The organism is Rhizobium sp. CF122 (genome assembly GCF_000282035.1).
In the GTDB taxonomy this organism is placed as follows: domain Bacteria; phylum Pseudomonadota; class Alphaproteobacteria; order Rhizobiales; family Rhizobiaceae; genus Rhizobium.
Genome location: NZ_AKKA01000025.1, coordinates 1 through 54,893, shown reverse-complemented (window position 1 = coordinate 54,893; position 54,893 = coordinate 1). Strand labels below are relative to the sequence as shown.

56 protein-coding genes and 1 pseudogene are annotated in these 54,893 nt (G+C 59.0%); 16 read left to right on the top strand and 41 right to left on the bottom strand.

What is annotated here, in order from left to right; all coding sequences use genetic code 11:
• Positions 1–668: tRNA dihydrouridine synthase (locus tag PMI09_RS07355; RefSeq protein ID WP_244423730.1), on the bottom strand; the 668-nt coding region annotated here is incomplete at its 3' end.
• A 235-nt stretch (positions 669–903) separates the two neighbouring features.
• Here PMI09_RS07355 and PMI09_RS07350 point away from each other — a divergent pair.
• Positions 904–2,115, top strand: a complete 1,212-nt coding sequence (locus PMI09_RS07350; RefSeq protein ID WP_007790442.1) for a bifunctional 2-C-methyl-D-erythritol 4-phosphate cytidylyltransferase/2-C-methyl-D-erythritol 2,4-cyclodiphosphate synthase — start codon at positions 904–906, stop codon at positions 2,113–2,115.
• A 1-nt stretch (position 2,116) separates the two neighbouring features.
• Positions 2,117–2,617, top strand: coding sequence for a CinA family protein (locus PMI09_RS07345; RefSeq protein ID WP_007790439.1), 501 nt, complete (start codon positions 2,117–2,119; stop codon positions 2,615–2,617).
• On the opposite strand, the gene PMI09_RS07340 is transcribed toward PMI09_RS07345, so the two are convergent.
• The 13 genes from PMI09_RS07340 to eno all read right to left on the bottom strand — a co-directional run bounded on the left by PMI09_RS07340 (position 2,608) and on the right by eno (position 13,796).
• Positions 2,608–3,051: a type II toxin-antitoxin system RatA family toxin gene (locus tag PMI09_RS07340; RefSeq protein WP_007790436.1), complete on the bottom strand. Its 444-nt coding sequence runs from the start codon at positions 3,049–3,051 to the stop codon at positions 2,608–2,610. The two genes, PMI09_RS07345 and PMI09_RS07340, sit on opposite strands and share 10 nt — an antisense overlap.
• A gap of 9 nt (positions 3,052–3,060) precedes the next feature.
• Entirely contained in the window at positions 3,061–3,633 is a 573-nt protein-coding gene (locus PMI09_RS07335) for a hypothetical protein (RefSeq protein WP_007790434.1), read from the bottom strand.
• A gap of 79 nt (positions 3,634–3,712) precedes the next feature.
• Entirely contained in the window at positions 3,713–4,684 is a 972-nt protein-coding gene (lipA, locus tag PMI09_RS07330) for a lipoyl synthase (RefSeq protein WP_007790431.1), read from the bottom strand.
• 42 nt (positions 4,685–4,726) lie between these two features.
• Positions 4,727–4,975: a GlsB/YeaQ/YmgE family stress response membrane protein gene (locus tag PMI09_RS07325; protein WP_007790429.1), complete on the bottom strand. Its 249-nt coding sequence runs from the start codon at positions 4,973–4,975 to the stop codon at positions 4,727–4,729.
• A 74-nt stretch (positions 4,976–5,049) separates the two neighbouring features.
• Positions 5,050–5,304 carry a GlsB/YeaQ/YmgE family stress response membrane protein gene (locus PMI09_RS07320; protein ID WP_007790427.1) on the bottom strand — a complete coding sequence of 85 codons (255 nt, stop codon included), beginning with the start codon at positions 5,302–5,304 and terminating at the stop codon, positions 5,050–5,052.
• 75 nt (positions 5,305–5,379) lie between these two features.
• Entirely contained in the window at positions 5,380–6,843 is a 1,464-nt protein-coding gene (gene lpdA, locus PMI09_RS07315; protein ID WP_007790424.1) for a dihydrolipoyl dehydrogenase, read from the bottom strand.
• Positions 6,844–6,858: 15 nt separating this feature from the next.
• Positions 6,859–7,440: a GNAT family N-acetyltransferase gene (locus PMI09_RS07310; protein ID WP_007790420.1), complete on the bottom strand. Its 582-nt coding sequence runs from the start codon at positions 7,438–7,440 to the stop codon at positions 6,859–6,861.
• Positions 7,441–7,442: 2 nt separating this feature from the next.
• Positions 7,443–8,084, bottom strand: coding sequence for an SGNH/GDSL hydrolase family protein (locus tag PMI09_RS07305; RefSeq protein WP_007790418.1), 642 nt, complete (start codon positions 8,082–8,084; stop codon positions 7,443–7,445).
• Positions 8,085–8,103: 19 nt separating this feature from the next.
• Positions 8,104–9,453 (bottom strand): pyruvate dehydrogenase complex dihydrolipoamide acetyltransferase, encoded by a 1,350-nt coding sequence (locus PMI09_RS07300; RefSeq protein ID WP_007790416.1) that lies wholly within the window; start codon positions 9,451–9,453, stop codon positions 8,104–8,106.
• Positions 9,454–9,470: 17 nt separating this feature from the next.
• Complete coding sequence (locus tag PMI09_RS07295; protein ID WP_007790413.1) at positions 9,471–10,850, bottom strand: pyruvate dehydrogenase complex E1 component subunit beta; 1,380 nt, start codon at positions 10,848–10,850, stop codon at positions 9,471–9,473.
• A gap of 17 nt (positions 10,851–10,867) precedes the next feature.
• Complete coding sequence (gene pdhA, locus PMI09_RS07290) at positions 10,868–11,914, bottom strand: pyruvate dehydrogenase (acetyl-transferring) E1 component subunit alpha (protein ID WP_007790411.1); 1,047 nt, start codon at positions 11,912–11,914, stop codon at positions 10,868–10,870.
• 146 nt (positions 11,915–12,060) lie between these two features.
• Positions 12,061–12,381: an FtsB family cell division protein gene (locus PMI09_RS07285; protein ID WP_007532419.1), complete on the bottom strand. Its 321-nt coding sequence runs from the start codon at positions 12,379–12,381 to the stop codon at positions 12,061–12,063.
• A 140-nt stretch (positions 12,382–12,521) separates the two neighbouring features.
• A complete protein-coding gene (gene eno / locus PMI09_RS07280) occupies positions 12,522–13,796 on the bottom strand; it encodes a phosphopyruvate hydratase (protein WP_007790407.1) in 1,275 nt (424 codons plus the stop codon).
• A 423-nt stretch (positions 13,797–14,219) separates the two neighbouring features.
• On the opposite strand from eno, the gene PMI09_RS07275 reads away from it, so the two are divergent.
• The gene (locus PMI09_RS07275) at positions 14,220–16,064 is read left to right on the top strand and encodes a methyl-accepting chemotaxis protein (protein WP_007790405.1); all 1,845 of its coding nucleotides are present in this window, start codon (positions 14,220–14,222) and stop codon (positions 16,062–16,064) included.
• 23 nt (positions 16,065–16,087) lie between these two features.
• Here PMI09_RS07275 and kdsA read toward each other — a convergent pair whose 3' ends face one another.
• Together kdsA and PMI09_RS07265 are read right to left on the bottom strand one after the other, a co-directional pair.
• The gene (kdsA, locus tag PMI09_RS07270) at positions 16,088–16,933 is read right to left on the bottom strand and encodes a 3-deoxy-8-phosphooctulonate synthase (protein WP_007790402.1); all 846 of its coding nucleotides are present in this window, start codon (positions 16,931–16,933) and stop codon (positions 16,088–16,090) included.
• Positions 16,930–17,814 carry a VOC family protein gene (locus PMI09_RS07265; RefSeq protein ID WP_007790401.1) on the bottom strand — a complete coding sequence of 295 codons (885 nt, stop codon included), beginning with the start codon at positions 17,812–17,814 and terminating at the stop codon, positions 16,930–16,932. Before PMI09_RS07265 ends, kdsA begins: the two co-directional genes overlap by 4 nt.
• A 199-nt stretch (positions 17,815–18,013) precedes the next feature.
• On the opposite strand from PMI09_RS07265, the gene lexA reads away from it, so the two are divergent.
• The gene (gene lexA / locus PMI09_RS07260) at positions 18,014–18,730 is read left to right on the top strand and encodes a transcriptional repressor LexA (RefSeq protein ID WP_007790400.1); all 717 of its coding nucleotides are present in this window, start codon (positions 18,014–18,016) and stop codon (positions 18,728–18,730) included.
• Here lexA and PMI09_RS07255 read toward each other — a convergent pair.
• The gene (locus PMI09_RS07255; RefSeq protein WP_007790399.1) at positions 18,711–19,076 is read right to left on the bottom strand and encodes a hypothetical protein; all 366 of its coding nucleotides are present in this window, start codon (positions 19,074–19,076) and stop codon (positions 18,711–18,713) included. The two genes, lexA and PMI09_RS07255, sit on opposite strands and share 20 nt — an antisense overlap.
• A gap of 1,105 nt (positions 19,077–20,181) precedes the next feature.
• Here PMI09_RS07255 and gltA point away from each other — a divergent pair.
• Positions 20,182–21,471, top strand: a complete 1,290-nt coding sequence (gene gltA, locus PMI09_RS07250) for a citrate synthase (protein WP_007790396.1) — start codon at positions 20,182–20,184, stop codon at positions 21,469–21,471.
• A 29-nt stretch (positions 21,472–21,500) separates the two neighbouring features.
• Here gltA and lpxB read toward each other — a convergent pair whose 3' ends face one another.
• The 15 genes from lpxB to PMI09_RS07175 form a co-directional block, all read right to left on the bottom strand.
• Positions 21,501–22,682, bottom strand: a complete 1,182-nt coding sequence (gene lpxB / locus PMI09_RS07245) for a lipid-A-disaccharide synthase (RefSeq protein WP_007790394.1) — start codon at positions 22,680–22,682, stop codon at positions 21,501–21,503.
• Positions 22,679–23,560, bottom strand: coding sequence for an LpxI family protein (locus PMI09_RS07240; RefSeq protein ID WP_007790388.1), 882 nt, complete (start codon positions 23,558–23,560; stop codon positions 22,679–22,681). Before PMI09_RS07240 ends, lpxB begins: the two co-directional genes overlap by 4 nt.
• A gap of 3 nt (positions 23,561–23,563) precedes the next feature.
• The gene (gene lpxA / locus PMI09_RS07235) at positions 23,564–24,382 is read right to left on the bottom strand and encodes an acyl-ACP--UDP-N-acetylglucosamine O-acyltransferase (protein ID WP_007790386.1); all 819 of its coding nucleotides are present in this window, start codon (positions 24,380–24,382) and stop codon (positions 23,564–23,566) included.
• The gene (fabZ, locus tag PMI09_RS07230) at positions 24,379–24,846 is read right to left on the bottom strand and encodes a 3-hydroxyacyl-ACP dehydratase FabZ (RefSeq protein WP_007790385.1); all 468 of its coding nucleotides are present in this window, start codon (positions 24,844–24,846) and stop codon (positions 24,379–24,381) included. The genes lpxA and fabZ overlap by 4 nt, the downstream gene beginning before the upstream one ends.
• Positions 24,839–25,900, bottom strand: a complete 1,062-nt coding sequence (gene lpxD, locus PMI09_RS07225) for a UDP-3-O-(3-hydroxymyristoyl)glucosamine N-acyltransferase (protein WP_007790382.1) — start codon at positions 25,898–25,900, stop codon at positions 24,839–24,841. Before lpxD ends, fabZ begins: the two co-directional genes overlap by 8 nt.
• A gap of 50 nt (positions 25,901–25,950) precedes the next feature.
• A complete protein-coding gene (gene bamA / locus PMI09_RS07220; RefSeq protein WP_037082170.1) occupies positions 25,951–28,287 on the bottom strand; it encodes an outer membrane protein assembly factor BamA in 2,337 nt (778 codons plus the stop codon).
• A 195-nt stretch (positions 28,288–28,482) separates the two neighbouring features.
• Positions 28,483–29,616, bottom strand: coding sequence for an RIP metalloprotease RseP (gene rseP / locus PMI09_RS07215; RefSeq protein WP_007790378.1), 1,134 nt, complete (start codon positions 29,614–29,616; stop codon positions 28,483–28,485).
• A gap of 28 nt (positions 29,617–29,644) precedes the next feature.
• Positions 29,645–30,478: a phosphatidate cytidylyltransferase gene (locus PMI09_RS07210; protein WP_007790374.1), complete on the bottom strand. Its 834-nt coding sequence runs from the start codon at positions 30,476–30,478 to the stop codon at positions 29,645–29,647.
• Entirely contained in the window at positions 30,478–31,224 is a 747-nt protein-coding gene (locus tag PMI09_RS07205; protein ID WP_007790372.1) for an isoprenyl transferase, read from the bottom strand. Before PMI09_RS07205 ends, PMI09_RS07210 begins: the two co-directional genes overlap by 1 nt.
• A 43-nt stretch (positions 31,225–31,267) precedes the next feature.
• Positions 31,268–31,828, bottom strand: a complete 561-nt coding sequence (gene frr, locus PMI09_RS07200) for a ribosome recycling factor (RefSeq protein ID WP_007790369.1) — start codon at positions 31,826–31,828, stop codon at positions 31,268–31,270.
• Positions 31,829–31,879: 51 nt separating this feature from the next.
• Complete coding sequence (gene pyrH, locus PMI09_RS07195; RefSeq protein ID WP_007790366.1) at positions 31,880–32,602, bottom strand: UMP kinase; 723 nt, start codon at positions 32,600–32,602, stop codon at positions 31,880–31,882.
• A 93-nt stretch (positions 32,603–32,695) separates the two neighbouring features.
• Positions 32,696–33,622, bottom strand: a complete 927-nt coding sequence (tsf, locus tag PMI09_RS07190) for a translation elongation factor Ts (protein ID WP_007790364.1) — start codon at positions 33,620–33,622, stop codon at positions 32,696–32,698.
• Positions 33,623–33,867: 245 nt separating this feature from the next.
• Positions 33,868–34,635 carry a 30S ribosomal protein S2 gene (gene rpsB, locus PMI09_RS07185; RefSeq protein ID WP_007790363.1) on the bottom strand — a complete coding sequence of 256 codons (768 nt, stop codon included), beginning with the start codon at positions 34,633–34,635 and terminating at the stop codon, positions 33,868–33,870.
• Between the two features lie 227 nt (positions 34,636–34,862).
• Positions 34,863–35,579, bottom strand: coding sequence for a pentapeptide repeat-containing protein (locus PMI09_RS07180; protein WP_007790362.1), 717 nt, complete (start codon positions 35,577–35,579; stop codon positions 34,863–34,865).
• A 113-nt stretch (positions 35,580–35,692) separates the two neighbouring features.
• Complete coding sequence (locus tag PMI09_RS07175) at positions 35,693–36,529, bottom strand: cell envelope integrity EipB family protein (protein WP_007790360.1); 837 nt, start codon at positions 36,527–36,529, stop codon at positions 35,693–35,695.
• A gap of 137 nt (positions 36,530–36,666) precedes the next feature.
• On the opposite strand from PMI09_RS07175, the gene PMI09_RS07170 reads away from it, so the two are divergent.
• The 4 genes from PMI09_RS07170 (at position 36,667) to PMI09_RS07155 (ending at position 39,601) form a co-directional block, all read left to right on the top strand.
• The gene (locus PMI09_RS07170; protein WP_007790353.1) at positions 36,667–37,137 is read left to right on the top strand and encodes a RidA family protein; all 471 of its coding nucleotides are present in this window, start codon (positions 36,667–36,669) and stop codon (positions 37,135–37,137) included.
• Complete coding sequence (locus PMI09_RS07165; RefSeq protein WP_007790352.1) at positions 37,134–37,853, top strand: glycerophosphodiester phosphodiesterase; 720 nt, start codon at positions 37,134–37,136, stop codon at positions 37,851–37,853. Before PMI09_RS07170 ends, PMI09_RS07165 begins: the two co-directional genes overlap by 4 nt.
• 78 nt (positions 37,854–37,931) lie before the next feature.
• Positions 37,932–39,122, top strand: a complete 1,191-nt coding sequence (locus PMI09_RS07160; protein ID WP_007790350.1) for a GNAT family N-acetyltransferase — start codon at positions 37,932–37,934, stop codon at positions 39,120–39,122.
• Positions 39,123–39,175: 53 nt separating this feature from the next.
• Positions 39,176–39,601 (top strand): HIT family protein, encoded by a 426-nt coding sequence (locus PMI09_RS07155; RefSeq protein ID WP_007790348.1) that lies wholly within the window; start codon positions 39,176–39,178, stop codon positions 39,599–39,601.
• Positions 39,602–39,711: 110 nt separating this feature from the next.
• Here the strand turns inward: PMI09_RS07155 and clpA are convergent, their stop codons facing one another.
• The 7 genes from clpA to PMI09_RS07120 form a co-directional block, all read right to left on the bottom strand.
• Positions 39,712–42,207, bottom strand: a complete 2,496-nt coding sequence (gene clpA, locus PMI09_RS07150) for an ATP-dependent Clp protease ATP-binding subunit ClpA (protein ID WP_007790347.1) — start codon at positions 42,205–42,207, stop codon at positions 39,712–39,714.
• 10 nt (positions 42,208–42,217) lie between these two features.
• Complete coding sequence (gene clpS, locus PMI09_RS07145) at positions 42,218–42,571, bottom strand: ATP-dependent Clp protease adapter ClpS (RefSeq protein WP_007790346.1); 354 nt, start codon at positions 42,569–42,571, stop codon at positions 42,218–42,220.
• A 261-nt stretch (positions 42,572–42,832) separates the two neighbouring features.
• Entirely contained in the window at positions 42,833–43,204 is a 372-nt protein-coding gene (locus PMI09_RS07140) for a phasin family protein (protein ID WP_007790345.1), read from the bottom strand.
• Positions 43,205–43,434: 230 nt separating this feature from the next.
• Positions 43,435–43,854 carry a DUF3597 domain-containing protein gene (locus PMI09_RS07135; RefSeq protein ID WP_007790343.1) on the bottom strand — a complete coding sequence of 140 codons (420 nt, stop codon included), beginning with the start codon at positions 43,852–43,854 and terminating at the stop codon, positions 43,435–43,437.
• Positions 43,855–44,102: 248 nt separating this feature from the next.
• A complete protein-coding gene (locus PMI09_RS07130; protein WP_007532353.1) occupies positions 44,103–44,306 on the bottom strand; it encodes a DUF3126 family protein in 204 nt (67 codons plus the stop codon).
• Between the two features lie 128 nt (positions 44,307–44,434).
• The gene (cysE, locus tag PMI09_RS07125) at positions 44,435–45,268 is read right to left on the bottom strand and encodes a serine O-acetyltransferase (protein WP_007790342.1); all 834 of its coding nucleotides are present in this window, start codon (positions 45,266–45,268) and stop codon (positions 44,435–44,437) included.
• A gap of 116 nt (positions 45,269–45,384) precedes the next feature.
• Entirely contained in the window at positions 45,385–46,170 is a 786-nt protein-coding gene (locus PMI09_RS07120; RefSeq protein ID WP_007790339.1) for an alpha/beta fold hydrolase, read from the bottom strand.
• Between the two features lie 155 nt (positions 46,171–46,325).
• On the opposite strand from PMI09_RS07120, the gene PMI09_RS07115 reads away from it, so the two are divergent.
• Both PMI09_RS07115 and PMI09_RS07110 read left to right on the top strand, forming a co-directional pair.
• Entirely contained in the window at positions 46,326–46,571 is a 246-nt protein-coding gene (locus tag PMI09_RS07115; protein WP_007790335.1) for a zinc-finger domain-containing protein, read from the top strand.
• 27 nt (positions 46,572–46,598) lie between these two features.
• Positions 46,599–47,750, top strand: a complete 1,152-nt coding sequence (locus PMI09_RS07110) for an FAD-dependent monooxygenase (protein ID WP_007790332.1) — start codon at positions 46,599–46,601, stop codon at positions 47,748–47,750.
• On the opposite strand, the gene PMI09_RS07105 is transcribed toward PMI09_RS07110, so the two are convergent.
• Positions 47,751–48,941, bottom strand: a complete 1,191-nt coding sequence (locus tag PMI09_RS07105) for a cystathionine beta-lyase (RefSeq protein ID WP_007790331.1) — start codon at positions 48,939–48,941, stop codon at positions 47,751–47,753.
• Positions 48,942–49,310: 369 nt separating this feature from the next.
• On the opposite strand from PMI09_RS07105, the gene PMI09_RS07095 reads away from it, so the two are divergent.
• The 4 genes from PMI09_RS07095 (at position 49,311) to PMI09_RS07080 (ending at position 53,580) form a co-directional block, all read left to right on the top strand.
• A complete protein-coding gene (locus PMI09_RS07095; protein ID WP_007790328.1) occupies positions 49,311–50,336 on the top strand; it encodes an amino acid ABC transporter substrate-binding protein in 1,026 nt (341 codons plus the stop codon).
• A 91-nt stretch (positions 50,337–50,427) separates the two neighbouring features.
• Positions 50,428–51,630 carry an amino acid ABC transporter permease gene (locus PMI09_RS07090; RefSeq protein ID WP_007790327.1) on the top strand — a complete coding sequence of 401 codons (1,203 nt, stop codon included), beginning with the start codon at positions 50,428–50,430 and terminating at the stop codon, positions 51,628–51,630.
• Between the two features lies 1 nt (position 51,631).
• Complete coding sequence (locus PMI09_RS07085) at positions 51,632–52,786, top strand: amino acid ABC transporter permease (RefSeq protein ID WP_007790326.1); 1,155 nt, start codon at positions 51,632–51,634, stop codon at positions 52,784–52,786.
• Positions 52,787–52,806: 20 nt separating this feature from the next.
• Positions 52,807–53,580 carry an amino acid ABC transporter ATP-binding protein gene (locus tag PMI09_RS07080; RefSeq protein ID WP_007790325.1) on the top strand — a complete coding sequence of 258 codons (774 nt, stop codon included), beginning with the start codon at positions 52,807–52,809 and terminating at the stop codon, positions 53,578–53,580.
• Between the two features lie 157 nt (positions 53,581–53,737).
• Here the strand turns inward: PMI09_RS07080 and PMI09_RS07075 are convergent, their stop codons facing one another.
• Positions 53,738–54,172 (bottom strand): hypothetical protein, encoded by a 435-nt coding sequence (locus PMI09_RS07075; RefSeq protein WP_007790324.1) that lies wholly within the window; start codon positions 54,170–54,172, stop codon positions 53,738–53,740.
• Between the two features lie 191 nt (positions 54,173–54,363).
• On the opposite strand from PMI09_RS07075, the pseudogene PMI09_RS07070 reads away from it, so the two are divergent.
• Positions 54,364–54,668: pseudogene (locus PMI09_RS07070) on the top strand (SAM-dependent methyltransferase); the annotation flags it as partial.
• Positions 54,669–54,893: the final 225 nt, after the last annotated feature.

Genomic DNA, 54,893 nt, shown 5'->3' with positions numbered 1-54,893 from the left:
CGCCCAGCCAATACACCGGCTTGCCACGGCCTGCCCTGACAGCCCCTGCCGATCATGACGGCATCGGCTCCCGAGCGACGCAGAATCTCATAAGCGTCTTCGACGGTTTCGACGTCGCCGTTCGCAACCAGAGGAACGGTGATCGCATCGCGCACCGCGCGGATTGCATCCCAGTCGGCCCGGCCTTCGTAAAACTGCATGCGCGTGCGGCCGTGGATCGTAATCAGCTGGACGCCTGCGTCCTCCGCGCGACGCGCAATCTCCGGCGCGTTGATCGAGTTCTCATCCCAACCGAGCCGCATCTTCAGGGTCACGGGAATGGTCACCGCCTTGACTGTCGCCTCAATGAGGCCGAGGGCGTGATCGGGATCGCGCATCAAGGCGGAGCCGGAATAACCGCCGATCACCTTCTTGGCCGGACATCCCATGTTGATGTCGATAATATCAGCGCCATGGTCGGCCGCGATCTTCGCAGCCTCAGCCATCCAGTGCGCTTCGCGGCCAGCGAGTTGCACCATGTGCGGCTCAAAACCTGCACTCTCAAGGCGCGCCCATGATTCGGCGGTACTGTTGACGAGTTCACGGCTCGCAACCATTTCGGTCACCACAAGCCCGGCGCCATGGCGCCACGCCAGTTGACGGAACGGCATATCCGTCACGCCGGACATGGGCGCCAGGACGACACGGTTCCTGACTTCCACAGGTCCGATCCGCAAAGGTGATGCGAGGTCAAAGTCCAACAATTGATTATCTTTCAGGCACGCATAATGCGTGCCCTATTTTTAGACAGGTTTAAATGGCTTGCCAAGAGGGCAGTGCGCGAATTGACATTTTTCGGGCAAATGCTGGAATTCGATGCGCCAAGCCGCTAAGCACCGGTGCAATATCGCGTTTTGAGGATTTATGCCGCAGATGCATCAAAAGCAACCAGCAATAGGTATTGTCGTCGTGGCGGCCGGGCGTGGCGAACGCGCAGGCGCATCTGAGGAAGGTCCCAAGCAATATCGGGCGATTGGCGGCAAGCCGGTGATCACTCATACATTGCAGAAGTTCGCCAGTTGGGAGCTTGCTCGCCACATCGTCGTGGTCATTCACCCCGACGACGAGGCCCTGTTTGCCAATGCCAGCAGTCAGGTCCAGTCGGGCACGCCGATCGATGCGGTCCACGGCGGCTCGACGCGCCAGCAATCCGTTCTAGCGGGGCTGCGCCATTTGCGCGGCAAGAACCTCACGCATGTTCTGATCCACGACGCCGTACGCCCCTTCTTCGACCACACCCTTCTCGATCGTATCGCTGCCGTCCTCTCGGAAGGCGTGCCAGCAATTGTCCCGGCTATGCCTGTAGCCGATACGCTGAAGCGAGCCGACCTCGACGGAACGGTTCTCGATACAGTTTCCCGCGCACAGCTTTATGCAGCGCAAACGCCGCAATCGTTTGCCTTCGAACCGATCTTGACTGCCCACGAGAAAGCAGCCGCCGCAAACCTGACGGACTTTACCGATGACGCGGCCATTGCCGAATGGGCCGGTCTACGGGTACGGATCGTCGAGGGGCAGGCGGACAATGTGAAACTGACCGTCAAACAGGACATTGCAATGGCAAACAGCAGACTTTCAGGACAAACGCTCCCCGATGTGCGTACGGGCAACGGTTACGATGTTCACCAGCTCGAGCCCGGCGACGGCGTAACGCTCTGCGGCGTCTTTATTCCCCATGACCAGAAGCTCAAGGGCCACTCTGATGCAGACGTCGCGCTGCACGCCCTGACGGATGCACTGCTTGCGACCTGTGGTGCCGGCGACATCGGCGACCATTTTCCGCCATCGGATCCGCAATGGAAGGGTGCGCCTTCACGCATCTTCATCGAACATGCGGCAAAGATCGTGCGCGAGCGCGGCGGCACGATCATGAACGCCGACGTGTCGCTGATCGCCGAAGCGCCGAAAGTCGGGCCGCATCGCGAGGAGATGCGCGCCAAGCTGTCCGAATTTCTCGGCATCACAATTGACCGATGCTCGGTGAAGGCGACGACGAACGAAAAGATCGGCTTTGTTGGTCGTCGCGAGGGCATCGCCGCGATAGCTACAGCAACGGTCGTCTACAGGGAAAGATGAGATGAGCATCTTCCCGACTGACATCGTTGCGCAAGCCGAATCCATCATTCGAGACTTCACTGCCGCGGGGCTGATGGTCTCGACGGCAGAATCTTGCACCGGCGGGTTGATTGCCGGCGCACTGACGGAGATCTCAGGGTCGTCTTCAGTCGTGGACAGAGGCTTCGTCACCTATACAAATGCCGCCAAGATAGAGATGCTTGGCGTGCACGAGGAAACGCTGACCCGCTTCGGCGCAGTCTCGGAGGAGACCGCACGGCAGATGGTGCATGGCGCCCTCTTCCGCTCCCGCGCTGCTGTCGCTGTTGCCGTGACGGGCATCGCCGGCCCCGGCGGCGGGTCAGCGGAGAAACCGGTCGGCCTCGTCCACCTGGCCGCCAAATCACGCAAAGGCGGGCTTATTCATCGGAAGATGCTCTATGGCGATATCGGCCGCGACCAGGTGCGCATCGAGACGGTCAGGACCGCGCTCGGCATGATCCTGGAATTGGCTCAGCCGTAAATCTTTGTCGCCCGCGTTTCGAAGGCTTCCGAGAACATGCGGAAGGCGCGATCGAACATCGAACCCATGACTGCCCCCAGGATGCGGCTCTTGAACTCATAGTCGATGAAGAAGTGGATGTTGCTGCCCGTCGCCGTTTCTTCGAAACGCCAGCGATTGTCGAGATAGCGAAACGGCCCATCGATATACTTGACCTCGATGAGGCGTTCGGCCCGGTTCAATAGCACCTGTGTCGTGAAGGTTTCGCGGATCGCCTTGTAACCGACCGTCATATCAGCGATCAGCAAAACCTTGCCATCACGCTCCTTGCGGCTGCGAATGCTGAGGGCCTCGCAGAGCGGCAGGAATTGTGGGTAGTGCTCGACATCAGCGACGAGGTCGAACATCTGATCGGCGGAATGCGGGACGGAGTGGTGCGTTTCGAACTGAGGCATGATCGGCAGTTAAGAAGGAGCGCCAAGAAGATCAAGAAGGTGGTTCACCTCCCGCCGGCTTTTCAGCTGGAAAACCGGGACATTCGGGCCATGCTTGTCGAGTGCAGCAATCACCAGCGGCGTGAACCGCTTCTCGAACGTCCAGATGTAAGTCAGGAACTCCCGGTCCGGCACTCGCTCCAGGCATCCGGGTGCCATGTCGGGCCGTGTCCGGCCGAAATGAAAGAACGCGCGTTTGCAGATGCCCCACAGGCAAAGCCAGCACGGCATGCGTACCCAGATGACCAGTTGCGTGCGCGGGACGCGAATATCGAAGGTCGATGGGCCAGTTCCGTCCATGAGCCAACGTTCGCTGCCGACAACGTTGGTGATCAAACGGCGCTCTTCGTCCTTGGAGCGCTTGACCCAGCCCGGCAACCAGAAGAACTCTCTATCCATCGAGAAATAAGGAAGATCGAGCCTGCCGCTGAGTTTTCGCGACAAGGTGCTCTTGCCGCCGCCAGAGCAGCCGATGACCATAATGCGCTCGGACTGCCGAAGCAGTCCGAGCGCTTTGCGCATATCGTCGATATAAGCCGGCATTTTCATTGCCTCGCTTGACTGCAAACAGAAAGCCGCGGGAAGATCGCCGCGGCTTTAAAAAAATGCAAGCGCTCGTTGATTATTCCGCTGCGATCAGCAGCTTCTTCTCGCGTGCGGCCTTCAGGCGGGCAAAATCGTCGCCGGCATGGTGTGACGAGCGCGTCAGCGGGCTCGAAGCCACCATCAGGAAGCCCTTGGTGTAGGCGACCGTCTCATAGGACTTGAATTCGTCCGGGGTGACGAAGCTCATGACCGCATGGTGCTTGCGGGTTGGCTGCAGGTACTGGCCGATCGTCAGGAAGTCGACGTCTGCGGTCCGCAGGTCGTCCATCAGCTGCAGCACTTCGTTTCGTTCTTCGCCGAGGCCGACCATGATGCCCGATTTGGTGAACATGGTGGGGTCGAGTTCCTTCACGCGCTGCAGCAGACGGATGGAGTGGAAGTAGCGAGCACCAGGACGAACGGTCAGGTAATTGCCGGCGACCGTTTCCATGTTGTGGTTGAATACGTCGGGCTTGGCAGCGACGACGCGTTCTAGGGCGCCCGGCTTCTTCAGGAAGTCAGGCGTCAGGATCTCGATGGTCGTCGTCGGCGACGCCGCACGGATCGCCCAGATCACCTTCTCGAAGTGCTCAGCGCCACCATCCTCCAGATCATCGCGGTCGACGGAGGTGATGACGACGTGGGAAAGCCCCATCTCCTTCACCGCCTTGGCGACATTCTCCGGCTCAGCCATGTCGAGCGCATTCGGCTTGCCTGTCGCGACGTTGCAGAAGGCGCAGGCGCGGGTACAGATCTCGCCCATGATCATGAACGTCGCGTGCTTCTTGTCCCAGCACTCGCCGATGTTGGGGCAGCCGGCTTCTTCGCAGACAGTGACGAGCTTGTGCTCCTTCACGATCGAGCGTGTCTCCGCGTAGCCCTTCGAGGTCGGCGCCTTGACGCGGATCCAATCCGGCTTGCGCATGACTTCCTGATCGGGCCGATGCGCCTTTTCCGGATGCCGCACGCGCTTGGCGTCAGGATTGATCGTGTCGAGAATGGTTACCATGGCAGTTCAAATCTCCGCCGCTCTATGCGGCAAAAGCCCTATTTATCGGCGGACGAGCCGCGCGACGAATATCAGCAAGCAGGCACCAAGAAAACCCGTGATGAAATAGCCGAGCCTGCCGCCGGCCACCTCTATATGAAATTGCGCCAGAATCGCGGTAGTGACGACTGAGCCGACGATGCCGAGCACGATGTTGAGCAATATCCCGTAGCGCGCCTCCATCAGCTTGCCTGCGAGCCAACCCGCAAAACCGCCGATAATGATCGCCGCGATCCAGCCTACGCCTTCCATCCTGCCCTCGCCCGTTATAGTCCCATGTTCAACCGCATCTTATCCGAAAACCGCTTCGCGTTCTTCGGGACGCGCTATGCTATCGCCCTTGCAATCAGAACCACAATGATGGCTCCAACCGTTGCGTGAATGATCTGCACCACCAACGCATTGTCGATACCGAGCGATATTCCAAGCGCGTTGAAGAGAAAGCCTCCGACGAACGCACCGATGATGCCGCTCAGCAGGCACCGTATCAATCCGCCTCCACCGACGACTAGGCTTGCGAGGAACCCCGCCACTAGGCCGATCAAGAGAAAGATGAGTAGTGCCTGCGTACCCATAGACATGATGATTTCCTTTCGTTTCTTCCACCCTGGGATGGCTCTAACCCACGCGGGGATGGAGTGCAGCGAGGGAAATTATCAAGCGTTCAGCACCCGACCGTAGGCATCAAGAACCGCTTCCTTCATGGTTTCGGAAACAGTTGGATGCGGGAAGATCGTATGCATCAGTTCTTCCTCGGTTGTCTCGAGGTTCATCGCGACGACGAAGCCCTGGATTAGCTCGGTGACTTCAGCGCCAACCATGTGTGCGCCAAGCAGTTCGCCGGTCTTCTTGTCAAAAATCACCTTGCAGAGGCCTTGGTCTTCGCCAAGCGCGATCGCCTTGCCGTTCGCCGCAAAGGAGAAGCGGCCGACGCGGATGTCGCGGCCCAGCTCCTTGGCCTTCGCCTCGGTCAGGCCGACGGAGGCGACCTGCGGGTTGCAGTAGGTGCAGCCCGGGACCTTGCCCTTGTCCGTCGGATGCACGTTCGGAAGACCGGCAATCTTCTCGACGCAGACGACGCCTTCGTGCTCGGCCTTGTGAGCGAGCATCGGCGGGCCGGCGACGTCACCAATCGCGTAAATGCCTGATACGTTGGTCTTGCCATAGCCGTCGATGACGATGCAACCGCGGTCCGTCTTGACGCCGACAGCCTCCAGCCCAAGGTTTTCGATGTTGCCTTGCACGCCGACAGCCGAGATCATCCGATCAGCGGTGATCTGCTGGATCTTACCATCCGATGTCTCGACATGAGCCGTGATGCTGTTGGCGGACTTTTCGACCTTGGCGACCTTGGCGCTCGTGAAGATTTTCAGCCCGCGCTTTTCCAATTGCTTGCGAGCGATCGCAGTAACTTCCGCATCCTCGACCGGCATGATGGTCGGCATGACTTCGACAACAGTGACGTCGACGCCCATGGAGCGGTAGAAGCTTGCGAATTCGATGCCGATGGCGCCCGAGCCCATAACGATCAGCGATTTCGGCAGCACATCCGGCTTCAGCGCTTCGAAATAGGTCCAGATCAGCTTGCCATCAGGCTCGATACCCGGCAGAGCGCGCGGACGGGCGCCGGTCGCAACGATGATGTGCTTGGCGGTGTAGGTGCCCTCGCCCTTGACGCCCTTCGGCACCGGGTGCTGCGGCTCGACCACCGGCTTGGACGACTTGCCGACGACGACTTCGCCCGGCTGAGCTCCAGTCGAAGCCTTGGTAATCTTGGCTTCGCCCCAGATCACATCGACCTTGTTCTTCTTCATCAGGAAGCCGACACCGCCGTTCAGGCGCGCGGAGACGCCGCGCGAGCGGGCAACGACCGCCTTCACGTCGGCGCTGACCTTGCCTTCCAGCACGAGACCATAGTCCTTCAGGTGGTTGGAGTGGTCGAGAATTTCAGCCGAGCGAAGCAGAGCCTTGGTGGGGATGCAGCCCCAGTTCAGGCAGATGCCGCCCAGATGCTCGCGTTCCACGATCGCGGTCTTGAGGCCCAACTGGCTGGCCCGCACAGCGGCGACATAGCCCCCGGGTCCGGAGCCGATAATGATGACGTCGTAATTCTCAGCCATGTTTTCCTGCCTTTACTATCGGGCGTCGCGGGTGAGAAGCACCCACTCGTGTTTCCTGCCGTTTTCGAAGAAGGCCACGGCATCCGCGCGCGCCGCCTCCGAAAATCCATTCCTTTTGTAAAGCGACAGGGCCGCTTCGTTGTAACCTGCGGTAATCAGGCTGACAGGTGCGTTTTGCGCCCGCTCAATCTGATCCTTCAGAAGCCGTCGACCGATCCCGATGCCACGCAGATGGCTGTAGACACCGAGCGTTCCGATAAACCAGCTTCCCACCACCATTTTCTGCAGATCGATGACCGGCCTCAGCGCCGGGCGATCCGCCTGGATATTCCGTATGCCTTCACCGAGACCATAGCCGATCGCAGCTCCCGCGATCTCGCCGTAGGCTTCGGCAATAATTGCATCGCTCCAGTTGCCGTGCCCCTGGTCGCCGCGCAGCTTCTGCCGTCCACGCTCCATCGGCGTATCACCGCCGCCGTTTCCAAGCTCCGCCAGCCAGAGCCAGGAGGCGAAACCATGCGAGGCGATATCCGTGAGTAAAGCCAACTCCGTCGCATCCTCCCGCGTGGCGGAACGAAGCGAAACGAAGGATCCCATGCTCAAAGCCCCAGCATCATCCGCACAGTCGATTCCATGCCGCGCCCGAGAGCGCGGGTATTCTCCGCATCGAGGTGAATGCCATCGACCGGGGTCGTCTTCGCTACAGAATTGCCGTCGAAGAAGCCGCAGCCGAGCTCGTCCGCGAGATCGCGATAGAGGGTGGGAAGCTTCGCCGACTCCTCGATGCCGCCAACGAACGACGCCGCAAACGGCACGTTCGCTGTCTCACGGACCTTCGGCGGCGCGACGATCAGAATGTCAGGTCCATCGAATTCGAAGGGCCACGCATGATTGCGGATCAACCGCACCAGCCGGGCGATGCCCTGGCAGGCGGCAAAGGCCGACCCTGCCACGACAGGCTTCATGTCGTTGGTGCCGAGCAGCAAAATGACGAGATCAAGCGGCGCATGGCTCTGCAGGATCGTCGGCAGGATGCGTGCGCCATTCCGGTCGCAGTCAGCGAGATGATCGTCGAAGGCGGTGGTCCGCCCGTTCAATCCTTCAGCGATGACCCGGACCTCGTTGCCGAGTGCCGCCTGAAGCGTGCTTGGCCAACGATCCTTGTAGGCATGACGGCCGATGGTATCGGCGTCATAGCCCCAGGTCAGCGAGTCACCATAGCAAAGAACGGTCTTCGTCATTTCCGCCTCCGCTCCGGTCTCAAACGAGCATGCCCATCGGATTCTCGATGTAGCCCTTGAACGCCTGCAGCAGCTCCGCACCGAGCGCGCCGTCGACACAGCGATGGTCGGTCGAGAGCGTGACGCTCATCACGGTCGCTATGACCATTTCGCCCTTACGTACGATCACACGCTGCTCGCCTGCGCCGACCGCTAGGATCGTTGCATGCGGCGGGTTGATAACGGCCGCGAAATTCTTCACGCCCATCATGCCCATGTTCGAGACCGACGTCGTACCGCCCTGATATTCTTCAGGCTTCAGCTTGCGATCCTTGGCGCGCTTGCCGAGGTCACGCATCTCGTTGGAGATGACCGAAAGGGTCTTTTCCTCGGCCTTGCGGATGATCGGGGTGATCAGGCCGCCCGGGATCGAGACAGCAACGCCGACATCGGCGTGCTTGTGCTTGACCATGTTGGCTTCGGTCCAGGAGACGTTGGCATCCGGAACATCGCGCAGCGCCAGAGCCATGGCCTTGATGACCATGTCGTTGACGGAGAGCTTGTAGGCAGCGCCGCCATCCTTGCGGGGAGCCGCGTCGTTGAGCTGGGCGCGCAGCGCCAGCAGCGCATCGAGTTCGCAATCGACGGTGACGTAGAAATGCGGCACGGTCTGCTTGGATTCGACGAGGCGCTTGGCGATGACCTTGCGCATGCCGTCATGCGGCACGAGCTCGTAGGAGCCCGGCTCGAAGAGCTTGAGAACGGTTTCGTCGGACGCGCCCTTCGGTGCGGCGGCCGGCGCCGGTGCGGCAGCCTGCGGTGCGGCTGCGGCACCCGGAGCCGCCTTGGCGCCACCACCTGTGACAAAAGCTTCGACGTCGCTCTTGACGACACGACCGTGCGGGCCGGAGCCGGAAATGGCGGACAGATCGATACCGACTTCCTTCGCCAGACGACGCGCGAGCGGCGAGGAGAAGGTCCGGTTCCCGCTTGCCGGAGCGGCTGCGGGTGCAGAAGCGGGAGCAGCAGCCGGCGCTTGTGCGGCGGGAGCATTTGCGGCTTCAGCCTTCGGGGCTTCGGCAGCGGTTTCAGCCTTGGGAGCCGGAGCAGCAGAGCCTGCATCGCTGGCAGCAGCAGCAACGTCTTCGCCTTCGCCGGCAAGAACCGCGATCAACGCATTGACCTTGACGCCTTCGGTACCGGCCGGGACGACGATCTTGGCAACAGTGCCTTCGTCAACGGCTTCGACTTCCATTGTCGCCTTGTCGGTCTCGATCTCGGCAATGACATCGCCAGACTTGACGGTGTCACCTTCCTTGACGAGCCACTTGGCCAAATTGCCTTCTTCCATGGTTGGAGAGAGGGCGGGCATAGTGATGTTGATAGGCATCGAGTACCCTCCCCTGGTTATTTGTAGCAAACAGCCTTCACGGCATCGACGACTTCACCGACATTCGGAAGCGCAAGCTTCTCGAGGTTGGCAGCGTAAGGCATCGGGACGTCCTTACCGGCAATCGTCAGGATTGGCGCATCGAGGTAATCGAAGGCCTGCTGCATGACGCGGGTGGCGATTTCCGTGCCGACGCAGTTCTGCGGATAGCCTTCCTCAACGGTGACCAAGCGGCCTGTTTTCTTAACCGATTCGATGACCGTCGGAAGGTCCATCGGGCGCAGCGTGCGCAGATCGATCAGTTCGGCGTCGATGCCGATCTTTTCGAGTTCCGCGACAGCCTTGACCGCATAGGTCATGCCGATACCGAAGGAGACGATCGTCACGTCCTTGCCGGGACGATGGATGCGGGCCTTGCCGATCGGCAGAACGAAATTGTCCATCTTCGGCACATCGAAGTGCTGACCGTAGAGAATTTCGTTTTCGAGGAAGACGACCGGGTTCGGATCGCGGATCGCAGCCTTCAGCAGGCCCTTGGCGTCGGATGCCGTATAGGGCATGACGACCTTGAGGCCCGGGATCTGGCTGTACCAGGACGCGTAATCCTGACTGTGCTGGGCACCGACGCGGGCAGCTGCACCGTTCGGGCCGCGGAAGACGATCGGAGCGCCCATCTGGCCGCCCGACATATAGAGTGTCTTGGCAGCGGAGTTGATGATCTGGTCGATCGCCTGCATAGCGAAGTTGAAGGTCATGAACTCGACGATCGGCTTCAGGCCGGCCATCGCAGCACCAACGCCGACGCCGGCAAAGCCGTGCTCGGTGATCGGCGTATCGATGACGCGCCGCGCGCCGAATTCCTGCAGAAGACCCTGGGTGACCTTGTAGGCGCCCTGGTATTCGGCAACCTCTTCGCCCATAACGAAGACGCTGTCGTCAGCGCGCATTTCTTCGGCCATGGCATCGCGAAGCGCTTCGCGGACGGTCATGGAGACCATTTCGGTGCCTGCCGGAATTTCGGGATCATTCGGCACGGCAGCCTTCGGCTCTGCTGGAACCGGAGCAGCGGGCGCCGGCTTTTCTTCCGTCTGCAGGGCGGCGACCGCCGGAGCGGGCTGCGCGGCGGGTGCGGCGGAGATGTCGGAGGCCAATTCGCCGTCCTGCAGCAGGACCGCGATCTTGGCGTTAACCTTCACATTTTCGGTACCGGCCGGCACCAGCAGCTTACCTATGACGCCTTCATCAACGGCTTCGACTTCCATCGTCGCCTTGTCGGTTTCGATCTCGGCAATGACGTCACCTGATTTGACGGTGTCGCCTTCCTGCTTGAGCCACTTGGAAAGCGTGCCTTCTTCCATCGTCGGAGAGAGGGCGGGCATGAGAATATCGATTGGCATGGGTCGTCCCTCCCCGATTAGAGCAGAATGTCAGTGTAGAGCTCGGATGCATCCGGCTCCGGATCGGACTGGGCGAAGTCGGCGCTATCAGCAACGACATCGCGCACGTCCTTGTCGATCGCCTTCAGATCGTCTTCCGAGGCCCAGGCCTTTTCGAGCAGACGCGCACGCACCTGTTCGATCGGATCCTGCTCGGAGCGCATCTTCTGCACTTCTTCCTTGGTGCGGTACTTCGCCGGGTCCGACATCGAGTGGCCGCGATAGCGGTAGGTCAACATTTCGAGAATGATCGGGCCTTTGCCGGAGCGGCAATGCTCGAGGGCTTCGTCAGCTGCAGCCTTGACCGCGCGGACATCCATACCATCGACCTGGATGCCGGGAATGCCGAAACCGGAGCCACGGAGGGAGTAGTTCGACTGCGCGGTAGCACGCGCGGTCGAGGTTCCCATGGCATAGCGGTTGTTCTCGACGATGTAGATGATCGGCAGCTTCCAGAGAGCGGCCATATTGAAGCTCTCGTAGACCTGGCCCTGATTGGCGGCACCATCACCGAAGTAGGCGACGGAGACACTGTCATTGCCGCGATAGCGGTTGGCGAAGGCAAGGCCGGTTCCGAGCGAAACCTGGGCACCGACGATGCCGTGCCCCCCGTAGAAATGCTTCTCCTTGGAGAACATGTGCATCGAGCCGCCCTTGCCGCGCGAATAACCGCTACGGCGCCCGGTCAGCTCGGCCATGACGCCACGCGCGCTCATGCCGGTTGCCAGCATATGGCCGTGATCGCGATAGGCGGTGATAACCTGATCGCCTTCCTTCTGCGCCATCTGCATGCCGACGACCACAGCTTCCTGGCCAATGTAAAGGTGACAGAAACCACCAATGAAGCCCATGCCGTAAAGCTGTCCGGCCTTCTCCTCGAAGCGGCGGATCAACAGCATCTCGCGATAGGCCTTGAGCTCCTCATCGCGCGTAAAATCAGCAACAGGACCACCATTGGATGCCTTGTTTGCCGGCTTTGCGCTAGTTTTACGGCTGGAAACGGTCGCGGTTTTTCGCGGCGCCATTCACCCCTCCCTACGGGTTTGTCGGTTCTTTGGTGGCGCGTACCATAGGGAAGAAATTTCGCCGCAGCAATGCCATAAATGCATGGCTCGTATTCATCAGTAAACTACTGATAAACAAGACTTTATTTCAGTTAACTGAATTTCGGTTAATTGGAATAGTGATTGAATATGACGATCTCGTCGGCACGAGAAACATTCAGCTGAAGACGCGCTTTCTCGTCCAGCATATCCTTGTCCATCGAACCGTCGCTCAGCAGCGCGACCTGCTTTTCGAGATGCTCGCGCTTGCCCTTCAGAACCGCCAACTCCCTTTCGCGCGCTATCCGCTGGCGCTCGAACCCCTCGGTTGCCCGCAGACCGTAATCACCGTGGATGCAATGATAGCCGAAGTAGGAGAGAAACGCGACCGTCATCGCCGGAACGACGAAACGACCGATCTTTTTCTTTTTGTGATGCTTTGTCCACATAAACGCACGCTCGAACGCATTACCTCGATGCGTCCAAGACTACCGGGCAGAGATTAACTGTCCGTTGACTATGAAAAATCAAGCAAGAAAAAACCCGCGCCTTTGGGACGCGGGTTCGAAGTCGTTGAAATCAGATGCGATTAGCCGCGGATGATCGAACGGCCGGCATAGCGGGCCTGCGGGCCGAGGCCTTCTTCGATGCGGATCAGCTGGTTGTACTTGGCAAGACGATCCGAACGCGATAGCGAACCGGTCTTGATCTGACCGCAGTTGGTGGCAACGGCCAGATCGGCAATCGTCGAATCTTCGGTTTCGCCCGAGCGGTGCGACATGACCGCGGTGTAGGCAGCCTTGTGGGCAGTGTTGACGGCGTCGAGGGTTTCCGTCAGCGAGCCGATCTGGTTGACCTTGACGAGGATCGAGTTGGCAACTCCCATGCGGATACCGTCGCGAAGACGGGCCGAGTTGGTGACGAAGAGATCGTCGCCGACCAGCTGAACCTTCTTTCCGGCCAGATCCGTCAGAGCCTTCCAGCCGTCCCAATCATCTTCGGCCATGCCGTCTTCGATCGAGATGATAGGGTACTGGGCCGCGAGCTGTGCAAGATATTCGGCCATAGCACCCGATTCCAGCGTGCGACCTTCGCCTTCGAGGACGTACTTGCCGTCCTTGAAAAATTCCGTCGAGGCGCAGTCGAGGCCGAGGCTGATGTCGTCGCCCGGCTTGTAGCCGGCTTTCTCGATGGACTTCATGATGAAGTCGAGGGCTTCAGGCGCGCTCTTCAAGCCCGGCGCGAAGCCACCTTCGTCGCCGACGTTGGTGTTGTGACCCTGAGCCGACAATTCCTTCTTAAGGACGTGGAAGACTTCCGAGCCCATGCGGACGGCCTCGCGGATGGAATCGGCGCCGACCGGAAGGATCATGAATTCCTGGAAGTCGATCGGATTGTCCGCATGCGCACCACCGTTGATGATGTTCATCATCGGAACCGGCAGAAGATGGGCGCTCGCACCGCCGACATAGCGGTAAAGCGGCAGGCCGGAAGCCTGAGCAGCCGCCTTGGCAACGGCGAGCGACACGCCGAGGATGGCGTTGGCACCGAGACGCGACTTGTTCGGTGTGCCGTCCAGCTCGATCATGATGTTGTCAATCTGGATCTGGTTTTCGGCGTCGATGCCACCGATCGCGTCGAAGATTTCCGTGTTGGCGGCTTCGACGGCCTTTTCAACACCCTTGCCGAGATAGCGCTTGCCGCCATCACGCACTTCGACGGCTTCGTGAGCACCGGTCGAAGCGCCCGACGGCACCGCCGCGCGGCCCATGCTGCCATCTTCGAGATAGACATCGACTTCGACGGTCGGGTTGCCACGGCTGTCGAGAATCTCGCGGGCGATAATGTCGGTAATTGCGGTCATCGGCTCTTCCTGCTCGAGGGTGGATAAATCGTTCGAAGCCTGTTTAATCGAAGGCACGCAAATTACAATGCCACACCGACGACACACGGCACGTCACGGACCTATCGCGCGAATATGTCAGGCTTTTGAACAGGCGCGTCACGGCATCCTTCCGCTGCCCTGCTCCAGTGTTTCGAAACTTCAGGTTTTGAAAACAAGTCACCACATTCAATGTGGTTGCAAATTTATCGATCAGTAACCAATTAATATTACAATTAATCCTCGATGAGGAAATACTGGCTGTCCTCCGGCAAGTAGTATTGCATGATGCACTTCCTTATGCGGTTCAAGTCCGCCTGTTTATAGGGATTCTAAACTCCCTCCAAACTCCAAGCCATTTCAATAAACAACACCTGTTCACTGTTAGAATTTACGGGGCGCCGGATGAAACTCAATATTGCTCGCAGCCTTGCCATCTTCGCGGCCGTCGTCACCGCAGGATTGATCACTTCGATCGGCATTCAGAATTACGCCTTCAACAAGCTGCGGGTGAACGGCGAGATGTATAAGCAGATCGTCTACGGAAAGGATCTCGTTGCCGATATCCTGCCGCCACCTCTCTATATTGTTGAATCCTACATGCTTGCACTTGAGGCGGTGCAGCGTCCTGAAGTCGCGCGGAAGAATATCGAGCGCATCCAGACTGTCCTGAAGCCCGCCTATGAGGATCGCCGCAAATATTGGTCGGAAACAGCGCTCAGCGCCGACCTCAAGGAAAAACTCCTGAACGATGTCCTCGTCAAAGGCGACGTGTTCTGGAAGGTGATGGCAGAAGAACTCGCCCCAGCCATTCTCAAGAACGACGCCGCCGTCATCCCGGCGGCTTTCGAGAAGCTTTCAACGAATTTCCATATTCATGAAGAGGCCGTCAACAAGCTCGTGGATATGGCGAACGCCTTCCTGGCTGCTGCCGAAAAGGATGCCGCCGAACAGACCCGCATCCTCTCCACCATCACGCTCGCGGCAGCAGCTGTCTCGTTTTGCCTGTTGCTCGGCGGCCTTTACGTCTTCCGTCGACGCGCTATCGTGCCGCTCTCAGCAATGCGCGACTATATGGCGATCCTTGCCGCCGGCGATTATTCGAAGGAAGTGCCCTTCAGCCGCCGCGCCGACGAAATCGGCGAGATGGCGCGCGCCGTCACCGTGTTCCGCGAAGCCGCCGAGGAACGGAACAATATCCGTGAGCGCCAGGATGCCGAACGCCAGGTCCAGACACAGCGCGATGCGGCGCTCGCCGCCATCAAGGCAGACGAGGAAGCTGCCCGCGAGCGCGTCATCACCAGTCTGAGCCGCGGTCTGGAGCGCCTTTCGGGCGGCGACCTCTCTGTCCAACTCAGCGAGCCCTTCGAAGCGACCTATGAAAAGCTGCGCGCGGAGTTCAACTCCAGCATCCGTACGCTTTCCTGCGCAATGAAAGAAATCTCAGCCGTCACGAATACGGTAGGGACCGGCTCGAGCGAAATCGCGTCGAGCACGGATGATCTGGCCCGGCGAACGGAACATCAGGCCGCCTCACTGGAGCAAGCAGCCTCGGCGCTCGACCAGATCACGGTCACCGTCAAGAATTCATCGGAACGGGCCAACGAAGCGAACGCGATGATGACGGCGACCAAGGAAAGCGCAAGCTACTCGGCGACCGTCGTGCACGAGGCGGTGGCCGCGATGGAGAAGATCGAGACATCATCCGCACAGATCGGCCAGATCATCAACGTCATCGACGAAATCGCCTTCCAGACCAACCTCCTCGCACTGAATGCCGGAGTGGAGGCCGCCCGCGCAGGTGAGGCCGGAAAGGGCTTTGCCGTCGTTGCACAGGAAGTGCGCGACCTTGCCGGTCGCTCCGCCAATCTGGCGAAAGAAATCAAACAGTTGATCGAGACCTCTTCCAGCCAGGTTTCAGCAGGCGTCGGCCTTGTCAACCGCACAGGCGAAGCGCTCAGCAATATCGATCAGCAGATTCTCAAGGTCACGGCGCTGATCGAGGGGATCGTGCGTTCTTCCTCCGAACAAACCACCGCGCTCCTGGAAGTCAATGCCGCCATCAACACGATGGACAGCGTCACGCAGCAGAACGCGGCGATGGTCGAGCAAACCAGCGCCGCCTGCCGAGAGCTGGGCGACGAGGCGGTGCACCTCAATCACCTGCTGTCCCGTTTCTGTCTCGACGAAACGGGAAAGTCCGCGACCATGGGATATGCCTCCCACAAAAGGATGGCGCTCGCCGGTTGACGGCCGACACCCGTGTGCCGGTTTCAGGCGGCCTTTGCAATCACGTCGAAGGCCAGCAGCTTTTCGAGCAGCCGCGGCATATCCTTCAAATAGACCATGTTCGGCCCGTCGGATGGCGCATTGTCAGGATCTTCGTGCGTTTCTACGAAGACACCGGCGACGCCAACCGCAACGGCTGCCCGTGCCAGCGTCTCCACGAATTCGCGCTGGCCGCCGCTCGAACCGCCCTGCCCGCCCGGCTGCTGCACCGAATGCGTCGCATCGAAAACGACTGGAGCACCCATCGCCGCCATGATTGGCAGCGAACGCATGTCGGAAACGAGTGTGTTGTAGCCGAACGAGGCGCCGCGTTCGCAAAGCAGAATATTCGGGTTTCCGGTCGAGTTCAGCTTGTTGAGAACGTTCTTCATGTCCCAAGGCGCCAGGAACTGTCCCTTCTTGACGTTAACGGCTCGGCCGGTCTTCGCGGCTGCCACTAACAGATCGGTTTGACGGCTCAGGAAGGCCGGGATCTGCAGGACGTCGACGACCGTCGCCACCTCGGCGCACTGCTCCTCGGTATGGATGTCGGTCAGAACCGGAAAGCCGTATTCCTTCTTGAGGTCCGAAAAGACCTCCAGCGCCTGTTCAAGACCTATGCCGCGCTGCGCCGACAGCGAGGTGCGGTTCGCCTTGTCGAACGAGGACTTATAGACGAGGCCGAGACCAAGCTTGTCGCAGAGTTCCTTCAATACACCGGCGACCATGAAGGAATGGTCGCGGCTCTCCATCTGGCAAGGCCCGGCAATCAGGGACAGCTTGCCGGCATTCGAAAAGGTGACGCGGCCGGCGCCTTCGCCGATCACGACTTCGGAATTTGTCTGGCTCATCGTTTCTCCTCGAAGGCGAAGAGCGCGCCCTGTCCGGGCGCCGCCTTCACCAGAATTCGATTGTTCTTGCGCGTATAAGTCATCCCGTTAGCAGCCAAATGCGCTTCTGTCACGGCGAGATCACTGACCTTGAAGACAATGGCGACGCCACGCAGGCCGCGATCATTTGAAGGTGCCGGAATATCGAAGTAGGCATCCAATCCATCTGGGGAGAGAACGCTCACTCTGGCGTTCGGAGTTTTCACACTCGCGCCAAAGGCCTCGTTGGTCACCGGGAGGCCGTGCGCCGCAGCACGCACAAATGGCGCAAATGCTTTTGGGTCCGGCGCGCCAAGAACGATCTCTGCGATCCCACCCACGCCATTTGCGTGCTTTTGCAGCGCTCTACGGTCGGCCGGCAGCGGATTGACGCGTTGGCACGTGAAAAAGAAAAAATCCGGAGCCCGCAGATCGACCGCGAACGCGAGCTTGAACGCAGCGGTGGCCTGAGAGCCGTCAGGCATCTTCATCGGCCGCTCGAACTGCAGCATCTCGCCGCCATTGATCTTTTCGGCAAGGAACCGGGCATGGTCGCGATCAGCATCGGCGGTCGCAAAGACCACCGCGGAGAAACCATCATCCCCGCATCGAAATCGGAAAGCCCGGTCACGCGCAGTGAAGACATTGCCTTTCTTCGCCGACGCCTCGTGCAGCTCCGCGTTGGCGACGCCCAAGGGTTCCAGGTATGTTTCGTCGGCGAAGAATATGCAGGCGTTCTCGGTTCCAAAAGGATGCCGGGCATCGGGCGCGACGGTGAATCCCAGCTTTCCCAAGCGCTCGCGCGCAAGTCCGATATTGGAGACCGGCAGCACGATGTGGTCCAGCGGATGTGCTTCGCTCATGGCAAACTCTCCGGAATTTGCGAAGATGTGCGCCGGGCAAGGCAACAATGCAACCCCCTTCTACGCTTTCACTCAAATGCGACGCAAAAACTGAGCAAGTTGCAGGCAAGTTTTATGAAAATTTAGGTACTTGCGGAACACATATGGAACATATAGTGTCTGTTCTGGCTTTGTTTCACGACTCTGGGGTTCAACTTCGATGCTGACGCGCAAGCAACAGGAGCTTCTTCTCTTCATTCACGAGCGAATGAAGGAATCCGGTGTCCCTCCGTCTTTCGACGAAATGAAGGACGCCTTGGATCTCGCGTCCAAGTCGGGCATCCACCGGCTGATTACTGCGCTCGAAGAACGGGGCTTCATTCGCCGACTGCCTAATCGGGCCCGCGCATTGGAGGTCATCAAGCTGCCGGAGGCATATAATCCGAGCCTCCAGCCCCGCCGCGGCTTTTCGCCGAGCGTCATCGAAGGCAGCCTCGGCAAGCCGCAGCCGGTTGCGCCGCCGAAGCCGGCTGCACATGCCGACAACGACAGCTCGGCTTCCGTACCGGTTATGGGGCGGATTGCTGCCGGCGTGCCGATTTCAGCAATCCAGAACAATACCCACGACATTACAGTTCCGGCCGACATGCTTGGCCCGGGCGAGCACTATGCGCTTGAGGTGAAGGGCGACTCGATGATCGAAGCCGGCATCTTCGACGGCGACACAGTGATCATCCGCAACGCCAGCACGGCAAATGCCGGCGACATCGTTGTCGCACTCGTCGATGACGAGGAAGCGACCCTCAAGCGTTTCCGCCGCAAGGGCGCCTCCATTGCGCTTGAGGCCGCGAACCCGGCTTATGAAACGCGCATTTTCGGACCCGACCGCGTCAAGGTTCAGGGCAAGCTGGTCGGCCTCATTCGCCGTTATCACTAACGACAGGCAGCTCGTCGTCAAACGTACCGCTTCGACAGTTGTATGCCCGATGCCGCATCCAGGGGCGATCATGCGTGGTATACGAGGTCGTCACGATGGGTGTTCCCTGGTCGTCTATCCGTATCTCAGCGGGGCCCGAGCGGCGCGAGGTTTCGCCGGTGAATAGCAGTGCGCCCGACCGGCATTCCGTCACGCGCAGGCGAGCAGGCGTTACGACGATATCGGCGGTGTCGCACGCAGCGCCGAAGTACACAGGGTTTTCGACGATTGTCAGGACGTAGCCGCTATCATGCGTGGCGGTGCACCAGGCGCCTTTCAGGCATACGAAGCGATTCGCAGCGCCCATCGCAGCCTGACGCAACGCATTGCGAGCATTACGCAGTTCCGCTGCCGAGAGCCGTTGAGCTTCACCTTTATTATCCCGCTGCCGAACAGGGCCGACGCCGTCCAATGATCGCGGTGGCTGGTCTAGGTCCGCCGCGAGCGCCCTTCGCCATTGATCGAAGATGAAGTCAGTCGGATGGAGTCGATTAGTGCAAGGACTTGCCCTTTGACAATCTCGACAAGGCTGCCGTCCTCGGCAATGACAATGTCCCGGGCGACTGCGTCTGCGAGAGCGAGATGATGTAGCGCCAGCGGCCACGGCCATCGCCTTCCCGACGCTCGACGCGGCCCGTAATCGTCGTAGCTACAGATGAATCCAATATGACGGTCGCCTTGCTCCGCGTTTCGAACTGGGCGGAAAGCATTCCCAGAACACCCAATACGCCTGCCTGCGCAAGATTTCGGATGAGTGGGCGGCCTTGGCCTGCCGCCAGCGCAATCAGGGCCGACGCGACAATCTATGCTCCCAGGCGGATTGCTGGCGGATCACTTGCGAACTCAAACTAGAGGACGGCGCCAGTCCCGAGGAAGACCGGAGAAAACAGGACGAACCGCCCATGTTCCATCTCCGTTGCCACAGCGCGTCGAAACCACGATGAGCAGCCGAGAGTCGCGGTCGTACCCCGCGTTGGCCAGGAAACGAGTGATGGCGTGCGGAAGGCGCGGAGGCTTGGGAGTAGATTGAGGCCGGAGAAAATAAGGCTCTGCCGCACGAGCAGGCGCACCCGCGCCCGGGGCGGCCTTTCTTACCTCAAATGGCTTCAACCCCGGCATGCATCTGCGCCCAAAAACAGCCGCCCTTGCAACCACAATGCAAGCTCTCGAGGCTTGAAGCAACAGTAATTGATTGAAATCTGAAGGAAAATCGGAAATCAGAAAAGCCAAGGATTATCATTAGCTTCTGCTATGCGCAGGGTTCATCGCAGCAGTGCCCAAAAGTTGATACTGCGATGCACAAAATGGCACCACGGTAACTTGGCATTAGGCGCGCGATCATATAGCTATCGTCGACGACGCTTAACCCTATGGCGCTTTTATGGCGCCAACCGCCAGTTTGGAGGATCAGAATGACGGAACAAAGCGCAACACTGAAAATCGGTGATAAATCAGTCGATCTCGCCGTCAAGAGCGGCACGATTGGCCCTGATGTCATCGATATCGGCGCCCTGTACAAGAACACGGCTTCCTTCACGTACGATCCTGGTTTCACCTCGACCGCATCCTGTGAATCGAAAATCACGTATATCGATGGTGATGCCGGCGTATTGCTTCATCGCGGTTATCCGATCGAGCAACTTGCCGAGCACGGCGACTTCCTCGAGGTCTGCTACCTGCTTCTCTACGGAGAACTGCCGACCGCTGCCCAGAAGAAGGATTTCGACTATCGCGTCACGCATCACACGATGGTGCATGAGCAGATGAGCCGGTTCTTCACGGGCTTCCGCCGCGACGCGCATCCGATGGCCGTCATGTGCGGCTGCGTCGGCGCGTTGTCGGCCTTCTACCATGATTCCACCGACATCACCGATCCGCATCAGCGCATGGTCGCAAGCCTGCGGATGATCGCCAAGATGCCGACGCTCGCTGCCATGGCCTACAAGTATCACATCGGCCAGCCCTTCGTTTACCCGAAGAACGATCTCGACTACGCCTCGAACTTCCTGCGCATGTGCTTCGCAGTTCCCTGCGAGGAATATGTGGTCAATCCGGTTCTGGCCCGCGCCATGGACCGCATCTTCATCCTGCACGCCGATCATGAGCAGAACGCGTCGACCTCGACCGTGCGCCTCGCCGGCTCGTCGGGCGCAAACCCGTTTGCCTGCATCGCGGCCGGCATAGCATGCCTGTGGGGCCCGGCTCACGGCGGCGCCAATGAAGCGGCGCTGAACATGCTGACCGAGATCGGCACCGTTGACCGTATTCCGGAATACATTGCCCGTGCCAAGGACAAGAACGATCCGTTCCGTCTGATGGGCTTCGGTCACCGCGTCTACAAGAACTACGATCCGCGCGCCAAGATCATGCAGAAGACGACGCATGAGGTTCTCGGCGAACTCGGCGTCAAGGACGATCCGTTGCTCGAAGTCGCGATGGAACTCGAGCGCATTGCACTGACCGATGAATACTTCATCGAGAAGAAGCTCTATCCGAACATCGACTTCTACTCCGGCATCACGCTGAAGGCTCTGGGCTTCCCCACGACCATGTTCACCGTGCTGTTTGCTCTCGCTCGCACGGTCGGCTGGATTGCCCAGTGGAACGAGATGATCGAAGATCCGGAACAGCGTATCGGTCGCCCGCGCCAGCTCTACATCGGCGAGCCGCAGCGTGATTACCTGCCGGTCTCCAAGCGCTAAACCGCGATAGCAGTCTGCAAAAAGCCCGGTCAGAAATGGCCGGGCTTTTTCTTTTGAAGGACGTCGAGAACGATCTCTGCCGCGTGTTCTCCGGGCGGCTTTTCGGTCTGCATCCTCTGCCAGAGAACGTCAAACCCCTCCATCATCGCCCGTCGCGGCAAGGTGTCTGCCGCAAGCTTCTCCATCCAGCGTGCAAAGCTGCCGCCTCTGACCACGTCATTGATATATTCGGGTACAATAGCGTAGTCGGCGATCAGGTTCGGAAGAGCCGCGCTCCACGTTTTGATCTTGCTGGTCATGAGCTTGATGATCCAGTCCGTCTTGTAGGCCGAAATGCAGGGAACACCGGTCAGTGCCAGCTCGAGCACGACAGTCCCGGACGCGGCCATGGCCGCATCCGCTTCAGCGAATGCCTGCCACTTCGCCTCCGCGCCCGTCACGATCTCGGGCTTGGTCGTCCAATCCTTGACGAGATCACGGATCATGGATTCGCGTCGCGGCATGGTCGGCAAAACGAAGCGCACATCTCCGTTGCGGGCCACCAGCTCGCTCACGGCATCGCCAAAATGCGGCAGCAGCTTCATGATCTCGGACGAGCGCGAACCCGGCAGCAACATCACCGTCTTGCGGTCGGTTTCGTTTCGAGGTTTCGTCTGCTCGCGCTGGCGTCGCGCTCCCAGCAGGTTCGGATCGGCGGTCAAACGGTGACCGACGTAGGTCGTTGGCGGACCGCCCAACTTGCGCATCACTTCCGGCTCAAAGGGCAAGACCGCTAGCACCTGGTCGACATAGGCGAGCATGCGCTGCGCGCGGTATTCTTTCCACGCCCATACGCTGGGACAAACATAATTGACAACCGGCAGGTCGGGCAGCGCCGTTCGCACGCGCTTTGCGACCCTGTGAGTGAAGTCGGGACTATCGACTATAATAAGCACATCAGGCTTTGCGGCGATGATCGTCGTCGCAGTCTCACCAATACGCCGAACCAGCCGTGGCAGTTTCGATAGAACCTGCGTGATGCCCATGACCTGCAGTTCGGAGAAATCGAAAAGCGAGCGCAGGCCCTGCGCCTCCAGCCCTTCGCCACCGACGCCGATCAGTTCCACACTGCCAGGAAACTGTCGTTTCAAGGCGGCGATCAGGTCCGCGCCCAGGAGGTCGCCAGAAACCTCTCCAACAATAATGGCAACTTTCAGTGAAGCCTCGCTCACGCTAGCCCCCAGGATGGCAATCCCCTATCCAGTCCGCACACGAAGATACCGGCCTCATCCGCAGCCTTTATGACAGCGTCACGCTCCAGGATCAGCGAGCGACCCGCCTCAATCGCCACGCCGGCCAATCCCGCCTGGCGCAGGTTCTCGATCGTCGAAATACCGATCGACGGCAGGTCCGCGCGGATATCCTGCTGAGGCTTGCAGAGTTTCACGAGCACTCCGCGCCGGCGCGCGGAAATCCGTCCGGCCGACCGCAGGTTCGCGACACGCTCTAGCATGCTGTCTGTGCCTTCCACTCCCTCGAGCGCAACGATACGGCCACCGACTGAAACCGACCCCTGGCCAACGTCCAGCCTACCGAGAGCATCCGCCGCTTCTGCTGCTCGTACTATGTCCTTCGTGTCGTCGGCGCTTGGCTGCACTGCGCTCAATGGACCGACGCAGGCAAGCAGATCCGGTGCGATCTCGTGCGCGCCGACAACCCGGCGCCCATTCTCTTCGATCAGGGCGATGACCATGCGCAGCACCGTATCGTCGCCGCCAGCGAGCAGCGTGCGGATTGTCGACGGCAATTTCGCGAGGGTCTTCAGTGTCGGCCGAACTTCGCGCCACTCCGGGCGCCGGCGTACACCACCAGACATGACAACGCGATCTATGCGGTTGCTTTCAAAGATCCGGTTGAGAGCGGCGAAATCGCCGACGCCAATGACGGCGTGGTCAAAGCCTTCCCAAGAACGGTCGGCCTCGTCCTTCAGAGCGATGATGAAGGGGTTCTCGCCTGCTTGCCGCGCCGCAGTGGCGACATGAGACGGTAGAAGGCCGCTGCCTGCGATGATAGCCAAGCGGCCTTTTGCCATGTCACCAGCGAGAGCCAAGCATCACCCTTTCTGTCCCCTGGTCGGAGAGGAAAGAGCGCGATCGCTTTCCGCGGCGATAAAGTCGAGAATCTGAATGACCTGTTCGCAATCGGCGTACTCATCCCGGATCGCGGCGGCGTTGTCACGGATTGAACCGTCGCCTTCAAAGATCGCCTTGTAGGCGCGCCGCACGGCATGAATCGTCGCCCGGTCAACACCAGCGCGGGTCATGCCAACGACGTTCAGGCCGCTCAGAAGACCGGGATTGCCATTGAGCATGCCATAGGGAATGACATCATAACTGACAGCCGAGAGCCCACCGACAAAGGCCTGCCGGCCGACGCGCGTGAACTGATGCACGGCACAGCCGCCACCCAGAATGACACGATCCTCGATCGTGACGTGGCCCGCGAGCATCACATTGTTGGACATGATGACATTGTTTCCGACCCGGCAATCATGGGCGATATGGGAATTCGCCAGGAAGAGATTGTCATTGCCGACAATCGTCTGGCCACCGAAATCGGCAGTTCCCGTGTTTACCGTCACGCCTTCGCGGAACGTGCAGTTGTCGCCGATCGTCAAGGTCGTCTCTTCGCCGCCATGATGAACGCTCTGAGGATCTCCACCGATAACGGCCATCGGAAAAATGCGGCAGCCCTTACCGATCGTCGTCTTGCCGGCCACAACCGCATGCGCCAGCAGTTCCACATTATCGCCCAGCGCGACCTTCGGCCCGACGTGGCAAAAAGGGCCGATCTTGACGTTCTCGCCGACGACGGCGCCGTCTTCGACGACCGCCATGGCGTGAATGCTGGCGCTGGCTGCTATGGTGCTCATGCTTGATCCTTGCGAACGATCATCGCCCCGATGTCAGCTTCGGCGACGAGCGCTCCATCAACCTTAGCATCGCAATGGAACTTCCAGATATTACCGCGCTGCTTCTGTTTCTTCACGTGATATTCGACACGATCGCCGGGAATGACCGGCTTGCGGAAACGCGCATTGTCGATCGTCATGAAGTAGACCAGATTCCCGGTTTCGTCTTGCTTCTTGGCGCAGATCGCTCCGGCCGTCTGCGCCATGCCTTCGATGAGCAGTACACCCGGCATGATTGGCGATTCGGGAAAGTGACCGGTGAAATGCGGTTCGTTTGCGGTCACGTTCTTGATGCCTACCGCGGATTCGTCGCCGTCAATATTGATGATCCGGTCCACTAGCAGGAACGGATAACGATGTGGCAGCAGCTTCATGATCTCAATGATATCTGCCGAAGAGAGCGAAGTCTTGGCTTCCTCAGTCATTCTTTTCTCCCGTTTTCTTGCTGCCCGCTGATCGCGCCAAAATCGCTGCCGTCTCTCGCAGAAAATCGTGGATCGGACGCGCGGGCACACCACCGTAACGTTCGCCGGCAGGTATATCTCCGATCACGCCGCTTTTCGCGGCGATCTGCACTCCGTCACCGATTTTGATATGTCCGTTCAGTCCGGCCTGACCGCCGATCTGCACGCCATCGCCAAGCACCGTGCTGCCGGCAATACCGACCTGGGAAACGATGGCGCAATGGCGTCCAATGCGGACGTTGTGGCCGATCTGTACCTGATTGTCGATCTTCGTGCCTTCGCCGACGACCGTATCATCCATCGTCCCGCGATCGATCGACGTGTTGGCGCCGATCTCGACATGATCCTGAATGATGACCCGACCGATCTGCACGATCTTGATCATCCCGCGCGGACCTGGAGCATAACCGAAGCCATCCTGGCCAATCCGCGCACCGTTGTGAATGATAACGCCGTTACCGACGAGTGCGCACAGCACGCTTGCGCCAGCCGCGATCGTACAATTACGGCCGATCTTGACGTTCGGTCCGATGACGGCGCCCGCTCCGATGTGTGTGCCCTCGCCGATTTCGGCATGCGCGCCGATGACCGCGAATGGCTCGACCGAAACCCTGCCCTCGAGCCGGGCCGTCGGATCAACGATCGCACGATCGGAGATACCGGAAGCTTCCGACAACAGTGCTCCAGGCCGCAGCGCCTTCGGATAGAGATAGCCCCCCGCCATGGCAAAAGCAGCATGAGCATTCTTCGAAATCAGAACAGGCAGATGATCGGGCACCAGTGATCTCAGACCGGCGCTGCAAAGCACGGCAGACGCCGCACACGTCGCGAGCTCGTCCTTGCTCTTCTTCGACATGATGTAACAGAGATCCCCCGCCTTCGCCCGGCTAACAGGCGAAACGGAACGGATCAGCACATCTGCAGTTTTGAGATCAGCAAGCTCTGCCCCAAGATATTGCGCCAACTCCGAGAGTTTCACGCCATCATGGGGCAGAAAAAAATCATTTTGCTCCATCGGCAAATCTCCAGAACGGAATTCGGTTTTACGGTTCCGGACTGCCGATATCAGAATTGGTTGTTTATGCCAAACTTGAAGTGTTGAGTCTTGTCGAAGTCTTCCTTGAGAACCGGAATAGCGTAGTCGACGCGCAGTGTACCGAATGGCGACGCCCACATAAGACCGACACCGACAGAAGCCCGGAGCGATGCATCAACGCCGTTCACACTATCACCACGCGGATCGACATCATTGCCAAACAGCGTACCTGCATCGGCGAACACGGCGCCGCGCAAGCCGAAGTCACGCGGGAACGCAGGGAGTGGGAAGGTCGCTTCAGCCGACACCGTAAAATAGGTCGTCCCACCGAGCGGGTCGTCGTTTGCGCCGGCAATGCGTGGGCCGATGCCCTTGTTCTCGAAGCCGCGAATATCGCCGTTGGTCAGCGTGAACTGGTCAAAGACGTTCAAGTTGTCGCCAAAACCGACGACATAACCCGCCGAACCCGCAACCGAACCGATGATATCGGCATCATCCGCCAGCAGGTGGTAATACCGTGCCTTACCGTAGATCTTATAGAACTCCGAGTCACCGCCCAAGCCAGCAATTTCCTGCGTGGCGCTTGCATATATGCCTTCGCGAGGCAGCGTCATGTCGTCAAGTGTGTTGTAGGTCAGCGTCTGCGAAACGGACGACTTCACCCACGGACTGTCCTCGACGAGATGCTGGTATGGCGCCGACAGATTGCTCAGCGAGCCCGAAGGATCGTACTTCATCTGCTTGTAGTTATAGCGGAACGTTGTTGCCAGATCTTCCGTGATCGGCGCCGTCGCACGCAGTACACCGCTGTTTTCCTCGTAGTCGTAGTTGTCGTTGCTCGACGTCTCACTGTGGTTAAGATCGAAACCGACAGCCAAACGATAGCCCAGGAAGTAGGGCTCCGTGAAGTTCAAGCCATAGGTCTGGGAGCCTTCTTGACCGCCACCGGCGCTAACCTTGATGTACTGACCGCGACCCAGGAAGTTCTTTTCCTCGACAGATGCTTCGAGCAGCAGACCGTCGCCGCCGGCAGCATAGCCTGCGCCGATACCGAACGAGCCAGTCGCCTGATCCTGCACGTCAACGACAACAACAACGCGATCCGGCGAGCTGCCAGGCTGCGTGGAGATATTGACCGACGAGAAATAACCGAGAGCTTCGAGGCGGCGCTTGGCCCTCGTAATCATCTGCTGATTGAAGGCGTCGCCTTCGCTCATGTCAAACTCACGACGGATGACAAAGTCACGCGTACGGCTGTTACCACGGATTTCGATGCGCTCGACATAGGCGCGCTCACCCTGGTCAACCAGGTATTCGACGCCAATCGTGTTGTTACCCAGATCGCGGTTGCCGCGCGGCGTGACGCGCGCAAAAGGATAGCCGGCGGACGCGACCTGATCGGAGATCGCTTCCATGGACTTCTGAACTTCCTTGGCGCTGTAGACCTGCCCTTCGTGCGTGCGGACGAGCCCCTGAAGCTGCGTCGAATCAATACCGGGAACAGTCGACTGCACGGTCACGGCACCAAAATCATAGCGCGGGCCTTCTTCGATGTTGAAGGTCAGCGTGTACTTGTTCGTTGTCTCGTCGAACGCCGCATCCGAAGAGATGATGCGGAAGTCGGCATAGCCGCGATTGTAGTAGAACTGCCGCAGCGCCTCTTCGTCTGCACGGAGCTTGTCTTCGCTATAAACGTCCTTGCGGGTCAGGAACGACAGGAAGTTCGAGCGCTTCGTGTTGATGACCGAGGAGAGACGGCCGGAGCTGTAGGCATTGTTGCCAACGAAATTAATAGCGGCAATCTTGGTGCGATCACCTTCGTCGATGACGAAAGCCAGATTTACGCGTCCCTCACCGAGGGGCACGACTTGCGTGGTCACCTGAACCTCACTGCGCCCGGTTGCAGCGTACGCATCCTTGATCGCCTGAATGTCCGACTGGATCTGCGCGTCGTTAAAAGGTCCGGCCGCGTGCGTCTTCACGACAGCAGCAAGCTTGTCGTCCTTGATCTTGCGGTTGCCGTTGAAGACGACCTGGTTGACGAGCTGCGCCTCCTGGACGGCAACAACCAGCGTGCTGCCCGAGACGGAAATCTTGACGTCCGAGAAATAGCCGGTGTCGTAGAGTTGCTTCACCGAGTCATCGATATCGGTGTTGGAGAAGCTCTGGCCAGGCTGAATTGTCAGGTTGGAGCGCACTGCTTCGGCGCCGACACGGCTTGCGCCGCGCACATCAATGCGCTGAATGACTGCAGCTTCTGCCGTCGTTGCCGAGACGAAAAACGTTGCACCTGCCCCCGAAGCAACAATACCTGCAGACAGCGCAACCGCCGATACTGCGTTCAAAAATCTTGAACCAGCCTTCATTTCACCCATTACCTTTTTTCTCGTCCCCGGCTCCAGGCGTCCCCCGATTCCGGCCACGTGTGTCGTTTTACCCGCTTTTGACATACAAGCAAGGGAGCAAGTTAATTTCTGTTTACTTCATTTCTAAGCGTGACGCATTCGCCACTACAGCTTTGAAACATCGTAAATAAACGGTAATTTTCCCTCGTCCAGCAATCAGCCAATCAAAGCACTTATATCGTTCCAGGTGGCAAAAACCATCAAGCTCAAAACCATCGCCAAGCCAATGCGGAACGCAATGTCCTGAGCAGACGAACCCAACGGCTTTCCCCTCACCGCTTCAATCGCATAGAACATCAAATGGCCACCATCAAGTACCGGAACCGGCATCAGGTTCAGTAATCCGATGGAAACCGACAAGACAGCAGCGAGTTGCAGCAATGCTGCAACGCCCAACGTCGCCATCTGGCCGGAAGCCTGCGCGACGCGGATCGGTCCGCCGAGCTGATCTGGCTTCATATAACCGGAGACCAGATTACCGATATACTTGAAGGTGCCGGTTACGATGTGCCAGGTCTGGATCGTGCCTTCCTTGACCGCCTCCAGCGGCGAATAGGTCTGCACCCGGAAGTGACCGACGTCCTGGTTCGTAACGATGCCGATAAGGCCGATCTCGATCTTGTTGCCGAACTGATCGGTCATATCCGTCCGGGCCGGCACCATCGGCACATCCAGTTTCTCGCCGTTGCGCTCAATCGTCACGACGATCCGCTGCTCTGGTCGAATACTGACGTAGCGCCGGACGTCATCGAAAGTCTCGACCTTCGTGCCATCGATGGCGATCAGCAGATCGCCCGGGACCACGCCTGCTTCGGCTGCAACGCTGCCGGGCTTGAGTTCTGCAACAACAGGATCGGCGACCGATCGACCGTAGATCGAGAAAAGAACCGCAAAAATCGCAATCGCGAGGATGAAATTGGCGATCGGGCCGGCGGCAACGGTCGCGGCGCGCTTCCACAGCTTCGCGCCGGCGAATGAACGCGCACGATCTTCTTCCGACATCGCCGCGAGCTTGTCATCATCGGGCTTGCTCGATACATCCTCGTCGCCGAAAAAGCGGACATAGCCGCCAAGCGGTATCAGCGAAAGCTTCCAGCGTGTTCCATGCTTGTCGGTGAAGCCGAGCAATTCCGGACCGAAGCCGATCGAGAACGCCAATACGCGAATGCCACTCCAGCGCCCAACCAGATAGTGGCCCATCTCGTGCACGAAAACGAGCAACGACAAGACGAGGATGAAGGGCACCATATAGCCCGTCAGGAACGCCAATATACCGGTCAAGCCAAGCATCTGATCTTTCCGCCAGCCTTTGCAGACATTATACGCCGAACAGGGCTGCACCGAGCGACGTTATTTCGCCGCCCTTTATCAGCGAAAAAAGCCCAGCTAGCAAGAACGCCGCAAAGCAGGCAAAAATGAGCCCGTCGACACGGTCCATGACGCCGCCATGGCCGGGGATCAGATGGCTCGAGTCCTTGACGCCGAAGCGGCGCTTGATGAAGGATTCGAAGAGATCGCCGGCCTGGCTGCAGACCGACAGGATGAACGCGATCGGCGCCACCAGCACGACGCTTTGCGGAAATGCAAAATAGGCAACGAGGCTGCCGGCAATCACCGCGGAGACGGCGCCGCCAATGGCGCCGGACCATGTCTTTCCCGGAGAAATCTTCGGCGCCAGTTTCGGGCCGCCGATTGCGCGGCCGACAAAATAGGCAAGAATGTCGGTCGACCACACGACGGCAAATACGAAGAGCATCGCAACGAGCCCGACGCTGTCGGCACCGCGAATGCTCGAAAGCGCAATTCCGGTAAGACCGGCGTACACGATCCCCGTGGGAAACCAGCGCGACACGCCTGACGTAAACACGAAGCCGACAGCAATCAGGAAGAAAAGCACCAAGAGTAGCAGGGAATAGCCCAAGGTACCGACAACGACGGCCACCGCGATCGCCGCCTGGCCTACCCAACCGATTACATTGGCGACCGGCCGTTCCGTGGCAAGCTTCGTAATGGTCGACCATTCATAGTAGATCAACAGCCCGATCAATGCCGACAGCAGCCTGAAGGCCACTCCGCCGTACCATGTGGCGAGCAGAACAATGGCGGCGAGAATTACTCCGGAGACAATGCGTAGCTTCAGCTCCTGCTGCATCAGGTGCCCACTGCCGCAGCCGTCTTTGCCACCAATCCACCGAAGCGGCGGTCGCGCGACGCAAAAGTCCCCAACGCCGAGTAGAAAATCTCCCGGCTGAAATCCGGCCAATACTCAGGAACAAAAATGAACTCCGAGTAAGCGGCCTGCCAGAGTAGGAAGTTGGAGAGGCGCTCCTCTCCGCTAGTCCGGATGATCAGATCGGGATCTGGGATACCTGCAGTGTCAAGCCGCGCGTTGATAAGTGCGGGAGAAATGTCCTGCGCCCTGAGTCGTCCTGCCTCGACATCACGTGCCAGACTTGCCATTGCACGGGCGATCTCGTCACGCGAACCATAATTGAAGGCGATAACGAGGGTCAGCGCGGTGTTCGACTTCGTCGTCTCTTCCGCGTCCACAAGAAGATCGAGGATATCGCTCTTCAGGCTGTGTCGGTCGCCAATCACTTTCACGCGCACGTTCTGGCGATGGAGTTCCGCCAAGTCGCGTCGAATGAAAGCCTTCAACAATCCGAGGAGATCGGAGACCTCCGTTTCCGGGCGGCGCCAGTTTTCCGAAGAAAAGGCGAAGAGAGTGAGGTATTTGATCCCCACATCGCCCGCGGCGCGCACTGCCTCGCGCACGGCGTCAACGCCCTTTCGATGCCCCATCGTCCGCGGAAGTCCGCGCTGCTTTGCCCATCGGCCGTTGCCATCCATGATGATGGCAACGTGTTCTGGCACAGTCAAAAATGTTCGCTCCGACATTTCCCGTCCGGTTCTTGCAGCCAAGGCGTAGCCGCAGCACGCCTCAAACCTGCATGATTTCCTTTTCCTTGTCGCCAAGCAAGCGGTCGACCTCAGAAATCGTCTCGTCGGTCATCTTCTGCACACGATCTGATTGCGCCCGGCTTTCGTCCTGGCCAATCACACCATCCTTTTCGGCTTTCTTAAGGCCGTCCATGCCGTCGCGGCGCACATGGCGAATCGCAACCTTGCTCTTCTCGGCATAGTCGTGAGCGACCTTCACCAGCGATTTGCGACGTTCCTCATTGAGCTCCGGCAGTGGAATGCGCAAGTTCTGGCCGTCGATGATCGGATTGAGGCCGAGGTTAGATTCGCGGATGGCGCGGTCCGTCGCGTTGACCATCGATTTGTCCCAGACCGAAACCGACAGCATACGCGGCTCCGGCACGGTAATGTTGGCAACCTGGTTCAGCGGCACACGCGAACCATAGGCCTCGACCATGACCGGGTCGAGAATGTTGGCCGAGGCGCGGCCGGTCCGCAGCGATGCGATATCGTGCTTGAACGCGGAAATCGCGCCATCCATGCGGCGCTTGAGTTCCTTGATGTCGATGCCTTCACTCATTTCATTGCTCCCGTCTTGGTAGAAGCTGCGGCAAACCTGCCGCCCACTCAATCAGTTATCAGAGACGACGGTCTTGAGGCCACCGCCCTTGAGGATTTCAGCAAAACCACCCTTCTCGTGGATCGAGAAGACGATGATCGGAATGGAATTCTCCCGTGCGAGGGCCACTGCCGCGACGTCCATGACGGCCAGTCCCTTGTCGAGGACTTCCTTGTGCGTCAGATGGTCGAAGCGGATCGCTTCGGGATCCTTTTTCGGATCAGCCGAATAAATACCATCGACCTGCGTTCCCTTAAAGATCGCCTCCGCTCCCATTTCCGCGGCGCGCAGTGCGGCTGCCGAGTCCGTCGTGAAGAACGGGTTGCCTGTACCGCCCGCGAAGATCACGACACGGCCAAGCGACAGGTGGTAGAGCGTTGCGCGCTGCGAAAAGCTCTCGCAGATCTCCGGCATGGCGATGGCGGAGAGTACGACCGTATCGATGTTCAACTTGCGCAGCGACGTTGCCAGCGCCAGCGCGTTGATCACAGTCGCGAGCATGCCCATGTGGTCGCCAGTGACCCGATCGCCGCCCTTAGAGGCCACCGCAACACCGCGGAAGATGTTGCCGCCGCCGACGACGACGCCGACTTCCACACCCATCTGCCGCGCTTCGGCTATGTCAGCCGCAATGCGGTCTGCGACCGCTACATCAATTCCAAATCCCTGGCTGCCCATGAGGGCTTCGCCGGAAGCCTTGAGTAGAACGCGTTTGTAGACAGGCTCTGACGACATCGTGGCTCCTCGTATATTACCGCTGTGTGCCGGATACACGAAGGGCATCGCGTTGTCACGCGATGCCCTTCGGTTTTCACATGTATAGGTCGATCAGCCCTTGGCGACCGCAGCAACTTCAGCAGCGAAGTCACTTTCTTCCTTCTCGACGCCCTCGCCGAGGAGAAGACGTGCCATGCCAACGACTTCGATCTTAGCGCCGGCTTCCTTTTCAGCTTCCTTGACCGCAGCGCCAACCGTCAGGTCGGGGTTAATCACGAAGGCCTGCGAGAGCAGAGCGACTTCTTCGAAGAACTTGCGCATGCGGCCTTCGACCATCTTTTCGATGATGGCTTCCGGCTTGCCGGACTCGCGAGCCTGTTCGATGAAGACGTTGCGTTCGCGCTCGGCAACGGCAGCGTCAACTTCTTCCGCGCGGATGGCGAGCGGGTTGGTCGCAGCAATGTGCATGGCGACCTGGCGGCCGATCGAGGTCAGGACAGCCTTGTCGCCTTCCGACTTCAGGGCAACGAGAACGCCGAGCTTGCCGATGCCGTCGCCGGCAGCATTGTGGATGTAGGTCGCCACGACGCCGTGCTCGACTTCGAGCTTGGCAGCGCGACGGAGCGTCATGTTTTCGCCGATGGTTGCGATCGCGTCCTTGATGGTGTCGGCGACCGGCTTGCCGGATGCCGGGTAGGTCGCAGCCGCGACAGCTTCAACCGTACCGTCTGTGGACAGGGCAACGTTGGCAATGCCGCGGACGAGATCCTGGAAGGCGTCGTTACGCGCAACGAAGTCGGTTTCCGAGTTGAGCTCGACGACAACTGCCTTGTGGCCGGCGCCGGCAATGGCGATCAGGCCTTCAGCGGCCGCGCGGCCAGCCTTCTTGTCAGCCTTGGAGATGCCTTTGGCGCGCAGCCAGTCGATCGACGCTTCGATGTCGCCGTTGTTTTCAAGCAGCGCCTTCTTGCAGTCCATCATGCCTGCGCCGGACTTTTCACGAAGTTCCTTCACCAGTGCAGCCGTAATCTCGGTCATAAGCTTCCTCTTGTCGGTTCAAACGGTGGCCCGCGAAAGGCGGTGCGGCACCGGATTGAGGCACGAAATGTACCTGTATGTATGACAGCATGATGAATAACGCGTCATAACGAAACTCAAATGGCGAAAGGCAGATCGCCCTCGCCTGAAACGGTCAAGGCCGCCGAACTTCCGAGAGTCGCGAGCGGCCTTTCCCAATCTCTGGAAAGCACGGCGGACCATTCAGTCCGCCTGCTTCTCTTCTATCAGGCTTCGGCTTCGCCTTCGAGTGCCGGCTCAACCGGAGCTTCGATCGATGCACCGAGGTCGCGGCCCGACGAGCTCTGCTGGCGAGCGATACCGTCGATGGCAGCGCGCGCGATCAGGTCGCAGTAGAGAGCGATGGCGCGCGAAGCGTCGTCGTTGCCCGGGATCGGATAGTCGATCAGGTCCGGGTCGCAGTTCGAGTCGATGATTGCGACAACCGGGATGCCGAGGCGCTTGGCTTCGTCGATCGCGATCTTTTCCTTGTTGGTGTCGATGATGAACATCAGGTCCGGCGTGCCGCCCATGTCCTTGATACCACCGAGAGCCTTGTCGAGCTTTTCGCGCTCGCGCTCGAGGGTCAGGCGTTCCTTCTTGGAGTAGCCGGACTGCTCGGAGCTAAGGATTTCGTCGAGCTTGCGCAGGCGCTGGATCGAGTTGGAGATCGTCTTCCAGTTGGTCATCATGCCGCCGAGCCAACGCGAGTTGACGTAGTACTGAGCGGAACGCTTGGCCGAGTCAGCGATGAGCTCAGAAGCCTGGCGCTTGGTGCCGACGAAGAGAACGCGGCCACCACGAGCAACGGTGTCGGAGACAACCTGCAGGGCGCGCGACAGCATCGGAACGGTCTGAGCGAGGTCGATGATGTGGATGTTGTTGCGATCGCCGAAAATGTACGGCTTCATCTTCGGGTTCCAGCGGTGCGTCTGGTGGCCGAAGTGGACGCCTGCCTCGAGGAGCTGGCGCATAGAGAAATCGGGCAATGCCATGCCTTGTTATCCTTTTCCGGTTGAACCTCCGCAAGGCTAACAGCATCCTCTTTGAGAATGCCACCGGGCGGAACCATCCGGATTTCTCCCGGACAATCCCATGCCTTACGTGTGGAATGCGGGTGCCCTTACCCCCCCTTCCGCGGAAAATCAAGGCTTCCTGCGAAAAAAGCGACAAAGGACGTCGCGGGGGATCGTTCGTATGGGCGTGTCGTCACGACGCTCCGTCAATCGGAGGCACATGGCCAGCTTGCCGGCGCGGAAAGGCCGGTCGGCAGTTTCGTCTTCGCATCGCCGCAAGCGAGATCGACCTGCGCTTGTTCAAGGCCGGTTGCGGCGGACAGATCAAGCCCTTCGATTCGCGTCAAAAACATGAAGGCACGATCGAAGGCGATCGGCCCGTCAAAAGTGGCGCCGCTGAGGTCGGCACGCGAAAGATTGGCGAGCGAAAACCTAGCGCCAGTCAGCACCGCCTTGCTGAAACTCGCACGACCGAGCTCGGCTTTCTCGAAATTCGCGCCGCTGAGCTTTGCGCCGTTGAAATTGGCGCGCTGCAGTTCCGCGCCGGCGAACGACGCCCCCTCCGCGAAAACATTCTCGAAGCCGGACCGATAGGCCTCGATCTTCGCGAAGTTCGCGTTGCCTGCCTGCGCCCCCGTGAACCAGGCGCGCACCAGCGTCGCCTTTTCTAGATTCGCGGAGGTCAGGTTCGTGCCGCTGAGATTGGTCAGACTGAGATCGGCGTCAGCCAGGTTGGCACCCTGAAAGTCGCTCCCCTCCAGCATCACATTCTTCTTGCTGCACCCGCTCCAATCGATGCCTGCCACCGGCGTGCTGCTGCAATTCGACGCCAATGCGGGAGCGCTCGCGAGCAACGTCAGCGCGATCAGTCCGGTTGAGATGCCGGAGAGTCCACCACTCAGTACATCATGCCGTATCGCCAAGATCCTCACTCCAATCCGACTCTTACGCCCAAATCAGCGCCCTTTCGGATTCCTAGCATAGAGAGGGTTTACTTAGACATACCGACAATCGTCGCGGCGAGCGTCCGCGACGATTATTTGCACACAGCCGATTTGCTATCGAGCAGTTCGAGCTTCGCAAGCCTGCCGCTTAGAACAAAATCGCCATAGTCCATCGTTAAATCACGCGTAATACCGTTTTCGTAGAGCTTGAATGACATCCGGTAGACGGGCAAAGCGTCCGTCTTTGTGTTCTCATTGAAATACGAGATCGTGACCGGCCAGAAGGCAGCCTTCGCAAAGGCACCGGCATTGCCTGCATCGGCCTCATCGGCCGCAGGCGCAACCTGTTTGCCGACGACAGTCGTCGTGACCAGCGCCTTATCCCCATCATCCGAGCCGTCGAAGACACGCGCCTCGAACAGGCGCTTGCCAGCCTTGGCGTTCTGGATCACGTCTAACATATGTTCCGTCGGGAACCGGCTTGCGGCAAGCTGCAACTCCTTGCTGGTCGGCTGGGTCAAGGCAACCTTTACGCCTTCAGCCTGGTCCTGCGCGGCACCGTTGACCTCTTTATCAAGCTGGTCGTCGGTGAAGGATTTGGTGTCGAAGGTGAACCTGCGGTCCTTGACGTTCTCGAAGGTCTTCGTCTGCTGGTCGCTGACGCGGACGGCATCGCCCGTATCGATCTGCGTCACGAAGCGGAAGTTGGTGGTGAAGCCCGTGCAGTAGTTGCCGTCGAACTCGTAAACCATGCGGCCCGACATGCCTGAAATGCCGGAGCGTTCGGAGGCATCCTTCAATTCCAGATCATAGACCGCCCGATGAGCGACAAGACCGGTCGCAATCGCGGCACTCGTTGCTGGCGCGGCCGCATAGACGGTCGTCGAAGCGCTCGCCAGAAGAAGTGCGGCAAGACTGGATCGGAACATTGACAATCTCCTGTTGGACTCGCCTGTAATGTTATAAGAACGCTTTCGGCCAAATCGAGGCTCGAAAATGTCACAATCTAGATTCCAAGCCTTGATGCATAATTTTAGAACTATTGACAATAAAAGCGGAGAGGAAAATGTCCGATCAAATCGCTGCGCGCCTGAAAGAAATGGGGATATCCCTGCCTGAAGCTGCGGCACCGGCCGCAAACTACGTTCCCTACGTTATCAGCGGAAACCTCCTCTACATATCCGGCCAGCTGCCGCTCGAAAGCGGCAAGATCGCCGTCTCCGGACATCTCGGCAAGAATGTCGACGTTGCGACTGGCCAACGTGCCGCGGAACTCTGTGCCATCAACATCCTTTCCCAAGCGCGCGCTGCTCTCGGCGGCGATCTCGGTCGCATCAAGCGCGTCGTCAAGCTCAACGGTTTCGTCGCCTCCACGCCTGACTTCGTCGAACAGCACCTCGTGATCAATGGCGCCTCCAACCTGATTGCAGGCATCCTCGGTGAGGCCGGCAAGCATGCCCGCGCCGCCGTCGGCATGGCCGCCCTGCCGATGAACGCCGCTGTCGAAATCGATGCGATCGTGGAAATTGCCCAATGATCTCAGCTGCATGGCTCAAGCAACAGCCGGTCGCCCATCGCGGCTATCACGACCTCAACAAGGCCGTGTGGGAAAATACGCTCTCTGCCTTTTCGCGCGCGGTCGAAGCAGGCTTCGCGATCGAGTGCGATCTGCACTATGCCTCCGACGGTGTCCCGATCGTCTTCCACGACGAGGATCTGGAGCGCCTCTGCAAGCTCAAGGGAGATGTGCGCGAGCGTACGTCCAGGGAACTCGGCCTCATCTCCGTCGGCGGGACAGCCGACAAGATCCCGACGCTGCGGCAGCTGCTCGATCTCGTAAAGGGCCAGGTACCTCTGGTCATCGAACTGAAAGGCCGTGAGGCCGATGACGAGGGATTTGCGGAAGCGGTGCTAGAGGTGCTGGAAGGCTACGAGGGCAAGGTCGCCCTGATGAGCTTTGACCACTGGCTGCTTCGGGATCTGAAGGCCCTCAATGCGCCCTATCCGCTTGGCCTGACAGCAGGAGGTAGCAAACCGGAAGAGTTCGAAGTGCATGAAAAGGCCATGGAACTCGGCCTCGACTTCATTTCCTATTTCTTCGCCGATCTGCCGAACCCGTTCATCACGGCGCAGCGCGAAAAGGGTATCGTGGTCATCACCTGGACCGTGCGTGACGAAAAGGGTCGCAAGCACACGTTCGAGAATGCCGACCAGATGACATTCGAGGGATTCGATCCGCGCGTTTCGGTTTGACGCTCGCTTTTTGGACAAGATCATGCGCAGACTGATGGTGAGCCCTATTCTCCTCCCAAACGGTCTCGCATTCGCTCCATGACAGACGAACTTTCAATCCGCATCGAGCGGTCTTTCACCGCGATATCCCAGGATAGCTGGTCACGGCTTTCCGGGGCCTCCTCAAAAGGCAACACCCTCGCCTACAATCCCTTCGTATCGCATGCTTTTCTGTCCTCACTCGAAGAATCGGGATCAGCGACGGCGCAAACCGGCTGGATGGGCCACCATCTGCTATTGGAAACGGACAAAGGCGAACTCATCGGCGCCCTCCCCGGCTACCTCAAGAATCATAGCCAGGGCGAGTATGTTTTCGACCACGGCTGGGCCGATGCCTTCGAACGAGCGGGCGGACGGTATTATCCGAAGCTGCAATGCTCCATTCCCTTTACCCCTGCGACCGGCCCGCGTCTGCTTGTCGCCGAAGGTTTGCAGCGCCTGCCGATCCAGCATGCCATAGCCGAGAGCCTCAAGGAAGTCGTGCGCCGGCTTGGCCTGTCTTCCGCCCATATTACGTTCGTACCCGAGGACGAGATCGGCATCTTCGAGGGCGAGGATTACTTGCATAGGACTGACCAGCAGTTCCATTTCATCAATGAAGGCTATGCCAATCACGAGGAGTTTCTTGAGACGCTAGCGTCGCGCAAGCGCAAGGCACTTCGCAAGGAACGCCGCACCGCCCTCGAACACGGCATCAGCATCGATTGGCTGACCGGCAGCGATCTAACCGAACGCATCTGGGACCAGTTCTTCGCCTTTTATATGGATACGGGCGGCCGAAAGTGGGGCCGGCCGTACCTGACGCGCAAGTTCTACTCGCTGATCGGCGAGCGTATGCCAGACGATATCCTGCTCGTCATGGCAAAACGCGACGGTCGCTACATTGCCGGCGCGATCAACTTCATCGGTGGCGATACGCTCTATGGCCGCCACTGGGGATGCATCGAGGACCACCCATACCTGCATTTCGAGGTCTGTTATCATCAGGCGATCGACTTCGCTCTGGCAAAGGGCCTCAAGCGTGTTGAAGCCGGAGCGCAGGGCGAACACAAGCTGGCACGAGGTTACCTGCCGGTGACAACCCACTCCGCGCATTATGTTGCACATGCGGGGTTGCGCCGGGCGATCGCCGACTATCTCGATCGGGAGCGTGACGACGTCGAACAAATGAACGAGATCCTGACGGAGCACAGCCCGTTTCGAAAGGGCGAGCGCCAGCAGGAGGATTGACGCTTTCACCCCTGTCGCGCTAGGCGATCACAGCAGCAAAGAGGAGATTTCGTATGACCAGCGCCGCCTACGACAGCAACAATATCTTCGCCAAGATCCTGCGCGGCGAAATTCCGTCACACCGAATTTACGAGGATGAGCACACTGTTGCCTTCATGGACGTGATGCCGCAGGCACCAGGCCATGTGCTCGTCGTTCCCAAAGCGGCGTCACGCAATATTCTCGATGCCGATCCGGCGGTTCTTGTGCAGACGATCCCGGTCGTGCAGAAGATCGCCAATGCCGTCAAGGAAGCATTCGATGCAAACGGCGTCCTCGTCTGCCAGTTCAACGAACCGGCCGCCGGCCAGACCATCTTCCACCTGCATTTCCACGTGATCCCGCGCTACGAGGGCATGGCGCTGCGTCCGCATTCGGGCCAGATGGAGGACAATGCGGTGCTCGCGGCCAACGCCGAGAAGATCAGGGCCGAGCTTTGATCAGGCTCTAGTCGCGTTCTCACGTCCGCGCAATTATCGCCTAAACGATTGCGTACTTCAGCAAAGAAGAAGGCGGCACATGTGGCCGCCTTCTTCATTTACTTCTTCATTTACTTCTTCGGGACCCTGGGAACCGCGCTGCCCTTCCTGGGCGGGCTCTTCGCCTCAGCGACTGCCTTCGCCTTCTTGGCCGTCGCCTTCTTCGCGCGGGCCTTCGTCTTCAGCTCGCCATCATCCTCATCATCGGCCTCGGGATGCGCGACTTCGGCTTCCGGTTTCGGCTTGATCGGCGCGCTGTCCGGCACCGCTTCCAGGATGATGCCGGGCTTGCCATCTTCCTTCGGACCGACGGTGACGTGGACGACGCCGCCCTTCCGCAGCTTGCCGAAGAGGATTTCGTTGGCAAGTGGCTTCTTGATGACGTCCTGGATGACGCGGGCAAGCGGGCGGGCTCCCATCTTGTCGTCGTAGCCCTTTTCGGCCAGCCAGGCGATGGCATCTTCCTGCAGATCGAAGGTCACATTCCGCTCGGAAAGCTGAGCTTCGAGCTGCATGATGAACTTCTGCACGACCTTGTGGATGACCTCCGTCGGAAGCGCCGCGAACGGGATGATCGCGTCGAGACGGTTGCGGAACTCGGGCGTGAACAGGCGCGTCAACGCCTCCTCGTCCTCGCCCGTGCGCTTGGACGAGCCGAAGCCGATCGCGGCCTTGGCCATCTCCGACGCACCCGCATTTGTCGTCATGATCAGGATAACGTTACGGAAGTCGATCTTCTTGCCGTTGTGGTCGGTCAGAGTGCCGTGGTCCATCACCTGCAACAGAATGTTGTAGATGTCAGGATGCGCCTTCTCGATTTCATCGAGCAGCACAACGCAATGCGGGTGCTGGTCGACGCCATCGGTCAGGAGGCCGCCCTGGTCGAAACCGACATAGCCGGGAGGTGCTCCGAGCAGACGCGACACAGTATGCCGCTCCATGTACTCCGACATGTCGAAGCGCAGGAGTTCAACGCCGAGCGACGACGCCAGCTGTTTGGCAACCTCGGTCTTGCCGACGCCGGTCGGGCCGGAGAAGACGTAGGAGCCGATCGGCTTGTTCGGTTCGCGCAGGCCCGCGCGAGCGAGCTTGATCGAGGTCGACAGCGCCTCGATCGCGTTGTCCTGCCCGTAGACGACGGAACGCAGTTCCTGCTCGAGATTGGCAAGGACAGCTTCGTCATCCTTCGACACCGTCTTCGGCGGGATACGCGCCATTGTTGCGACCGTTGCCTCGATCTCCTTCTCAGTAATTAGCTTGCGGCGCTTGGAAGGCGGCAGCAGCATCTGGGCAGCGCCAGTCTCATCGATAACGTCGATCGCCTTGTCGGGCAGCTTGCGATCCGAAATGTAGCGGGCTGACAGCTCGACAGCCGTCTTGATCGCCTCGTTCGAGTAACGCAAGTGATGATACTCTTCGAAATAAGGTTTCAGGCCCTTCATGATTTCGATCGCATCATCGATCGACGGTTCGTTGACGTCGATCTTCTGGAAGCGGCGAACCAGAGCACGGTCCTTCTCGAAGAACTGGCGGTATTCCTTATAGGTGGTCGAACCGATGCAACGGATCGCACCCGAGGACAGAGCCGGCTTCAAGAGGTTTGAGGCATCCATCGCGCCGCCCGAAGTCGCACCTGCGCCGATGACCGTGTGGATCTCGTCGATGAACAGCACGGCGCCTGGATACTCTTCCAGTTCCTTGACGACCTGCTTCAGACGTTCTTCGAAATCGCCGCGATAGCGTGTACCGGCAAGAAGGGTGCCCATATCCAGCGAGAAGATGGTGGCGTCTGCCAGCGCTTCCGGCACCTTGCCTTCGACGATACGCTTGGCGAGGCCTTCGGCAATAGCCGTCTTGCCGACGCCTGGGTCACCAACGTAGAGCGGGTTGTTCTTCGAACGACGGCACAGGACTTGGATGGTGCGATTGACCTCGGCCTGACGGCCGATCAGCGGATCGATCTTGCCGCTCTTGGCCTTCTCATTGAGGTTCACGCAGTAAGCCTTCAGAGCGTCCTGCTGCTTCTTGGAGCCGCTATCTTCCTGATCACCGCTGCCGCGCGAAGCCGGCTTGCTCTCGGATTCGCCATCATCGGCGCCACGCGGCGGACGCGACTCGGATGAGCCCGGCCGCTTGCCGATCCCGTGGGAGATATAATTGACGGCATCATAGCGGGTCATCTCCTGCTCCTGCAGGAAGTAAGCAGCATGGCTCTCACGTTCGGCGAAAATGGCGACGAGGACGTTTGCCCCTGTCACCTCTTCGCGACCGGATGACTGCACGTGGATCACCGCTCGCTGGATAACGCGCTGGAAGCCGGAGGTCGGCTTGGAGTCCTCGTCATAGCCGGTGACCAAATTGGAGAGTTCACTATCGACATATTCAACAAGCGTTTTGCGCAGCGCGTCGAGGTCGACATTGCAGGCCCCCATAACCGCGGCCGCATCGGCATCGTCGATCAGGGCGAGCAGCAGATGCTCGAGCGTGGCATATTCGTGATGCCGCTCGTTGGCAAAGGTCAGTGCCTGATGGAGCGCCTTCTCAAGACTAGGCGAAAATGTTGGCACGTTCAGATCCTCACTTCTTTTCCATGACGCATTGCAGCGGATGCTGGTGCTGTCGGGCGAAGTCCATCACCTGGCTCACCTTCGTCTCCGCCACCTCGTATGTAAATATTCCGCATTCACCGACACCATGATTGTGGACGTGCAGCATGATGCGGGTGGCACTTTCACGATCCTTCTGAAAAAAACGCTCGAGGATATGAATGACAAATTCCATGGGGGTGTAGTCGTCATTCAAGAGTAGCACGCGGTAGAGATTGGGCTTCTTGGTCTTCGGCTTCGTGCGTGTGATGACCGAGGTTCCGCGATTTCCGTTGTCCCCGTTCCTTTCGCTGTCGTTTTGCATCCGGATCGGCGCTGCGATCATTTTCTTTCATTCCTCGATCAGTCCAACGGGGCCTTGGGAGGAGTATTCCCCGCCGAATATTCGAAATACTAACTTAGTTCATCCTGGAGCGATTTTAAGCCCCTCGTTTCACACTGCAATCACAATTCGGCCGGTCTCAACGCAAAGACACAGAAACTGGCGATGGCCAGCCAACAGGCATCGTGAAAAAAGAAAAGACCGGCCGCAAATGCGTAGCCGGTCTTCGTTTTTCAAGAGCTATGCGGCTCTCGCCGCGTATCTTTATGCCGCGGCGGGCGCGACGACTGCAGCCGCTTTCATCGCCTTTGCGGTCGTTGCGGCAACGGGCGCTTCGTAGGGCTTGTAGGCGCTCTTGGCGAGATCGGAATACATCTCACCGAGCTTGGTGGCTTCGGTCACGAAGTTTTCGTATGCGGTTTTCACATAGTTGGTCTGCAGTTCGAATGCAGCTTCAAAGCTGCGCGCCCCAGACAGGCTTTCGAAATGCGTAACCGTATCCTGGAAGGATTTTTTTGAGTATTCTACGGCTTCGGCCGCGATTGCCTGAAAGCCCTTGGCGGTATCCGAATAGCTCTTCAGCATCGTATCCATGGCTTCCTTGCTCTTCCGGTTGGCTTCATCGAAGTTCAACATGACCATCATCCTCCTTGGCCTCTGCGGCAGTTGAAGCGTAGCTGCAATGCACAAATAGTCAAGCAGCATTGTGCATCGCAAAACAATCCGTGATTGCATTCTTGAGCCCTCGCCTTTCGGTAGCGCAGGATGGCCATATTTCAATAACTGATTTTGCTAAAATATATCAGGCGCGCCGCAACCAGAAGCTTTGCTAAAAATGTCGCCGCGGCGCCAATAGCATTGAGCGGTCAATCGAGAAGCTCAGCTGGAACCTTTCCGCCGTTCTCGGCAAGCCGTTTCATCAAAGCCTTGTGCAGGAACATGTTCATGGTGGCGGTGTCGTGCGGATCGCCTTTGAAGCCGAGCTCTGCCGCAAGCTCCCTGCGCTCCGCAAGGCTCGCGTCCATGCCGACCGCCTTCATGAGGTCGACGATCGAATGGCGCCAATCTAACTTCTGTCCGCTCTTCTTCACCGCCGCGTCCAGCAGCGGCACAATGTCAATCGGAGCTGCTGCGGCGGCTGGCGTCGGTGCCGGCTGCGGCGTGGCTGCGGGCGCAGCGCTTGGCGCTGCTGCGGTCGGCGATGGCGCGGGTTTGGCGGACGGAGTGACCGGAGCGGCCACGGCTTCACCAAAAATCGCGTTCTTGATCTTGTCGAAAATACCCATTCTCGGCATCCCTCCTTAGGGCCAGAGCACATGCTCAGCGCAGGAGATGGAGCATTCTGTGGACGGGTCCAGGGAAGGCAGTCCAATTTTGCGCTAGAGATTGCCTCGCGAAAAGAAACAATCGGAGGTTTGCGAGCTCAAGGCTCGAGCCGCGTCGCAAATCGATCGAGCGGCCTATGAGAAGCCAGCCGCTTGGGCGCGAGCTGATAGACGGGCGGCAAAAAGACAGGCCGCCCGTCAATCACAGATCAAAGATCGACGTCGAGGATCGCCATCGAGAAATTGTAGGAGCGGTCGCCGTCCTCGTCATCGATATAGACGACACCCAGAAATTCTTCGCCGAGATAGACTTCAGCGGAATCGTTCTTTCGCGGGCGTGCCTTGACGATCACCTGCGGGTTGAACGTGCGCTTGAAATAGGCGTCGAGCTTCTTGATTTCTTCGGGCTTCACACTGCATCTCCTGAGCGGTCTCGGTTGGCCGCTTCTTGCATGGGAAAGACGGCGCTGTAAAGGCACGGGGACAGACGCATGAACGCTATCCCCGCCGATATGCCCACACTGTTAAGGCGACGCGCGGCTCAGATATCCGCGCCGATCACCTGATCCATTATTCGCGACGGTTCCGAACACCCTGCTTCTCCGACCACCTTGGCCGGCACACCCGCCACGGTCGTCTTGGGCGGCACCGCCTTCAGCACAACGGAGCCAGCGGCAACGCGCGAGCAATATCCGATTTCGATGTTGCCGAGAATCTTCGCGCCGGCGCCGATCAGGACACCGCTGCCGATCTTCGGATGCCGGTCCGAGCCTTCCTTGCCGGTGCCACCGAGCGTGACACCGTGCAGGATGGACACGTTGTCGCCGATCACAGCGGTTTCACCAACGACCAGCCCGGTGGCATGATCGAGGAAGATACCCCTGCCGATACGCGCCGCGGGATTGATGTCGGTCTGGAAAACGCTCGACGATCTGCTCTGCAGATATAGCGCCAGATCGCGCCGGCCGCGGTTCAGCAGCCAATGCGCCAGGCGGTGTGTCTGCAGCGCGTGGAATCCCTTGAAATAGAGCACAGCTTCCATGAAGCGCAGGCATGCGGGGTCGCGATCATAGATCGCCTGGATGTCGACGCGCAAAATGGCACTCCACTCCGGCCAATCGTCCAGCATCTGATCGAAGGTCTGGCGCAACAGGATCGCTTGCATGTCCGGATGGTCGAGACGTTCACAGATGCGATAGATCACGCACTCTTCGAGCGACCGGTAGTTGAGCACGGTCGAGTAGAGAAATGCGGCCAGCACCGGATCATTTTCTGCGGCAGCACGCGCTTCCTCGCGCAGGCTGTCCCAGATCGGATCCATCACCTTGAGAGGATTGCCTGTCTCAAGAGAGCGAATGTCTGTCTTTGCGACCATGAAAGGTCTCCTCGTATGCGTAGGATCGGCTCTATATAAGGCAAAAACCTGTTAACATAAATGGGTGCTTCGGGAATCGTTCCTGCGGTCCTCCAACCGCCACGACAAATCCCGTGTCACCGTCCGGAGACTTCGACGTAGAACTCCAGCACCGCCTTCTTGAAAACCCGGTCTCCCACGGCCAGCATGTGATCGCGGCCAGGAATATCAAGCGCCTGGGCATGGGGCATCAATGCCGCAAGCTCCTGAGCGGAACCCGCGATGTCATCCTTCGTTCCAACGCCGATTAGTGTCGGAGCGTCGATTTTCGCCATGTCGGATCGTGCGACGAGATCACGCGACCCCTTGATACAGGCGGCGAGCGCGTCGCGGTCGCTTTTCGTCTGATCGGCAAAAGCCCGGAACATGCGTCCGCGATCGTGGATAACATCATCGAGTGACGGTGCCAGCAACGCATCCGCAATCGGATCCCAATCGCCGACACCATCCGTCATGCCGATCCCGAGACCGCCGAGTACCAGCGAGCGGACGCGATCTGGATTGGCAAGCGCCGTGAACACGGAAATGCGGGCTCCCATCGAATAGCCCATGATGTTGGCTTCCGGAATTTTGAGGTGATCGAGGAGCGCAACCGCGTCGCTGGCCATATGCCAAGGACGATAGGCCTCGGCGTCGCGTGGCTTGTCGCTTGCACCATGTCCGCGATTGTCTATGGCGATGACGCGATAACCCGCCTCGCCCAGCGTCTTCAGCCAACCCGGATGAACCCAGTTCACGTTGGCGCTGGAGGCAAATCCGTGGATCAGCAGCACCGGCGCGCCCGACGGATCACCTTCGTCGAAGAAGGCGAGCTTCAGACCGTCATGCGTGAAGCTGGAAAAGGCGGGCGTATTCAAGTTCATCGGACTGTCCTTTTTTGCCGGACCATATTTTATAGGTCATCGAACTGAAACCCTCGCAGTTGCAAAAACTGTGCGTCCCGGCGTTCTTTGGCTCTACACATTTGCGGTGAAGGACTATAAGGTCCGCGCACGTTACATAGCATTCGGAGACGAACATGGCCGGCCACAACATTCCCCACTTCCAGAACGACGGCGGACACCGCGTTATCGAAGTCGGTGTGAAGGAGTTCATGTGCACCGGCGCCTCTGTTCCGTTCGATCACCCGCACATCTTCATCGACATGGGCGACGAGAACGAGAAGGTCTGCTCTTACTGCTCGACCCTTTACCGCTTCAACGGTGCGCTGAAGGCAAACCAGACCAATCCGGCTGGCTGCGTCTTCCACGTCAAGGCTGCCTGACACCCCCAATTTAAGATCGGACAGCCTATGCCGGCTGAACATGCCGCCATTGTCGGCGCGGGCGTAGCGGGCCTTACGGCTGCACTGGCGATGGCTCGGTGCGGCATCAGCTCCGAGATTTTCGAGCAGGCACCTGAACTGACTGAAGTCGGGGCCGGTCTGCAGATTTCGCCGAATGCTTCACGTATCCTGGCGGAACTGGGCATCCTCGCGCGCCTGACTGACGCCTGGCTCGAGCCAGACTCCATTCGGCTTATGTCCGGAACGACGCTGCGTCAGCTCGCAACCGTACCTGCAGGCGGGTTTGCACGTGCCCGGTGGGGTACGCCCTATGGTGTCCTCCATCGCTCCACCTTGCAGCGGACGCTGTTTGACGCCGTCGCCAAAGAGCCACTTTGCAAACTGCATCTTGGAGCGCGGATTAAGAGCCGGACATTGTCGGAGCTAACACGCCCAGCGGATCTTCTGATTGGCGCCGACGGCGTCTGGTCGCAGGTTCGGGAAGACATCGAAGGCAGCCCCTCACCACGGTTCTCCGGCAACATCGCCTACCGCTTCACGATTGCCGCGGCAAACGCGCCCGCCTTTCTTGAACGCACGAGCGTCTCGGCATTCCTTGGCCCGTCAGCGCATCTCGTCTGTTATCCGCTTCGAGAAACCAGCAGTTTCAATATGGTGGCGATCACCGCCGGCAATGCCGCGTCGCATGACTGGACGACGCAACCGACGGAAGCGCAGCGTCAACAGCTGCTTTCGCGGTTTTCCCGATGGCACCCTGCCGTGGCCGGACTTTTCTCCAAGACAGGCGACATCACCTTCTGGCCCCTCTATGAAACGACAAATGGGCGTTGGCAAAATGGGCGCGATTGCGTCCTTATTGGCGACGCTGCGCATGCAATGATGCCTTTTGCGGCACAGGGTGCTGCAATGGCGATCGAGGACGCCTATGAGCTGGCGATGTTCGTGGCAACACGGCCGGTTGCCGAAGCGCTGCGGCTGTACGAAGCACATCGCACCCCGCGGATAGCGCGGCTTCGTCAGCGCGGCGCATTCAACCAGTTTGCCTATCACGCCCGCGGACCGATACGTGTAGGGCGTGACATCGTCCTAGCGCTCCGGCCGCCGCAAAGTCTCGCGGCGGATCTCGACTGGATTTACGGCTACCGCGCAGGCGCCTGATCAGACAGCCTTGACTGCGGCAAAGCCACGTTCGATATCGGCCTTGATATCGACGACATCTTCAAGCCCGATCTGCAAGCGGATGACCGGTCCTTCGATTGGCGCTTTTCGAATGCGACGATCGTTCAAATTAACATGAATGGCGAGACTCTCGAAACCGCCCCACGACCAGCCGAGGCCGAATATCCGCAGCGCGTCGAGGAAAGCGTGCGCCTTGGCCCTGAACTTCTCCGGGGCGTCGACGGCGAGCACGAAGGAGAAGATGCCGCTCGCCCCCTTGAAATCGCGCTTCCACAATTCGTGCGACGGGAAGCTCGGCAGCGCCGGATGCAGCACCGTGGCGACGTCCTCCCTGCCCTCAAGCCACTTGGCGATCGTGAGCGCGCTCTCGTAATGGCGCTCCAGGCGCACACCCATGGTGCGCAGCCCGCGTAGGATCTGATAGGCGTCGTCGGGGGCGCCACAAATGCCAAGCGTTATGTTCGCTTCGTGGAGCTGCGGCCAATATTTGGCATTTGCCGAGACCGTCCCCATCAAGATATCGGAGTGCCCGGACGGATATTTCGTGGCGGCATGAATGGAGATGTCGGCGCCGAAGTCGAGCGGCTTGAAGTAGACCGGCGTCGCCCAGGTGTTGTCCATCGTCACCACCGCACCGTGCTTGTGCGCGATTGCGGCAATCGTCGGAATATCCTGCATTTCGAAAGTATTCGAGCCTGGCGCTTCCGTATGGACGAGCTTGGTGTTCGGCTTGATCAGCGCTTCGATGCCCGCGCCCACCAGCGGATCGTAGTAGTCGACCTCAACGCCGAGGCGCTTCAGCATCGTATCGCAGAAATGCCGGGTCGGCCCATAAACCGAATCGACGATCAAAGCGTGGTCGCCTGCCGAGAGGAACGCTAGGAACGGGACGGTAACAGCCGCAAGGCCCGATGGCACGAGAATCGTTCCAGCCGACCCTTCCAGGGCATCGATCGCCTCGCAAAGGGCATCCGTTGTCGGGGTCCCGCGCGTTCCGTACGTGTACTTCTGCGCACGGGTTTCCATTGCTCGTGCATTTGGAAAGAGCACTGTCGAGGCGTGGACGACCGGCGGATTGACGAAGCCATGGAAGTCGGCCGGGTCGTTGCCGAGGTGGGCAAGGCGCGTGTTGATGCCAGCGTTCTGAAGCGGGCCTTCTTTATCATTCATATTGGAAATGCCTTTGGCGATGGGATGCGGTCGGCAAACTCTTGAACCGCACGAAACGATCGGTCAACCCCGAAGCCGGACCACGTACAGCACCCCTGCCATGCAGATTCCTCAGATATATCAGCGGTTTTGCGCGATTTTTTTCGGCAAAGGCCGCCAATTCGATAGCCATCTGCTCATTTTGTGCTCCTCAATTAGGGAATTGCCGAAATATCACGCAATCTTTCACTGCGACACTTGACCGTAGTGACATTTGCGACTGTGATAGAACCACTCGAGCCGGGAGGGTGTCGGGTCATCTGGGAGGTTTCGCTTGCTTCGGCCGAACGCTCCCACAAAAAGATAAGACAAAGGAAAAGGTTGGGAAAAATGAAGATTAAGCTTTTGTCCGCCGCCATCGGCGCAGCAGTTTTCGGACTTGGCGCCTCGGCAGCTTCTGCCACCACGCTCGAAGACGTAAAGGCAAAGGGTTTTGTTCAGTGCGGCGTCAACACCGGCCTTCTTGGTTTCGCGCAGCCTGACGCTTCCGGCAATTGGGCCGGTTTCGACGTCGACTTCTGCAAGGCCGTTGCTTCCGCCGTTTTTGGCGACCCGACCAAGGTGAAGTACACGCCACTGTCGGCCAAGGACCGTTTCCCGGCGCTGAAGTCGGGCGAAGTTGATGTTCTGTCACGCAACACGACCTGGACGATTAACCGCGATACGGCGCAAGGCTTCAACTTCCGCCCGGTCACTTATTATGACGGTCAGGGCTTCATGGTTCGCAAGGGCCTCAACGTGAAGTCGGCACTCGAACTCTCCGGTGCCGCCGTTTGCGTCCAGGCCGGCACAACGACGGAACTGAACCTCGCCGACTACTTCAAGTCGAACAACCTTCAGTACAATCCGGTCGTTTTCGAGAAGCTCGAAGAAGTCAACGCTGCCTATGACGCCGGTCGTTGCGACGTCTACACGACCGACCAGTCCGGCCTCTACTCGCTGCGTCTGACGCTGAAGAATCCCGACGAGCATATGGTTCTTCCGGAAATCATCTCGAAGGAGCCCCTTGGACCAGCGGTTCGTCAGGGTGACGATCAGTGGTTCGACATCGTATCGTGGACGGCTTATGCCCTCGTCAATGCCGAAGAGTTCGGGATTACCCAGGCAAACGTCGATGAGATGAAGAACTCCGCAAACCCCGACATCAAGCGCTTCCTCGGCACAGAAGCCGATACGAAGATCGGCACCGACATGGGGCTTACCAACGAGTGGGCCTATAACATCGTCAAGGGCGTCGGAAACTACGGTGAAGTCTTCGACCGCAATGTCGGCAAAGGCAGCCCGCTCAAGATCGAGCGCGGCCTGAACGCATTGTGGAACAAGGGCGGCATCCAATACGCTCCGCCGGTCCGTTGACCGGCTAGCTACGACTTGGGAAGGCGGTTAGCCGCCTTCCCAAAATAAAGAAAAAAGCCCGAAAACGGGCTCATAGGGGATTAGGCTCGGCATGACGCAAGAGGCTGTGCACACGTCGCATGTGCTAAGCACTGGCTGGAGGTTCCAGTCGGTGATCTACGACCCGAGATTTCGGGGCATTTTCTTCCAAGTTCTGACCGTCGCGATCATCGTCGGATTCGTGTGGTGGATTGCCCATAACACGGCTCAGAATCTCGCGCGCTCCGGCACCGCCTCCGGCTTCGGCTTTTTGAGCGGGCGAGCCGGCTTCGACATCGGCCAGTCGCTGATCGATTACTCCAGCGATGCCACCTATCGCCGAGCCCTCGTGGTCGGCTTCCTGAATACCATTCTGGTTGCGGTCACCGGCATCATAACGGCCACGATTATCGGCTTCATCGTCGGTATCGGGCGCCTGTCGCATAACTGGCTGATCGCCAAGCTTTGCACGGTCTATGTCGAGGTCTTCCGCAACATCCCGCCGCTGCTCGTCATCTTCTTCTGGTATCAGGGCGTTCTTGCCGTCCTGCCAGGGGCGCGCGAATCGCTGCATCTACCGCTGAACATGTTCCTCAACAATCGGGGGCTCGCCTTCCCCAAGCCGATCTTCGGTGAAGGCATATGGGCGGTTGGCGTGGCACTCCTGATCGGGATCGTCGCAACCACGATCGTCGCACGCTGGGCGCACAAGCGTCAGGCAGCGACCGGCAAGCAATTCCATACGGTCTGGGTTTCCATCGGGCTGATCGTCGGCCTGCCGATATTGGCATTCCTCTTGGCCGGCATGCCGCTGTCGTTCGACGTACCCGTGGCCGGCAAGTTCAATCTGACCGGTGGCTCCGTCGTCGGGCCGGAATTCATGTCGTTGTTCCTGGCTCTGTCCTTTTATACGGCGGCGTTCATTGCTGAAATCGTCCGCGCTGGTATTCGCGGCGTCCCCAAGGGCCAGTCGGAAGCAGCAGGCGCGCTTGGGCTCCATCCATCAAGCATCACGCGCCTCGTTGTCATCCCGCAAGCGCTGCGCATCATCATTCCGCCGCTCACCAGCCAGTACCTGAACCTGACGAAGAACTCATCGCTGGCGATCGCCATCGGTTTCGCGGACCTCGTCGCCGTCGGCGGCACGATCCTCAACCAGACAGGCCAGGCGATCGAAGTCGTATTCATCTGGGCAATCGTCTACCTCGCGATCAGCTTCGTGACGTCGCTGCTCATGAACTGGTTCAACGCCAAGATGGCTCTGGTGGAGAGATAAGATGTCGGTATCCAGCCAATCCTTCGTCAGGACCGCCTTTATCGACCCGGCGCCAGCACCGCGCAGCGAAAGCGGCGCGTGGGCCTGGGTTCGCAAGAACCTGCTGGCAACGCCCAAGGACATTGTCCTGACCGTCATTGCTGTCACCTTCCTGGCGTGGGCGCTGCCGCATATGATCAACTGGCTGTTCATTCAGGCCGTCTGGAGCGGAACGGACCGCACGTTCTGCGCAACCGCCGTTCAGGGCGGCACTCAGCCGGACGGCTGGAGCGGCGCCTGCTGGGCATTCGTCAATGCAAAGCTCGACCAGTTCGTGTTCGGTCGATATCCCCTCGATGAGCGCTGGCGCCCGACAATCGTCGGGATCTTGTTCGTGCTGCTGCTCGCCCCCATGCTGGTCCCCAAGGCGCCGTTCAAGCGCCTCAACGCCATTCTGCTGTTTGCTGTCCTGCCGCTTCTTGCCTTCTGGCTGCTTTACGGCGGCTTCGGCCTCGAGATCGTCGACACGCCGCTCTGGGGCGGCCTGATGGTGACGCTGGTGCTGTCGTTCGTCGGCATTGCGGTGTCGCTGCCGTTCGGTATCATTCTGGCGCTCGGTCGACGCTCGAATATGCCTGTCATCAAGATGGTCTGCGTCGCCTTCATCGAAATCATTCGCGGCATCCCACTGATTACGGTGCTCTTCATGGCAAGCGTAATGCTGCCGCTCTTCTTGCCGGCCGGCTATACCATCGACAAGCTCTTGCGCGCGCTAATCGGTGTGGCGATCTTTGCCTCCGCTTATATGGCCGAGGTCATCCGCGGCGGCCTGCAGGCGATCCCGAAGGGCCAGTCCGAGGGTGCCGATTCGCTCGGGCTCGGCTACTGGCAGAAAATGCGGCTGGTCATCCTGCCACAGGCGATCAAGCTGGTCATCCCCGGTATCGTCAACACCTTCATCGGCATGTTCAAGGACACCTCGCTGGTATCGATCATCGGCATGTTCGATCTGCTTGGCATTGTCCGGTTCAACTTTACCGACGCCAATTGGGCAAGCGCAGTGACGCCGTTGACCGGGCTGATTTTTGCTGGCTTCGTTTTTTGGCTGTTCTGCTTCGGCATGTCGCGCTATTCAGGCTTTATGGAACGCTATCTCGATACCGGCCACAAACGATAAAAGATCAAGGGAACGAACACATGGCTGAGGCTCAACCTAAGAAGATGACCGTTTCGGCAACGGACGTTGCCGTCGACATCATCGGCATGAACAAGTGGTACGGCGATTTTCACGTGCTGCGCGACATCAATCTGAAGGTGATGCGCGGCGAGCGCATCGTCATTGCCGGCCCCTCCGGCTCCGGCAAGTCGACGATGATCCGTTGCATCAACCGTCTGGAGGAACACCAGAAGGGCCAGATCATCGTTGATGGCGTCGAACTCACCAACGACCTGAAGAAGATCGATGAAGTGCGCCGCGAAGTCGGCATGGTCTTCCAGCACTTCAACCTCTTCCCACATTTGACCATTCTGGAAAACTGCACGCTTGCACCGATCTGGGTGCGCAAGATGCCGAAGAAGCAGGCGGAAGAGATCGCCATGCACTTCCTGAAGCGCGTCAAGATCCCGGAGCAGGCCAACAAGTATCCGGGCCAGCTCTCTGGCGGTCAGCAGCAGCGTGTGGCGATCGCTCGTTCTCTCTGCATGAACCCGAAGATCATGCTTTTCGACGAGCCGACGTCGGCGCTCGACCCTGAGATGATCAAGGAAGTTCTGGAGACCATGGTCGGACTTGCTGAGGAAGGAATGACCATGCTCTGCGTGACGCACGAAATGGGCTTTGCGCGTCAGGTCGCCAACCGTGTTATCTTCATGGACCAGGGGCAGATCGTCGAGCAGAATTCGCCGGCAGAGTTCTTCGACAATCCGCAGCACGAGCGCACCAAGCTCTTCCTCAGCCAGATCTTGCACTAGGCCGATTTGGCGAGCACCCAATTCAAGGCCGTCGGAGTTTCCGGCGGCCTTTTCGTTTCAGGGGCGTTTGTGGCGGTTCAGTTTGAGCACCAAGCACCGTATCCCGACAAGTAGAAGGCCCCGAAAACGGAGCCTTTCGAGATCAGGAATGGATCCATTAGCCCTTCAGCTTAGCGTTGCAGAGGCTGTAGAAGCCGCCGCCCTTCTGGATCCACTTCAGACCATTGAGCGTATTGGCGTCCTTGTTCTGGTGATAGGCGTCGACGCAGGTGTGCATCCGGCCCTTGCCGGGCGTTTCCTTCGCATACTTCGGTGCAATGGCTGTCGGGAACGAAACGCCCTTGGGCGCCGTCATTGTCGGCTTTGCCGGTTCTTCGCCGCTATTGAGCGTGACATCCGGCTCCGCGGTCGCATCCGGACCGCACTGCGCCTTGCGGAAATCATTCCACTTCATGTCCTTTGCAGAACCGTCAGCCTGGGCAGCCTTATACTTTGCGCTGCATTCCTTCATGCTCAGTGCCGAGGACGGCGTTGCAAACGCCAGCGCCCCGAGCAGGGAAACGGATGCAAGAATAGTCACATGCTTCATCATGATCTTTCCTCCACGCCTCTAGGGGCTAGCGAACTATCGATCTCGCCATTTTTCTTGTCAACGCGACAATTGGCGCAACCAGCGCGTTAATTTTGTTCAACGATCACGCTCGCCTTCTGCAGACGGAACAGTTTGCCCGCAATGCCACAGTGTTGTTTTCGCGGCAAATGCTGGCAGTGGTATGGTGCCGGCTGCACGACATGGGGGATCCGGTCGGCGCCGGCAGGCACGTCAAGGAGTCACTCTCTGCGGACGGAACCTGGCTGGTCGTCGAACCCTTCTCGCATGACTGCCTGAAGGACAACCTCAATCCGGTCGGTCGCGTCTACTACGGTGCGTCGACGATGATCTGCACCCTGGCATCGCTCTCGCAGGAGGTTGAACTCGGCGCACAGGCGAAACAAAGCTACGGAAAGTCGCCCTCGCTGCCGGCTTCAAGCATTTCCGCCGCGCCACGGAAACACCATTCAACATGGTCTTCGAGGTGCGAGCCTGAGGAAGTTGCGTCATTGACGACGCGTCTGACGCTGGCCGGTCGCGTCCACCGAAACTTTCCACAGGGCCGTCGACAGCTTGTGGAACAATAAATAACATAGCGATATCAAAGTGATAATCGCGACGCACGAAGCGCCTAAAGCTCGAAGCAAAGAAAAATTCGCGTCATGGTGATTTTTTCTTGTTTTGCCGCTTGCGGGATTCAAAGTGCCTGACTATAAGGGCG

Coding starts and splice junctions, on each gene's coding strand:
- PMI09_RS07095 (WP_007790328.1), top strand. CDS start 49,311: ATGAAGATTAAGCTTTTGTCCGCCGCCATCGGCGCAGCAGTTTTCGGA.
- PMI09_RS07210 (WP_007790374.1), bottom strand. CDS start 30,478: ATGCAGCAGGAGCTGAAGCTACGCATTGTCTCCGGAGTAATTCTCGCC.
- PMI09_RS07340 (WP_007790436.1), bottom strand. CDS start 3,051: ATGCCTCAGTTCGAAACGCACCACTCCGTCCCGCATTCCGCCGATCAG.
- PMI09_RS07085 (WP_007790326.1), top strand. CDS start 51,632: ATGTCGGTATCCAGCCAATCCTTCGTCAGGACCGCCTTTATCGACCCG.
- eno (WP_007790407.1), bottom strand. CDS start 13,796: ATGACCGCAATTACCGACATTATCGCCCGCGAGATTCTCGACAGCCGT.
- lpdA (WP_007790424.1), bottom strand. CDS start 6,843: ATGGCTGAGAATTACGACGTCATCATTATCGGCTCCGGACCCGGGGGC.
- gltA (WP_007790396.1), top strand. CDS start 20,182: ATGACGGAACAAAGCGCAACACTGAAAATCGGTGATAAATCAGTCGAT.
- lpxD (WP_007790382.1), bottom strand. CDS start 25,900: ATGGAGCAAAATGATTTTTTTCTGCCCCATGATGGCGTGAAACTCTCG.
- PMI09_RS07285 (WP_007532419.1), bottom strand. CDS start 12,381: ATGTGGACAAAGCATCACAAAAAGAAAAAGATCGGTCGTTTCGTCGTT.
- tsf (WP_007790364.1), bottom strand. CDS start 33,622: ATGACCGAGATTACGGCTGCACTGGTGAAGGAACTTCGTGAAAAGTCC.
- pyrH (WP_007790366.1), bottom strand. CDS start 32,602: ATGTCGTCAGAGCCTGTCTACAAACGCGTTCTACTCAAGGCTTCCGGC.
- PMI09_RS07295 (WP_007790413.1), bottom strand. CDS start 10,850: ATGCCAATCGATATTCTCATGCCCGCCCTCTCTCCGACGATGGAAGAA.
- PMI09_RS07120 (WP_007790339.1), bottom strand. CDS start 46,170: ATGAACTTGAATACGCCCGCCTTTTCCAGCTTCACGCATGACGGTCTG.
- PMI09_RS07305 (WP_007790418.1), bottom strand. CDS start 8,084: ATGACGAAGACCGTTCTTTGCTATGGTGACTCGCTGACCTGGGGCTAT.
- lexA (WP_007790400.1), top strand. CDS start 18,014: ATGCTGACGCGCAAGCAACAGGAGCTTCTTCTCTTCATTCACGAGCGA.
- PMI09_RS07175 (WP_007790360.1), bottom strand. CDS start 36,529: ATGTTCCGATCCAGTCTTGCCGCACTTCTTCTGGCGAGCGCTTCGACG.
- frr (WP_007790369.1), bottom strand. CDS start 31,828: ATGAGTGAAGGCATCGACATCAAGGAACTCAAGCGCCGCATGGATGGC.
- PMI09_RS07135 (WP_007790343.1), bottom strand. CDS start 43,854: ATGGGTATTTTCGACAAGATCAAGAACGCGATTTTTGGTGAAGCCGTG.
- PMI09_RS07160 (WP_007790350.1), top strand. CDS start 37,932: ATGACAGACGAACTTTCAATCCGCATCGAGCGGTCTTTCACCGCGATA.
- PMI09_RS07105 (WP_007790331.1), bottom strand. CDS start 48,941: ATGAATGATAAAGAAGGCCCGCTTCAGAACGCTGGCATCAACACGCGC.
- PMI09_RS07090 (WP_007790327.1), top strand. CDS start 50,428: ATGACGCAAGAGGCTGTGCACACGTCGCATGTGCTAAGCACTGGCTGG.
- PMI09_RS07115 (WP_007790335.1), top strand. CDS start 46,326: ATGGCCGGCCACAACATTCCCCACTTCCAGAACGACGGCGGACACCGC.
- PMI09_RS07345 (WP_007790439.1), top strand. CDS start 2,117: ATGAGCATCTTCCCGACTGACATCGTTGCGCAAGCCGAATCCATCATT.
- PMI09_RS07165 (WP_007790352.1), top strand. CDS start 37,134: ATGATCTCAGCTGCATGGCTCAAGCAACAGCCGGTCGCCCATCGCGGC.
- PMI09_RS07205 (WP_007790372.1), bottom strand. CDS start 31,224: ATGTCGGAGCGAACATTTTTGACTGTGCCAGAACACGTTGCCATCATC.
- PMI09_RS07335 (WP_007790434.1), bottom strand. CDS start 3,633: ATGCCGGCTTATATCGACGATATGCGCAAAGCGCTCGGACTGCTTCGG.
- bamA (WP_037082170.1), bottom strand. CDS start 28,287: ATGAAGGCTGGTTCAAGATTTTTGAACGCAGTATCGGCGGTTGCGCTG.
- PMI09_RS07275 (WP_007790405.1), top strand. CDS start 14,220: ATGAAACTCAATATTGCTCGCAGCCTTGCCATCTTCGCGGCCGTCGTC.
- PMI09_RS07310 (WP_007790420.1), bottom strand. CDS start 7,440: ATGGGATCCTTCGTTTCGCTTCGTTCCGCCACGCGGGAGGATGCGACG.
- PMI09_RS07350 (WP_007790442.1), top strand. CDS start 904: ATGCCGCAGATGCATCAAAAGCAACCAGCAATAGGTATTGTCGTCGTG.
- PMI09_RS07080 (WP_007790325.1), top strand. CDS start 52,807: ATGGCTGAGGCTCAACCTAAGAAGATGACCGTTTCGGCAACGGACGTT.
- PMI09_RS07140 (WP_007790345.1), bottom strand. CDS start 43,204: ATGTTGAACTTCGATGAAGCCAACCGGAAGAGCAAGGAAGCCATGGAT.
- rseP (WP_007790378.1), bottom strand. CDS start 29,616: ATGCTTGGCTTGACCGGTATATTGGCGTTCCTGACGGGCTATATGGTG.
- PMI09_RS07255 (WP_007790399.1), bottom strand. CDS start 19,076: ATGGGCGCTGCGAATCGCTTCGTATGCCTGAAAGGCGCCTGGTGCACC.
- PMI09_RS07325 (WP_007790429.1), bottom strand. CDS start 4,975: ATGGAAGGCGTAGGCTGGATCGCGGCGATCATTATCGGCGGTTTTGCG.
- PMI09_RS07265 (WP_007790401.1), bottom strand. CDS start 17,814: ATGAGCGAAGCACATCCGCTGGACCACATCGTGCTGCCGGTCTCCAAT.
- rpsB (WP_007790363.1), bottom strand. CDS start 34,635: ATGGCATTGCCCGATTTCTCTATGCGCCAGCTCCTCGAGGCAGGCGTC.
- kdsA (WP_007790402.1), bottom strand. CDS start 16,933: ATGAGCCAGACAAATTCCGAAGTCGTGATCGGCGAAGGCGCCGGCCGC.
- PMI09_RS07075 (WP_007790324.1), bottom strand. CDS start 54,172: ATGATGAAGCATGTGACTATTCTTGCATCCGTTTCCCTGCTCGGGGCG.
- PMI09_RS07300 (WP_007790416.1), bottom strand. CDS start 9,453: ATGCCTATCAACATCACTATGCCCGCCCTCTCTCCAACCATGGAAGAA.
- PMI09_RS07155 (WP_007790348.1), top strand. CDS start 39,176: ATGACCAGCGCCGCCTACGACAGCAACAATATCTTCGCCAAGATCCTG.
- pdhA (WP_007790411.1), bottom strand. CDS start 11,914: ATGGCGCCGCGAAAAACCGCGACCGTTTCCAGCCGTAAAACTAGCGCA.
- PMI09_RS07170 (WP_007790353.1), top strand. CDS start 36,667: ATGTCCGATCAAATCGCTGCGCGCCTGAAAGAAATGGGGATATCCCTG.
- clpS (WP_007790346.1), bottom strand. CDS start 42,571: ATGATCGCAGCGCCGATCCGGATGCAAAACGACAGCGAAAGGAACGGG.
- PMI09_RS07320 (WP_007790427.1), bottom strand. CDS start 5,304: ATGTCTATGGGTACGCAGGCACTACTCATCTTTCTCTTGATCGGCCTA.
- lpxA (WP_007790386.1), bottom strand. CDS start 24,382: ATGAGCACCATAGCAGCCAGCGCCAGCATTCACGCCATGGCGGTCGTC.
- PMI09_RS07110 (WP_007790332.1), top strand. CDS start 46,599: ATGCCGGCTGAACATGCCGCCATTGTCGGCGCGGGCGTAGCGGGCCTT.
- lipA (WP_007790431.1), bottom strand. CDS start 4,684: ATGGTAACCATTCTCGACACGATCAATCCTGACGCCAAGCGCGTGCGG.
- cysE (WP_007790342.1), bottom strand. CDS start 45,268: ATGGTCGCAAAGACAGACATTCGCTCTCTTGAGACAGGCAATCCTCTC.
- fabZ (WP_007790385.1), bottom strand. CDS start 24,846: ATGACTGAGGAAGCCAAGACTTCGCTCTCTTCGGCAGATATCATTGAG.